Below are 53745 nucleotides of genomic sequence, written 5' to 3'. Positions count from 1 at the left end.
GCAAACTGCTCATCACCCTCAACGCCATGGTCCGCGATCAGACTCCATGGCACGGAACGGTAGAGGCCTGAAAAAGACAGTTGCTCCTACACACCCCAGGCACCTTGCAAGGACGCCGGTACCTGGGCGCGCGCCCAGGCCTGGCGTCGTGGGGGTGTTATTTCACCCCGTGCATCAAGCGGTTGATCAGTGGGGCGATGAGGAACAGCAGGATGCCCGAGCCGATCAGCAGTTCGAAGCTGAAGGTGAAGCCGGACAGCGCGGAGCCGATGGTGATGCCGGTCTCGCCGCTGATGTGGCCGGCCAGCAGTCCGGACAGGTTGTTGCCGATGGCGGTGGACAGGAACCAGCCACCCATCGCCAGGCCCACGACCCGTAGCGGCGCCAGCTTGGTGACCATCGACAGGCCGATCGGCGAAAGGCACAGCTCGCCAATGGTCTGCATGACGTAGCACATGGCCAGCGGCCAGAAGGGAATGAGGTTGTCGGCGCCCACGAGGCGGGTCAGCGCATACATCAGCACCAGGAAGCCCAGCGCGTTGAACATCAGGCCAAGGCCGAACTTGCGCGGGATGGACGGTTCCTTGCGGCGCTTCGCCAGCCAGCCCCAGCTGAGGGCGACGACGGGTGCGAAGACGAGGATGGCCGCGGAGTTGAGCGACTGGAACCAGCCGGTGGGGAATTCCCAGCCGCCGAACATGCGCCGGTCGACGATGTTCTGGGCCAGGAAGTTCAGCGAGCTGCCGGCCTGCTCGAAGAACATCCAGAACAGCACGTTGAAGGCGAACAACAGCAGCATGGCGATGACACGGTGGATCTGGATGCGGTCGTGGCGCACGGCTTCGACCACCAGCATGATCGCCACGCCGATGAACAGCACGCCGAGCAGCCAGGCGATCAACACCGCGCCAGCGTAAGCCATGAGCAGGTAGACCAGCGGGATGGCGACGAGGATGCCCACCAGCACCGCACCCAGGTTCTTGCCGGCGTGGCGCTCCGGCGGCGGCACGCCCACGCCCTTGAGCTGTTTCTTACCGATCAGGAACCAGATGAAGCAGATCACCATGCCGACGCCGGTGGAGGCGAACACGGCGCGGTAGTTGTCCTGCAGGGGCGTATCCGTCGCCACCGAGGCGATCCAGCCGGTCACCAGCGGGGCGAGGAAACCGCCCATGTTGATGCCCATGTAGAAAATGGTGAAGCCACGGTCGCGACGGTCGTCGCCCTGGCGGTAGATCTGGCCGACCAGCGAGGAGATGTTCGGCTTGAACAGGCCGTTGCCGACGATCACCGTGGCCAGCCCCGCCAGGAACACCTGCTGGTGCGGCACCATCACCATGAACAGGCCGGCACCCATCACCACCGCGCCGACCAGGATGGAACGCTGGTAGCCCAGTATCCGGTCGGCCACCCAGCCGCCGAACAGGGCCGAGGCATAGACCAGCGCCAGGTAGGCCCCGTAGGTGCGACTGGCGTAGCCCTGCCCGGCCTGGTCGCCCTTGAAGAACTCCGCCACGATGTACAGCGTGAGCGCCCAGCGCATCCCGTAGAACGCGAAGCGCTCCCAGAATTCGGTCATGAACAGCATCCACAGGGGGCGCGGATGGCCCATGGTCTGCGGGTAGTCGGGCACGTCGCGTACCTGGCCGGGGGCTGTCGGAGTCATGGCTTCCCTTGTGAACGGTGCAAGCAGCGTGTTTAGCGGGAGGGGGCCTCCGCGTCAAATCCCGCCGTCGATATCCACGTGCCTGGGGGGGGGTAGGAGCCCACGATGTGGGCGAACCGTCTACGTAACTAAGGCGAGGGAAGCCAACCTCGCGCACAGGCGAGCGTTTTTAGACTCGCCTGGGGCGGCTTTGAAGGGCGTCAAAAAAAGCCGCGTCGTTCGACTCACGGTAACGCTCGCAGGGATGCGATGCATGGCTTCATTCGCCGGGCGTGACCTGAGGGTTCGCCCACATCGTGGGCTCCTACGCGAGCCTGGGTTCGTGGAATGGCCAGCCCCACAGGATGGTCAGGTGCCCAGGATGGTGCGGACCTCGATCAGCTCGGGGAAGAAGCTTTGCTCCAGCGCCTTGCGCAGGAAGGCCACGCCCGAGGAGCCGCCGGTGCCGGCGCGGAAGCCGATGATGCGCTCCACCGTCTTCATGTGGCGGAAGCGCCAGAGCTGGAAGGCTTCCTCCACGTCCACCAGCTGCTCGCTGAGGTGGTATTCGGGCCAGTGGTGCGCCGTGTCCTCGTAGATCCGCTTGAACACCGGCAGCAGGGACGGCTGGCTGCGCCAGGGCTGGGTGAGGTCGCGCTGCAGGATGTCCGCGGGCACCGCATGGCCGCGGCGTGCCAGGTAGCGCAGGAACTCGTCGTACAGGCCCGGGGCCTCGAACACCTTGCCCAGCCGCGCATGGGCCGCGGGATCGTGCTCGAACACACGCAGCATGTCCGCGTGCTTGTTGCCCAGCAGGAACTCCACGATGCGGTACTGCAGCGACTGGAACCCCGACGACGGCCCCAGCACGTCGCGGAACTGCAGGTATTCGGCAGGCGTGAGGGTTTCCAGCACCGCCCACTGCTCGTACAGCTGGCGTTGGATCTGCTTGACCCGGGCCAGCACCTTGAGGGTGCCGTCCACGTCGTCGGCGCGCAGCCGCGTCAGTGCCGCGTCCAGCTCGTGGATCATCAGCTTCAGCCACAGCTCCGAGGTCTGGTGCTGGACGATGAACAGCATCTCGTCGTGGTGGGCCGGCTGGCTGCGCGGCTGCTGGGCGGAGAGCACCTGGTCGAGCTTCAGGTAGTCCCCATAGGTGAGGCGGCCGTCGAGGTCGGTACGGATGCCCGGTTCGATCTCGCGCTGGGGAGGGGTCATCGAAAACTCTTTTCACGTTAGGGGTGCCAGGACCCCGCAACCCGCGCCACAGCGCCGTTCCGGGGCCGCCACGGCCGGTTCCATGCTGCGCCGTGCCTTGCCGGGTGATAATACCCCTGATATCTAGTCCGGCTCGCAATGATCGAAAAGCCGCTCGTGCCCCGCTGGATGGGCCGTTCGCTTCCCCACTCGTGCGTGTCGTTTCTAACCCTTCCCCTGGGAGCGAGTCGTGTCCATCGCCGCCAAGTTCGAAATCGAATACCTGCAGTACCTTGACCAGGATGGCAAGGAAACCGGCAAGGAACTCCCCGCCTTCGCCAAGGACCTCGACCACATGGTCGAGCTCTACAAGCTGATGGTGTCCACCCGCGTGTTCGATGCCAAGTCGATCGCGCTGCAGCGCACCGGCAAGCTGGGCACCTACGCCTCGTGCCTGGGCCACGAGGCCGCGCACGTCGGCATCGGTAGCGCCATGCGCCGGGAAGATTCCCTGGCCGTGTCCTACCGCGAATACGGCGCACAGCTGTATCGCGGCGTGAAGCCCCGCGAGGTCTACACCTACTGGGGTGGCGACGAGCGCGGCAACGACTTCCAGGACGCCCCGGCGCACGACTTCGCCTGGTGCGTGCCCATCGGTACCCAGTGCCTGCACGCCGCCGGCTCCGCGCTGGCCTTCAAAATCCGCAAGGAACCCCGCGTGGCCGTCTGCACCATCGGTGACGGCGGCTCGTCCAAGGGCGACTTCTACGGCGCCATCAACGTCGCCGGCGCGCAGAAGCTGCCGATGGTCGCGGTGATCGTCAACAACCAGTGGGCCATCTCGGTGCCCCGCCGCATCCAGAGCGGTTCCGGCACGCTGGCCCAGAAGGGCATCGCGGCCGGCCTGCCCTGCATCCAGGTGGACGGCAACGACATCATCGCCGTGCGCGCCGCCATGGAGATCGCCCTGGACCGCGCCCGCAACGGCGAAGGCGCCAGCGTAATCGAAGCGGTGACCTACCGCCTCGGCGACCACACCACCGCCGACGATGCCCGCCGCTACCGTGGCGAGCAGGAAGTGAAGGACGCCTGGGAGCGCGACCCCGTACCGCGCCTGCGCAAGTGGCTCGAAGCCAAGGGCCAGTGGGACGACGCGAAGGAAGAGGCCTGGAAGACCGAGTGCGACGACTGGATGGACAACGAAGTAAACGCGTATCTGGAAACGAAGAACCAGCCGGCAACGGCCATGTTCGACTACCTGTACGCCGAACTCCCGGCCGACCTCGAAGCACAGCGCGAGCTCGTCGCTTCCCTCGATCGCAAGTCGTAAGGACTTCTTCCCATGGCACAAATCACTCTTATCGAAGCGGTGACCCAGGCGCTCGCCTATGAAATGCGCAACGACGAAAGCGTCGTGGTGCTCGGCGAGGACGTCGGTGTCAACGGCGGCGTGTTCCGCGCCACCCAGGGCCTGCAGGAGCAGTTCGGCGAGATGCGCGTCATCGACACGCCGCTGGACGAAGGCACCATCGCCGGCCTGACCATCGGCCTGGCCGTGCAGGGCATGAAGCCGGTGGCGGAAGCCCAGTTCGAGGGCTTCATCTACCCGATGATGGAACACATCGCCTGCCATGCCGCCCGCATGCGCAACCGTACCCGTGGTCGCATGACCGTGCCGGCCGTGTGGCGCGCCCCCTGGGGCGGCGGCATCCGCGCGCCGGAGCATCACTCCGAGGCGAACGAGCACCTGTTCACGAACATCCCCGGCCTGCGCGTGGTCATGCCCTCGTCGCCCGCACGTGCCTACGGCCTGCTGCTGGCCGCCATCCGCGATCCGGACCCGGTGATCTTCTTCGAGCCCAAGCGCATCTACCGCCAGTACAAGGAAGAGGTGCCCGACGACGGCGAAGCGCTGCCGCTGGATGTCTGCTTCGTGCTGCGCGACGGCACCGACGTCACCCTGGTGACCTGGGGTGCGCAGGTGAAGGAATGCCTGGAAGCCGCCGACGAACTGGCCCAGCAGGGCGTCAGCGCGGAAGTGATCGACGTGGCCACGCTGACCCCGCTCGACTTCGACACCATCGCCGAGTCGGTGACCAAGACCGGCCGCTGCGTCATCGTGCACGAAGCGCCCAAGACCGCCGGCTTCGGTGCCGAGATCGCTGCCCGCCTGGCCGAGGAATGCCTCTATAGCCTGCTCGCCCCCGTGCAGCGCGTGACCGGTTTCGATACGCACATCCCGCTGTTCCGCCTGGAAATGAAGTACCTGCCCAGCGTCGAACGCATCGTCGAAGCCGCCCAGCGCACGCTCGCCGCCTCCTGAGGAACCGATAGACATGGCCGACATCAAGACCTTTTACCTGCCGGACCTCGGCGAAGGCCTGCCCGACGCGACCGTCGTGGAATGGCACGTCAAGGAAGGCGACACCATCAAGCTCGATGCCCCGCTGGTGTCGATGGAGACCGCGAAGGCCGTCGTCGACGTGCCCTCGCCGTACTCCGGCACCGTGAAGAAGCTGCACGGCGGCGTGGGCGACATCATCGAGACCGGCGCCTCGCTGGCCGATTTCGAGATCGACCCGAACGCGCGCCAGCGTGCCGAGGCCGAGTCCACGGGTCATCACCATGGCCCGAAGAAGAGCGTTGGCAGCCCGGCCCCGGACGACGCGACCAAGGTCGTCGCCTCCGATGACGGCGGCGAGATCGAATCCGACGGCAAGGCCCCGGCACAGCGCGAAGACGAGGGCACCGTCGTCGGCGCCATGGTCAGCGGCAATGCCGTGCACACCGAGCAGGTCTCCAGCGCCGGTGGCGTCAAGGCCGTGCCGGCCGTGCGCGCGCTGGCGAAGAAGATGAAGATCGACCTCACCCGCGTGCAGCCCACGGGCGCGGGCGACGTGATCACCATGGCCGACGTGAAGAACGCGGCGGCCAACGGCAGCGCCACACTCGGTGCCTCCGGGTCGGCTTCTCCCGCGCCCGCACGCCCTGCCTCGGCGCAGCACCTTGCACCCACGCTGCCGGAGCCGGGCCCCGCCCCGTCGCGCACGCCGGTGTCGCTCGCCGGCAAGGCCGTGCGCACCGCGCCCCCGGGCAAGGACAGCATGGGCCAGCCGGAACAGCTGAAGGGTGTCCGTCGCAACATGGCGCGCGTGATGGCCGAAGCACACGCCAACGTCGTCCCGACCACCATCGTCGACGATGCCGACCTGCACGCCTGGATCGGCAAGCAGGACATTACCGCCCGCCTGATCCGCGCCATCGTGACGGCCTGCAAGACGGTGCCGGCGCTCAACGCCTGGTTCAACGGCAAGGACCTGACCCGCACGCTGCACCCCCACGTGGACATCGGCATCGCGGTGGACACGGAAGACGGCCTGTTCGTGCCGGCCCTGCGTAATGCCGACGTGCTCGACGGTGCCGGCGTCCGCGCCGCGATCAAGCGCCTGCGTTCGTCGGTTGAAGATCGCAGCATCCCGGCGTCGGAACTGTCCGGCTACACCATCAGCCTGTCCAATTTCGGCATGTTCGCCGGCCGTTACGCCACCCCGGTGGTCGTACCGCCCACGGTCGCGATCGTCGGCGCGGGCAAGCTGAGCCACGACGTGGTCGCCGTGATGGGTGGCATCGAAGTGCATCGCCGCATGCCGCTGTCGCTGACGTTCGATCACCGCGCCGCCACCGGCGGCGAGGCTGCGCGGTTCCTGAAGGCGATGATCGACGATCTGGGACTGCCGCAGTAATAGCGGGTTGGCGCAGTAACCGGGGTGCAGTCGTAACCCGGGTGTTTTTTCGCGCACATCGTGCGCTCCTACATGACCGGATCCTACCGGCGTTTGTAGGAGCGCACGATGTGCGCGATGCTCTCCCCCCAACGAAACCGACCTGCGCAACGCAGGCCACCCGGGAGGGCACCCATGCAGTTCTTCGAGATCCACCACTTCGCCGGCCATCTGAACGAAACCTTCGAGGCCGACGTCGATACCGGCGACGGCAATGCGCCCTTCGTGCTGGTGGAAGTGCAACCGCTGCCCGCGGCATCCTCGTTCCGCCAGGCGTTCTCGCTGCTGTTCCACAACACCGCGGCGATCCTCTTCGCCCAGCGGACCTATACGATGCGCCATCCGCAACTGGGTGAATTCGGCATCTTCCTCGTACCCATCGCGCGCGACCGCAACGGCTTCGTCTACCAGGCCGTGTTCAACTAGCGCGCATGCGCCGGTGCATGCCACCGGCCTCGCCTTCGTCGACGAAACCCAGGCGCGTGTAAAGCCGCATCGCGGCGGGGTTGTTCACGGCCACGCTGAGCGTGACGGCGGGCGCGATCGCACGCGTAGCCTGCAACAGCGCGGTGCCGATGCCCTGCCCGCGCACGTCTGCCAACAGCGCGATATCGACCACGTGCCACGCCGGCCCGGATACGTCGAGGTAATAGCGCCCGATGTCACGGCCGCCGCGTTGCAGGAGGAAGAAATGCGCGTCCGGAAAGTGATGCACGAAGTGCATGTGCTGCATGCCGAACTGCTGGTCGGCGAAGGCAACCCGGGTTGCTTCCGGCCACCCGGTGGCGGCCAGTTCGTCGTCGCGCGTCTGGCGATAGAGCACGCGCAGGAAAGGCAGGTCGTGCTCGCCACAAGCACGCAACCGCAGGCCGTCAACGGCCAGTGACCCCGCCAGCGTGGTGCTCGCGGGGCCAGCGACGGGAAAGTCGGGCAGGGCCATCATTCGAACTGTGGATAGATGCCCTGTAGCGCGATGCAAAAATTCAACGCCAGGAACGGCTGCCGGTTTTCATGTGGCACGCCCGAGCCGGCCGGCTGTATGGCCAGCGGAGACAGCGTGGTGGAAGGCACTGCACCCGGCAGGAACGGCGCCGCGGTACTGGGGGTGACCAGGGCGCTGCCCGCCGCGGGCACGGACGTCCGCTTGGTCTGATCGCGTTGCACGTACACCGTCGCGCCATGCCCGTGTGACGGCATCTCGGGCACCGTCAAGGCATGCTGGAACTCGCCATACACGTTACCTGCCGATCGCGCCGTCAGCCCAGGTCCGGCGCCGCTACCCCCAGGCGCTCGCGACGTGAGGTTAGGCAGCATGAAGGTCGTCGAGCCGTCGCCGCCGTAGGTGTTCCCCAGCAGCGAAAACAGCGCCGTGTACTGTCTCACCGGCAACGTCGCGCCGTTGCAGAACGCCCAGTTCACGGGCGCGAAATCGAAGGCAAAAACCTGGATTTCGCCGAAGTAAGGTTCGGTCATGTCGTAGTCGCCTGGCGAGGGATCACGGAGGAGTGGGATAGATGCCGAGGTACGCGATGTAGAACGGTACGCTCAGCGTCGGCATGAGGTTGTTGTGCGGCTGCGAGCCACCCTGGTTGCCCACGGCGGCTGTCGCCAACGCGTAGCCGGTAAGGCCGGTGATATCCGGCGTGTACATCGTGTCCGGGGCGATACCGCCAAGCACCGCACTCGAGCTGGGCGTGGCACTGGTGCCTGCGTCGGTCGTGGCGAGGCACGTATGGTTGTGCATGGGCAGCTGTGGCGTCGACAGCGTCACCGTCTCGGTGCCCGACTTCTGGCCCGGGACGTAGTTGCCTAGACCGGGCCCCTGCCCCAGCCCCACCGGCAGGCGACCGCGCATGTCCGGAACACCGAAGGTGTTGACCCCGTCACCGCCATAGGTGGTGCCCAGCAGAGCGTAGAGCGTCTCGTAATCGCCGATCGAGACCAGGCTGCCGTCGCAGGCGAGCCACCCCTGCGGAACGCGGCTGAAGCCGAGCATGCGAATCTCGCCGATATAACACTCGGACATGGTCGTTCTCCTGGTTCGGCGTCAGCTGCGTGACGGAAAGATGCCGCTTATGGCGATATTGAAGCCGAGCACGCTGAAAGGCTGCAGGTTCGGATGCGGCTGGTTACCGCCCGCCATGCCGATGGTGGAACCCATCAATGGTGTCGGATGGGCTGGCGTGGCATAGAAGTTTTCCGCACCCGAGCCACCGTACAACGCATTGGTCGGCAATTTGAGCGTGCCGGCCGTGGTGGTGGCGTTCAAGGGATGCGTGTGGGCCGGCATCTGGCCTTGCAGAAGGGTCACGTTCTCCACGCCGGCTGCGGCGCCGACGGTATAAGCCGGCGGTTGCCAACTGCCATCAGCCGACGGCCCCGAGCCGACCGGCGTGCGGCTGCGCAGATCGGGCAAGGCGAACGTGGTGCGACCGTCACCGCCGAACTTCACGCCAAGCAGGGAATACAGCGCCTGGTTCTGCTGCAACGGGATCAACTGGCCGTTGCACGCCGCGAACCCCCTGGGTGCGAAGTTGAACCCCGCGAGCATGACCTGCCCGAGGAAATAGTTGCTCATCCGGTGTCCCCTGATCGTTGGCTCGCGAGAGGCGGCGGCGCCTGCCTTGACCGACTCTCGTCCATGGCGTGAAGGTAAACAAGAGCCGCGATTCAAGTTCGCCCCAACGGTGCCGAATACACATGCTGCTGAGATAGCACGGCTGCGCATAATGCGATCGCTGGCTGCTGTTTCAGCCGGGGACACAGGGGAAGACATGAATTCGTTCTTTTTTCGCGGCCGCCATGCGGTCGCGCAGGCTCGCGCGCGCTCGCGCGTGACAACGTGGGTGCTCGGCCTATGCCTGCTCATGCTGGGTGGACTTGCCCATGCCGCGGGCTGCCAGCCCCAATCGATCATCGTCGCCTCCGGGGGCACGGTCGTCACGGACCTGAGCAACTGCACGATCAGCGGCATCAACGGGTATCAAAGCCCGCCGCAGCACGGAACCAACGACCCCCGGAACAACAACTCCACCGGCTTGGTGTACTACACCAATAACGGCGACGGATCGGCCACCGACAGTTTTTCCGTCCTCGATGGCGACGATAATTCGGTCATTCCCTTTAGCGTGACCGTGCAGCAGTCGGGCCCGTCCATCACGACGACCACCCTTCCCGACGCCACGGTCGGCACCGTGTACAACCAGTCACTGGCCGCCTCCGGTGGCTCGACGCCGTATACCTGGACGCTGACCGGTGGCGCGCTACCCGCCGGCATCACGCTTTCCTCCGCGGGTGTCGTCAGCGGCACGCCGACCCAGGCCGGCAGCTTCAATCCCGTGTTCACGGTGACCGACAGCGGCAACAACACCGCATCGCGCACCATCGCCATCAACTCGGCCGCGCCGACACTGGCGATCGCGCCGACTACCCTGCCCGACGGCGTGGCGGGTACGGCGTACAGCCAGGCCCTCAGCACGTCTGGCGGTACCGCGCCGTACACCTATGCGGTAAGCAGCGGCACGCCTCCGTCCGGGATCACCGTATCCAGCGGCGGTAACGTGTCCGGCACGCCCAGCACGCCCGGCAACTACAGCTTCACCGTGCGCAGCACGGACAGCTCCACGGGCACCGGCGCGCCGTTCAGCACGACGCGCACGTATTCCGTCACCATCAGCGCACCCACGATCACGGTCGCTCCGGCCACCCTGCCGAACCCGACGGTCGGTGCAGCCTACTCGCAGAACGTGACCGCCTCCGGTGGCACGGCGCCGTATACGTTCGCCATCACCGCGGGTGCCACGCCAGCGGGCGTAACCCTCAGTGCGGCAGGTGTGCTCAGTGGCACGCCGACCGCGGCGGGGACATTCAACTTCACCGTCACCGCGACCGATAGCGGCGGCTTCACCGGCAGCCGTGCCTACACCGTCACGGTAGCGGCACCGACGATCGTCATCGCGCCGACCACCCTGCCCAACGCCACGGCCGGTCAGGCGTACTCCAGCACGGTCACGGCCAGTGGCGGTACCGCGCCGTATTCGTATGCTGTCACGGGCGGCACGCTGCCCAGCGGCATCGCCTTGTCGCCCACCGGCGTGCTCTCCGGTACCTCCACGGTGGCCGGCACGTTCAACTTCACCGTGAGCGCCACCGACAGTTCCAGCGGTTCCGGTGCACCGTTCAGCGGCTCGCGTGCGTACTCGCTCACCGTCGCTGCCCCCAGCGTGGTGGTTGCACCGGCCACGCTGCCGAACCCGACGGCGGGCACGGCGTACTCGCAAACCGTCACCGCCTCGGGCGGCACGGCACCGTACACGTTCGCCATCACCGCGGGCGCGACGCCGGCCGGCCTGAGCCTCAATGCGGCCGGTGTGCTCAGCGGCACGCCGACGTCCTCGGGGGCATTCAACTTCACCGTCACCGCTACCGACGGCAACAACTTCACCGGCAGTCGCGCCTACACCGTCAACGTCGGCGGCGCGGCGCTGGTGCTCACGCCCACCAGCCAGCCCACGGCGCATGTGGGCCAGGCCTATGCCGCGTCGTTCTCGACGACGGGCGGCACCGCGCCTTATCACTACACGGTGACCGGCAACCTGCCGACCGGGCTTGCCCTGGCCGACAACGGCACCCTGAGCGGGACGCCGACCCAGGCCGGTAACTTCCCTGTGGCCATCCATGTCGCGGACAGCAGCACCGGCGCGGGCAGCCCCTTCACCGCGACGGTCAACCTGACGCTGGCTGTCGATGCCGACCCCCTCGTGCTGACACCGGCGAGCCCCGCGTTGACGGCCACCTACGGCGCCAGCAACAGCATCACCTTCACCAGCAGCGGTGGCTCGGCGCCGCGCACGCTGTCCCTGACCGGTGCGTTGCCGGCGGGCATGAGCTTCGACGCGACGTCGGGCGTGCTCTCGGGTACGCCGACCGTGACCGGCAGCTTCCCGTTCACCGTGACGGTGACCGATGGCAGCCTGACGCCGGCGACACTCAGCCGGAACTACACGCTGACCATCGCCGCCGTTACCGTGGTCGTCAGTCCGGCCACGCTGCCCGGCGGCACCGTGGGCAGCGCCTACAGCGCAACGCTGGGCGCCAGCGGCGGCGCGGCACCGTATACCTTTACGGTGAGCGCGGGCGCCTTGCCCGAAGGCACCACGCTGTCGTCGGCGGGTACGCTCACCGGCACGCCGACGCGCAGTGGTCCGGTGACGTTCACCGTCAGCGCCACGGACGTGCACGGCATGGCCGGCACCCAGGCGTACTCGGTCACCATCGGCGATGCCGTCCCCGTGGCGGTCGCCGACACGGCCAGCACCGCGGCCAACCAGCCGGTGACGATTCCGGTCACGGCGAACGACACCGGCGTGATCACGTCGGTGGCCGTCGCCACGGCACCGACGCATGGCGCCACCGTGGTCGATGGCACGTCGGTGCGCTACACGCCCGCCACCGACTTCTTCGGCACCGACAGCTTCACCTATACGGCCATCGGACCGGGCGGACGTTCCAACGTCGCCACGGTGACGATCACCGTGCAGGCAGGCACCCTGCCCGTCGTGCCGGAACAGGTCGCCATAACGGGCGTGGCCGGCCAGACCATCAACGTGGATGCCACCCAAGGTGCCAGCGGTGGTCCGTTCACGGCGGTGACCGTGGTCACGCCACCCGCCGTCGGCACGGCGACCGTCAACGGCACGACGATCGCCTACACCACGCCGGCGGATGCCAGCGGTGCGCAGCGCTTCACCTACACGCTCACCAACGTGTTCGGCGTGTCGCAGCCGGCCACGGTAACGGTGACGGTACAGCCGCGGCCGATGGCCGTGGCGCTGACCGCGACGGTCGGTGCCGGGCAGTCCGTGCAGGTGGACCTGACCAACACCGCGCGCGGTGGTCCGTTCACCGACGCCGCGGTGGTGTCGCTTTCGCCCGCGCAGTCGGGTACGGCCACCATCGTGAAGACCGCCACGGGCTATCGCCTGGACTTCGCCGCCGCCGCGGCGTTCTCGGGCCAGGCCCAGTTGGTGTACACGCTCTCCAACGCCTACGCGGTGTCCCAGCCGGCCACGGTGACGATCACCGTGACGGCACGCCCCGACCCCTCGAAGGACGCGGAAGTCACCGGCATCCTCGGCGCGCAGGTGGATGCCACCCGTCGCATGGCCAGCGGGCAGATCAGCAACTTCCAGCAACGCCTGGAATCGCTGCATAACGCCGCATCGTCCCGCTTCAGCAATGGCCTGAACTTCAGCTCCGGCGGCGGCCGCCAGGCCGTGAACGGCGACCGTCCAGGCAAGGGCGTGGCCGAAGCCATGAACGATCCCGACGCGCCCGCTTTCCTGCAGGCCGAGGCGCGTAAGGCGCCGACCCAGAGTGGACAGGCGTCGCCGGACGACGTGGCGTTCTGGACCGGCGGTGCCGTGAACTTCGGCGCGACCAACCGCGGCGCGGCCGCCAACGGTGTCGACTTCACCACCTCGGGTGTCAGCGTGGGCGCGGACAAGCGTCTGTCCAACGCACTGACCCTGGGCCTCGGTGTGGGCTACGGCCACGATGCCAGCGACATCGGCAAGATGGGCAGCCGCAACACCACTACCGCCTACAACATGGCGCTGTATGCCAGCCTGCGTCCGAGCGAGAGCACGTACATCGATACCCTGCTGGGCTACCAGTGGCTCGACTTCGACGCACGGCGATACGTGACGGCCGACGGCGGTCGTGTCACCGGCAGCCGCAACGGCAAGCAGGCCTTCGCCTCGGTGGCCTTCGGCTACGAGCACGACGACGGCACCACGCGGCTGACACCGTACGGACGACTGGACGTGTCGCGCGCGCAGCTGGACGGCTACACCGAGCGTGGCGACGCCACCTATGCCCTCGACTACCGCGGACAGACGGTGCGCACGTCCACGGGTGCCCTGGGCCTGCGGGCGGAGTTCCGCCTCAAGCGCGACTTCGGGGTGCTGGTGCCGCGTGTCCGCGTGGAATACCAGCGCGACTTCCAGGGTGCCAGCAACGCGACGATGTCCTATGCGGACCTGCTGGCCGGGCCGCTGTACCGGGCCACCGTGGGCGATACCGCGCGCAACCACACGTTGCTGGGCGTCGGCATCCAGGCGCAATTCGACAGCGGGCTGTCGCTGCGCGCGGAGTACCAGGCGCTGTTCGACTCGGGCACGCACGCCAACCAGTCGATCCTGCTGGGCATCGAGAAGACGTTCTGATCGGGGCGGCTCCACGCATCACCGCGATGCGTGGAGCCGCAGGCACATGAGCGTCAAACGTTGCGCCGGCTGAAGCGCGCCCGCAGCCGGCGGTTCAGCGGATCGCCGTAGAAGCGAGCCACCAGCCAGGCACACAGGGCGGAAGCCAGGAAGAAGACCAGCAACAGCGGCAGTTTGCGCTCCGGCGTCAGGGTGGCCTTGGGCACCAGCTCGCGCAGGATGCCCAGCACGATGATATGGAACAGGTAGAGCTCGTAGCTGTGCGCACCCAGCCACGCGAGGGGCGCACCGACACGACGGGCGAACGCGCCACCGGGCAGTGTGGCGACGGCGACCAGGAATATCGCCGCCGCGATACCCATCTGCGTGGCGCCGAAGGCCTCGTTGCCGTCGATACCCCGCATGTATACCCAGCCCATCGCCAGCAGGGCGAGCAGCGCCAGCCACCGGCGTAACATCGGCGTCCAGACCACCTCGCGTGCGGCGACCGCTGCCGCGCAGCCGTAGACCAGCATGTCCACGCAGGCCAGGTTGCCGTACAGGTAGAACAGCTCGTTGTCGTCGTGCAGCCAGCGGTAGGCCGGGCCGATGACGAGGCCGGCACAGCCGACGACCACGCGCTGCCAGGGCCGGCGGGCGATGAGCAGCACCAGCGGGTAGACCAGGTAGAACACTTCCTCGACCGACAACGACCAGTAGACGTTCATCGCGTAGTTGAAGTACCCGACCGACCCCATCAGCACGTTGTGCCAGAACGTCAGCACCGAGACGTCGGCGAGGACGAAGAAGCCGTTGCCCAGCGGCGTGCCCTGCTGCACGTTGGAAAAGTCCGGCAGCCCGGCCAGGCCCAGCACCGTGATGATCGCCAGCGCCAGCACCACGGACGGGTAAAGGCGGAACAGGCGCAGGCGATAGAAATGCCCCAGGTCGATACCGCCCAGGCTGCCGTAGCGCCGAAGGATGTTCGAGGTGATCAGGAAGCCCGAGATCACGAAGAACACGGACACGCCGTAGTTGCCGTTGTAGAAAAGCGTCCGCAGCGTGTCCACCGGCACCCCGTCGGCCAACGGGCTGCGATGCAGCCGGTAGGTCAGCGAGAAGTGCAGCAGCATCACCATGACGATGGCCACGCCACGCAGCAGGTCGATGTAGAGGTTGCGCCCGGCGTGTCCGGCGGTGGTGGGCGGGACGAGCGGCATCGGCATCGCTTCCTGGCATCGGACCGGGCAGTCCGTGGTTTATGTTCCTGCCGCAGATCGGCCGGTGTACCCTAGGCGGATGCTCAACAATGACACACTCCGCAGCATCCGCTACATGCTCGACCTCGGCGAGGTCCATGTGGTCGAGATCCTCAAGCTCACCGGCTTCGAAGCCACCCGCGAACAGGTCGATCCCTGGCTGCGCAAGGAAGACGAGCCCGGCTTCGTCGAGATGCCCGATGCGGCCCTGGCCCACTTCCTCGACGGCCTGATCCTGCACCGCCGTGGCCGCGACGAAAGCCAGCCGCCGCGACCGGTGGAGACCCGGGTCAACAACAACGTGGTGCTGAAGAAGCTGCGAGTCGCCTTCGAACTGAAGGAAGACGACATCCTGGCCCTCATGACCAACGCGGGCTTCCGCGTCTCCCGTGGCGAGATCAACGCCCTGTTCCGCCAGCCCAAGCACAGCAACTTCCGGCTCTGCGGCGACCAGTTCCTGCGCAACTTCCTGAAGGGCCTGACTGGCAAACTACGCGGCGCCTGACGTTATGGCCCCTCACGTGTGAGCCCGCAGTGCTGCGCGGGACGGCGAAGCGCTTACCGGCGCTCGCCGCGCTTCCAGACGACCTGGCGCACGATGAGCGCCACCACCAGCACGGCGACGAACGCGCCATAGCCCCACAGTGCCGGCACCACCTGTTGCCAGATGGCGCCACTCTTCGGGCCGAAGCTATCGGCGGGCGGCAGCTCCACCGCGTCGAACGAAACCAGGGCCGCCTGGATAGAAGCGACCACGGCCGCCAGCAGGGCAAGCACGTCGAACGCGCGGCGGGTAGCGTTGGTCACCAGCGACTTCGGGTACTGCCAATAGGCCCAGCCCAGCACGATCAGCCAGGGCGCCAGCAGCATCAGGGCCAGGTAGCGCATGGCTCAGCTTGCCTTCTTCGCCGCCGCTTTGGCCGCCGCCTCGTCCGCCGTGACGGCAGCGAGTGCGTCCAGCGCCGCGCGAACGCGAGCCTCGGCCTCGGCGCGGCTGGCTTCATCGGTGAAGGACGGACCCGTGGCTACCGTGGCGCCATCGACCTGCAGCCCCAGCTGATCGCCGACAGCGGCGAGCGAGGCAGCCGCACCGCCCAGCGTCGCCAGCGACTGGCGCAAGGCACCCGCCGCCTTGGGATCGGTAAACGCCTTGGACAGCAGCAGTTCGGCGCCATCCGCATCGAACAGGCGGAAGCGGAAGCTGCCGTCGTCGTCGCGGAAGCTGGCGATGCGCGGCGGGCGCGCTTTCGGCGCAGCGGCCGGCACCGCGGGCGACGTTGCGTCCGCCTGGCGGCGGTAGCGCGGGCTGCGGAGGCCGACGGCTTCGCGCAGCGTCTCCAGCAGCGGCCCGGCCACGGCACGGGCCTTGGCGGCACCGGCCAGCAGCACGTCTTCCATGTCGTCCGGCCGAGCCATCAGTGCTTCGTAGCGATCGCGCATGGGCGCCACGTCGGCTTCGATGCGGTCGAACAGGGCCACCTTGGCCTCGCCCCAGCCCATGCCGCCCTGCAACGACTGCTCGAAGGCCACGGTTTCGGCCGGCGAGGCGAACGCCTTGAAGATCGTGAACAGCGCAGCGTCCGCGGTGTCCTTCGGCTCACCCGGCGCGCGCGAATCGGTGACGATCTTCATGATCGCCTCGCGCATGCCCTTGGCCCCGCCCTCGAACAGCGGGATGGTGTTGTCGTAGCTCTTGGACATCTTGCGACCGTCCAGGCCCGGCAGCGTGGCCACCTGCTCCTCGATGTGCGCCTCCGGCATGACGAAGAACTCGCGGCCGTAGGTGTGGTTGAAGCGCTGTGCGATGTCACGCGCCATCTCGATGTGCTGGATCTGGTCGCGGCCCACCGGCACCTTGTTGGCGTTGAACGCAAGAATGTCCGCGGCCATCAGCACCGGGTACATGTACAGCCCCGCGGTGATGCCCGCATCCGGGTCTTCCTGGCCATCGACGTTGCGATCCACGGCGGCCTTGTAGGCATGGGCACGGTTGAGCAGGCCCTTGCCGGTGACGCAGGTCAGCAGCCACATAAGCTCCGGCACTTCGGGAATGTCCGACTGCCGGTAGAAGGTGGCGACGTTCGGGTCGAGGCCGGCGGCCAGGAACGTGGCGGCGATCTTCATGCGCGAGGCTTCGACGCGATCTGCGTCGTCGCTCTTGATCAGCGCGTGGTAGTCGGCCATGAAATAGAAGGCATCGACGTTCGGGTCCTTGCTGGCCAGGACAGCCGGACGGATCGCGCCGACGAAGTTGCCGAGGTGCGGCGTGCCGGTGGTGGTGATGCCGGTGAGGACGCGGGTATGCATGGGGACCTTGGGGCTACGGACGATAACCGTCCGAGTGTAGCCCGCGACTGCCCCGGCGGCGACCCGTGGCCGCCACCGGAACCCGGGGTCAACGCATGAGCGTGGATTTGCCGAACAGCGATTCGACCAGGTCCACGGCCAGTTTCGCCGTCTGGTTGCGCTTGTCGAACGCCGGGTTGAGCTCGACGATGTCCAGCGAGCCGACCCGGCCGGTGTCCGCGATCATTTCCATGACCAGCTGGGCCTCACGGTAATTGGGGCCGCCACGCACGGTAGTGCCCACGCCCGGGGCGATCGAGGGGTCGAGGAAATCCACATCGAAGCTGACGTGCAGGTGGGTGTCTTCGTCCACGCCGGACAGCGCCTCTTCCATCGCGGCCTTGATGCCGATCTCGTCGATGTAGCGCATGTCGTAGATATCGATGCCCACCTCGTGCACGAAGCGCTTCTCGCCCTCGTCCACCGAGCGGATGCCGACCTGCCGGAACACGTCCGGCGTGGTCGCCGGCGCGGTGCCGCCAATATGGGTGAGCACGTCGGGCCCGTGCCCGCACAGGCAGGCGACGGGCATGCCGTGGATGTTGCCCGACGGGGTGATCTGGCTGGTGTTGAAGTCCGCATGGGCATCCAGCCACAGCACGCGCAGCTTCTTGCCCGTCTCGCGGCAATGGCGGGCCACGGCGGAGATCGAGCCGATCGCCAGGCAGTGGTCGCCACCGAGCATGATCGGCAGTTGGCCTTCGGTCAGCGCCGCGTGGATAGCGTCGTGCACGGCGGTGTTCCAGGCCACCACTTCGTCCAGGTGGCGGTAACCGTTCACCGGCGGTAGCCACGGGTTGAGCGGGCCGGACAGGTTGCCGCGATCGACCACGTGCATGCCACGGCGGGACAGGCGCTCCGCCAGGCGGGCGACGCGCAGCGCCTCCGGCCCCATGGAACTGCCACGGTGGCCGGCACCGATGTCGGTAGGGGCGCCGATCAGGGCGACGGAACGGGTAAGCGGGCTCATACGATAGGACTCAGCATCCCGCAAGTTTACATGGCGCCCGGAAACAGCCACGTTGCAGCGCGTCAGGGGGTAGCCGATAACCGCGGCGAAGGACGACGAGCGAACGGGACAGGAGCCGCGTGCGGATGCCCGCCAAATGGCGTAAACTTCCGCTCAAATGGAGAGGATTACGTCATGATCGCCTACGTCGCCGATGCCGACCCCATCCGTTATGAACTCCGCGAGACGGTGCATAGCCGCATGGCCCGGCTGCTCGATCTCAAGCTCGAGTCGGATGCGGATGCCGTCCGGCTGGTCAGTCAGGGGATTTCGGTCCATTCCTATCGCCGCGTGGCCGACAAACTGCATTTTCCCGCCAACCTCGTTGCGCCGGAAAGCACGGTGCGCCGTCGCCTCAGCGAAGGCCGCTTCAGCGAAGTCGAATCCGAACGGGTGGTGCGTGTCGCCCGGGTGTTCGCGGAAGCCGTCGAACTGTTCGGTGACGAGGCCATGGCGCTCACCTGGTTCAACACGCCGGCCGACTACCTGGACGGCGACCCGCCGGTCACCCCGCTGGAGCTTGCGGCCAGCGACAACGGCGCGCGGCTGATCGAGGCACGCATCCTGCGCACCGCCCACGGCATGTTCTGATGCGCCTGTGGCGTATCTCGTCCTACCCCGGCCTGAGCGGGGTGGGCGGCCAGCATGCCGACGGCCGCTGGCACACGCGGGGCCGCGCCATCCTGTACACCTCCGAGCACCCTGCCCTCGCCATGGTCGAAGCCATGGCGCACATGCGCCTGGGCATCACGTCCATCCCGCTGACGCTCAAGCTGATCGCCATCGACGTGGACGATCGCGCCACTCTGGCGCCGACGCCCCGGCTGCCGTCGGGCTGGCAGGCCAACGAGCCGACCAGCCAGGCCGTCGGCGACGCCTGGCTGGCCCGCAAGGATCACCTGTTACTACCGGTGCCGTCGGCCATCCTCGCGCATGCAACCAACGTGCTGGTGAACCCCGCGCATGCGGACATGGCGCGCTGCGTGACCGAGGTCGAGGTGGAGCCGTTCTGGTTCGATCGGCGCTATCTGCGCTGACAGCCTGCTTCGCCAACACTGGCTGACACGCCGTCGAGCGAAGCATCAGAACAGGGACAGGTGCCCACCACCTTCGACATACGTGTCGTAGAACCGCCGCTTCGTCGCATCGAGCATGGGCTCACTCTGCATGCGATCGCCAAGACGCATCATCACCGGTGTGGCGGGGTCATAGCGCGGCCACACCGCTTGCCCCTTGGCGACAGGCCGCCCCGTCTTGACGAAGCCGAGCCAGTACGCGGTCATCGTATCGGCGATGACGCGATCGCGTGGCTTGAAAGCCCGCTCTTTCGCCGCATCGAGGTTGCCCAACGCATAAGGAATCTCCGAGCTGTGGAACGCGCCGAACGCTTCCGAACCGGGTTCGACATGATCGAACAGGTAAAGGTAGATCGGTTGGTGACTCGTGGCAGCGCGCGCCCTCGCCCAGCGCTCGGTGGCGGCCATGCCTCGCTCACGGTGCACGCGCCGATCCTCGGGATTGGCGTCGCCAGACGATTCATCCGCCGTCATGCCGGCAAGGACAGGTGTGTCGATAAACGTGCCGGCGACACTGGCATAGGGGTTGGACGGAATCAGCCGTCCGTCGATCACCGGCGCGAACGTCATCATCCCTTCGTCGGCCTGACGGGCCGCCTGCGCCACCTGCGATGCAGGCAGACGACGCAGTTCATCAATGGTGCGTACGCCTGCCGCGGCCAGGACTTTCTTGCCCGTTGCCTGCGCCTGCGCAAGGGTTCGGGGCGCTATGCCCATGCCGGGACCGCTTTGCGAGATGACCTGCTGGAACAGGCCTTTCGCGGCGGGCGCCACCATCAGGTCGTGGATCGCCATGGAGCCCGCCGACTGGCCCGCGAGCGTGATGCGCGACGGATCGCCGCCGAACGCCCGCGCGTTGTCCCTGATCCAATGCAGCGCGAGCAACAGGTCCTCGATGCCGTAGTTACCCGGCGCACCCTCGGCGGCAGAGAGCTCCGGAGGCGCGAGGAACCCGAAGACGCCGAGGCGGTAGTTCACCGTGATCACGATGATGCCGCCGCGTGCCAGCGTAGCGCCGTTATAGATCGGCACCGATCCCGAGCCACCGGCAAAGCCGCCGCCGTGGACCCAGACCATGATCGGCAGGCCCGCATGTGGTGCCGTGGCGGCGGACGGGCGCCAGACATTCAGCGACAGGCAGTCCTCGCTCACCTCGCCCTGCACGAGGTACTCCGGCGTGTACGGACCGAAGCTGCCGCCGACGTCTTGCTGGCAGGCGGGGCCGAAGGCCATCGCCATGCGCGTCGCCCGCCACGCGGGAGCCGGTCGCGGCGAGCGCCACCGGCCCTCGCCCGCCGTGCTGGCACCATACGGGATGCCGAGGAAGGCATCGACTTCCGCAGAGGTCGTACCGGATAGCACGCCCTGCGTCACTCGAACGAGGGGAGGCTTCGCCATGCTTGCCGCGCCAGCCAGCGTGGCGATGGCGATAACGGCGATGAAAACCCGTCGAACGTCGATCATGGATCTTTCCTCGGTGGCTCGGTTGGCTGGGCGACGCTCAATGGGACGACACGAAGCCCGACGGCGTCAGCGCTTCAGGCATGGCGAAGTCCCGTCGCATCCGTGCCACTTCCTCCACGGGAGGGCGACCAAACAGGCGCTTGAATTCACGACTGAACTGCGAGGCGCTTTCGTAGCCGACAGCGGTCGCGGCCGCCGCGGCCGTCGTGTCCTGGCGAAGCATGTGCAGCCTCGCCTGGTGCAGCCGGGTCGATTGCACGTAGCGCATCGGCGACGTGCCGGTCATCGCGCGAAAATGGGCATGAAACGTCGGCACGCTCATCGCCGCCTCGTGGGCCAGGCGATCGACGCTGAGGGCCTCGTCGTACTCGCTGTGGATCAAACGGATCGCGCGCGCCACCCTGCCGAATCGCCCCTGCTGGGCCAGCGCGGCACGCATCGAGCCGCCCTGCGCGCCGCACAGCACGCGGAAGTAGATCTCCCGCACCATGGCGGGGCCAAGCAGTTCGCCCTCCGGCGCATTCGCCAGCGCCTCGAGCAGACGCAGCACCGCCATCGACAGCGAGGCTTCCATCGGCGAGGAATACAGCCCGCGGGGCTCAGCCGTGGCGATGCCTTCGTGGCGGTCCAGTTGCTCGCACAGGTCGAGAGCCATGGCGCTGTCCAGGCGAAGGTAGATCGCCAGCAGCGGCTCCTGCGCCGTGGCATGCGTCTCCATCGTGAAGGGCACCGGCACGGACACGACAAGGTAGTGCTGGTCGTCGTAGACGAAGGTCTGCCGCCCCAGGAAGCCTCGCTTGCTTCCCTGGACCACGATGACGATGCCGGGCTCGTACAGCACGGGCGTGCGACTCAGGGGTCGGTCGGCGCGAAGCAGGCGCACGTCGGGCAGGCACGTCAGTGTGTACCCCTCGTCGCGGGCCATGCCGCGGAGAAGACCGATCATGCGCTGGCGCCGACGGCGGCTATCGTCCATCGCGCCAATGTCCTTCATCCCAGGCGTCGATGCAAACCGGTGTCATAGGATCAGGCAAGGGTGCAAGACAGCAAGCCATGGGCGGCAATGTACGCGAACACTACCTTGGTCGGCACGTCATACGAAAAGGCCAGACCATGGATAACAAGACATTTTTCATCACCGGCGTCAGCAGCGGCTTCGGGCAGGCGTTGTCGCGCGAAGCCCTCGCGGCCGGCCATCGCGTCATCGGGACCGTGCGCAACGAAGATGCCCGCATTGCATTCGAAGCCCTGGACGCCACGCGCGCGCATGCAGTCATCCTCGATGTCACCGATCACGACGCCATCCCGCGCGTCGTGGCCGATGTCGAATCCCGCCATGGCGCCATCGACGTGCTGGTCAACAACGCGGGCTATGGCCACGAAGGCATCCTGGAGGAGTCGCCCATGGAGGAGATGCGTCGGCAGTTCGAGGTCAACGTCTTCGGCGCCGTGGCCGTGACGAAAGCCTTCGTGCCGAGGTTCCGCGAACGCCGCCGCGGCCACATCGTCAACATCACCTCCATGGGCGGCTTCATCACCATGCCCGGCATTGCCTACTACTGCGGCAGCAAGTTCGCGCTGGAAGGCATCAGTGAGGTGCTGGGAAAAGAGTTGGCACCGTTCGGCGTCCACGTCACGGCCGTTGCGCCGGGTAGTTTCAGGACGGACTGGGCTGGCCGATCGATGCGGCGCACGCCGCGCAGCGTTGCCGACTACGACGCGTTGTTCGAACCGATAAGGCAGGCGCGGAAGGAAAAAAGTGGCCACCAGCTGGGCGATCCCGCACGGGCGGGTAAGGCGATACTCGCGTTGATCGACCTGCCCGATCCTCCGGCGGACCTCCTGCTGGGCAGCGATGCGGTGGGTCTGGTACGCGGCAAGCTCAACGCCATGTTGGCGGACATCGATCGCTGGGAGGCGTTGTCGAGATCGACCGACGGTTGAGGCCGATCGGGATTTTCGCGGGGTGGTGCCGACACCCGGATTCGAACTGGGGACCTACCGCTTACAAGGCGGTTGCTCTACCAACTGAGCTATGCCGGCGAAGTGCGGAAGTTTATCAGAAGCAACCCGTGGGTCGAGTGGTCACGGCAGGGTTGCGCAGGCCCTTGCGGAGGTCGCTGCCGCCATCCTCGGGCACCACCACGTCCAGCCACCACACGGGCGTGGTCTCGGTACGTTCGCTCATGCGGGCCGGGAAACCGGCGGCGGCCACTTCGTCGCGGCGCTTGCGCGCGTTCGCCGGGTCGTGGAACAGGCCCAGGGCCACGGAGTTCTGCAGCTCACCCTGCACCGTCACCACGAAATAATCCTTGATGCCCTTGGCTTCGAGCCGACGGGCCTGCGCCAGCGCCTGCTCGCGCGTGGCCTGCGCGGGCAGGAACACCCGCCAGCCTCGCGACTCGCTGGCCTGCTCCTGGCGCTGGCGACTGCGCACCGTGCGCGAGGCGATCGCGGTACGCGCGGCGCGCAGGTCCACCTGGTTGGCGAACGGACCCACGGCGAGGCAGCGATAGGCGCGTTTGGGGCTGGTCGGTGCCGGAACGGCCGGCGGTGGTGTCGTGGGCAAGGAGGATGACGGTGCCTTCGCTTTGGCGGCGGCCGCTGCCAAGGCGGACGTCGCCGAGGCGCCGGACACGGACGCGATCGGTGCAGAGGCAGCGGGCGTGGATGCGGGAACCGATGCCTGGGTGGTTGCCGTCGCCGGCGATGCATTCGAAGACGCCGGTGCCGCGGCGGACGTCGGCACCGCAAGCGCGGCATGGACCGGCGCGGCGGCAAGTGGCGCTACGGTAGCCGCCGGCGCCGGCACCTCGGCCAATAGCTTGAGTCGGGGCACGCCGCTATCGGTGGGGTCCACCGCATGGGTGCCGGTGTCGCCCAGCAGCAGCCACGCGGCCACCGCGATGTTGAGGGCGATCAGCAAGACGAAGAACAAACGCAGCAGCATGGTGGCCTTGGGCGTGACGTTGGACCTGCGCGCGTTCCCCTGGTCAGAACCGGCGGCGTCGGGATTCTAGGCGATATCGACGGTGGCGGTGTGCACCGTGGCCCAGACGGCCAGCCCGCGCAGCACGGTGTCGGGCACGAGCATGACCTCGTTCTCGAGCAGCGGGGCCAGCACGGCGGCGTCGCCCCCGCCCAGGGTCACGGTGGGGTGTCCGCCGAGGGTGTCCCGCGAGCGCTCGACGAAACGATCGACCAGCGCCGCGCAGGCCTGCCAGCAGCCCGAGGCCAGGCCGTCGGCGGTGTTGTCGGCCAGATCGCGAACGTTGCCCGCGGCCGACGGGCGCACCTGCACGGTGGCCCCGAGCACGGATTGCTGCATCAGCAACGGACCCGGCGCGATCCAGCCGCCGAGGTGCCGGCCTTCCGCATCCAGCGCATCCAGGGTGAGCGCCGTGCCCACGCTGGCCAGGACACAGGGCGAGCGTCCCGCCGCATGCGCATCCACCAGCGCCAGGAAGCGATCCACCCCCAGGCGCTGCGGCTCCGCGTACGCGTTGGTCACGCCGCAGGCCTGCGCTGGCGTGCGCACCCACTCGGCCTTGAGACCGAACGCCTTGCGCGCCGCCACATCCACTGCGGTTTCCCGCGCGGAGTCCACGACGGAGGCGCCGACGACCCGCGTCGGTGTCGGCCACGCGGCCCACAGCGCGGCCAGTTCGTGCGCGATGTCGGCATCCCAGCCAAACGCACCCCGATGGGTGAAGGTGGTGCCGTCCAGCAAGGCGAACTTCAGGCGGGTGTTACCCAGGTCCAGCAACAGGATCACATGCCGCTCCTGCGCACGGAGACATCCGCGCTGTCCACCGTCACCGACTCGCCGTCGGCGCGGCGCACGCGCAGCGCCCCGCGTTCGTCCACACCCTCGCCGGTGGCGTGGTATTCGCCGCGCGGATCGATGACGCGCAGTGGCTGGTCGCGCAGCAGGTCGTTGGCGGCGTACTCCGCGGCGAAGGCCGAAAAGCCGCGACGCTCGAAGGCAAGCAGCCCTTCCGCCAGCGCGGAGACCACCGCCGTGGCTACCTGGTTGCGTCCCGGCGGCTGCCCACCGGCCAAATCGGCGAGGTCCGTCACCGGCTGGGCGGCACGCTCGCGCAGGGTATCGGGCAGGCGGATGTTGAGGCCGACACCGATAATGGCCGCGCAGGGCCCGGAATATTCGCCGGACAGTTCAACCAGGATCCCGGCCAGCTTGGCATGCCCGGCAAGCACATCGTTCGGCCATTTCAGGCCGGCAGTGCGGATGCCCAGGTCGTCAAGCGCGCGGATCAGCATGACCCCGACCGCCAGTGACAACCCGGACAGCGACGCGAACCCGCTGTCGAACCGCTTGAGCACCGACAGGTACAAATTCATGCCCGGCGGCGACAGCCACACGCGCCCACGACGCCCACGTCCGGCCGATTGCGTCTCGGCCATGACGAACGCGAGGTCGTCGAGGGTGGGAATGCGTCGCGCCAGCTCGCTCGAGGTGGAGTCGATCTCCCAATGGGTTTCCAGCATGCCGACCCGGGGCGAGACGTCGGCAGACAGCGAGGCGCGGATACGCCGGGCGTCGAGCAGCTCCGTGGTCCATGGCAGGCGGTAACCACCGCCGACCTTGGCCTCCACCGGCACGCCCTTGAGCCGCAGGGATTCGATCTGCTTCCACACGGCCGCACGCGTGACACCGGCCTGCCGGGCCAGGGTGGCACCGGACACGGCGTCGCCGCCGGCGAGGGCTTCCATGAGGTCGCGAGCGAGCATGGGCTACCGTGGGCCGTCAGGCGGCCGGTGTCGGGGAGGGAAGGAGCCGGGACATTACGCAATTCTAGGGCAGCGGGAAGGATTTCGCCCGCGTTGGCCCGGGAGGGCCGATGACGGACCTCCAGCACTGGCACCTACGCGATATTTCTGAGAGGATCGGTCGTCCCCCGGCATGTCCGGGGCCCACGGGGTATACCGATGAACGCCAGACCGTACATCTTCGGATGGCTGTGCCTCGTCGGTGCCATCGGCACCGCCGCCGCGTCCGACGCCCGCATGACCAGCAACCTGCTCTCCCTGGGCCGGTCTGTCGCGTCGTCGACGTCGTTCGATGCCGGTTCCACCTCGCGCTCCGGGCAGGACAGCGGCCGCGACAGCGCCGCTACGGACACGGCGCGCCCGTTCCATGGGGTACCCGGCACGCGGGGCCAGGGCCAGATTCCCATGCCGCCACCGGTGGATGCCGACGCCGACACGCACGACGGCTCGTCGGGCGGTCGCTCCTCGGGGCCAAGCTGGCAGTCGATGCTTCCCGGGTCCATTTTCTAGAACGGCCCGGATCGTTCCTTGGGCGTTCTTTCCTCGTGGCTTGCGCGTTTTCGCGCGCCGATTCCTCCGATAGACGACACGCTGTGGGCGCAGGCCGTCGCACGACTGCCACTCGCACGCGCACTGGACACGCCGCGCGCCCGTTACCTGCGCGTGCTTGCCGCCCACTTCCTGCACACCAAGCGGTTCCATGCACTGGGCGGTGCCGTGCTGGACGACTTCTGGCGACTGGCCATCGCCATGCAGGCCAGCCTCCCCGCGCTGCCGCATGGGCCGAAGGCCTTCAAGGGCTGGACCAACGTGCTGGTCTATCCGGGGCAGTTCAACGTGCGACGCAGCCGCCACGACCCGCCGACCGGCGTGGTGACCGAGAGCGACGACACGCTGATCGGCGAAGCATGGGAGCGGGGACCGATGGTGCTCTCGCTCGCCGATGTCGCGCTGGACATCGAGGCGCCGTGGGACGGCATCAATGTGATCGTGCACGAGATGGCGCACAAGCTGGACATGCTGGCGCGCCCGGCCAACGGTGTGCCGCCCCTGCCGCCGGGCATCGATCGGCGCGAATGGATCGCCACCATGCAGCAGGGCTTCGAACGCCTGTCACGCGCCGCGGATCGTGGGCGCGAGACGGCCATCGACCCGTACGGCGCGGAAGCCCCCGAGGAATATTTCGCCGTGACCAGCGAGATGCATTTTTCGCAGCCGGCGACGCTACGTGAGGCCGAGCCAGCGGTGGCCCGGCTGCTCGAGGCCTTCTATGGGCCCTCACCGGCCGATCAGGGCTGAGAGCCATCGGGTGCGTCTGCCTGCCAGCCTGCGCAGGCAACACGGGAAAATCAGGCGGGCGGGATACGCACGCTGAAGCGGGCGCCGCCCAGTTCCTCGGAATGGTCGACGTGCAGTTCGCCCTGGTACGCCTTGACGATGTCCTGCACGATGGACAAACCGATGCCGTGGCCCTGCACCCGCTCGTCGCCACGGACACCGCGCTGCAGGATCAGGTCGATCTTGTCGTCGGGGATACCCGGGCCGTCGTCTTCCACGATCAACTCCAGGCCGGCCCGACCGCGCACCTTCGCCACCGAGCGCGCGGTAAGCAACACACGATGCGAGGCCCATTTGAAGGCGTTCTCGACCAGGTTGCCCATCAGTTCGAGCAGGTCGCCCTGCTCGCCCGGGAAGGTCACGCCTTCCTCGATCTCGAATTCGCACAGCACGTTCTTGGCGGCGTAGACCTTCTCCAGGCTTTGCACCAGGTCTTCCGCATGCCCGGCGATCGGCTCGACCGAGGCGATGGTGCGTCGGCCCGAGGTGGCCGCGCGCGACAACTGGTAGGCCACCAGTTCGTCCATCTTGCGCACCTGCTCGAGGATATCCCCGCGCAGGCTGCGGGCGTCCGCGTCGTTTTCCAGCTGCGAGCGCACCACGGCCAGCGGCGTCTTCAGGCTATGCGCGAGGTCGGCCAGGGTGTCGCGGTAACGCGTGCGCTGCTCGCGCTCGCTGTCGATGAAGGCATTGAGGCGCTTGGTCAGCACCGTCAGCTCCATCGGGTACGGGCCGTCCAGGTGGTCGCGCGCGCCGCGCTCGATGTGGGCGAGATCACTGGACACGCGACGCAGCGGCAACAGGCTCCAGCGCAGCAGGAACAGCTGCAGCAGCATCAGCATCATGCCCAGCATGGCCAGCCAGAGGAACTGCGTACGGCGGTACGTTGCCACCTGCCGCTCGAACTGGTCTTCCGTCTGCGCGACCGCGAAGGTCAGCGGCACGCTGCGCTTCTCGGTGCTGTCCAGCGACACGCCGTAACTGAAGACATACAGCTTGCCGCTGCGGGTTTCCACCGGCTCGAAGGCGGTCTCGCCCGGCGCCAGCATGCGCACGAAATCGAAATCTCGGCCCAGGGCCGACGACGACTCCCAGCGAAAGCCCTCGTTGCCGACGATGATGGCGTACAGGCCCGAGCCCGGCCGCGAGAAATCGGGGTTGGGCTGGCTGTCCGGGGTGGTGACCTTGCCGGCGCGGGTGATGTCCGTACCGGTGATGTACGCGATGGCGTAGTTGTGCAGCCGGTCGTGCATGGCCGACAGCTCGGAGGCGTAGTTGGCCTTGTTCTGCGCCAGGCCGGTGAGACCAAGGAACGCCGCCAGCGCGAAGCCGGTGGCCAGCGCGGCGCGCGCGGCCAGCGACAACGGCCGTCGTTTGATCGGTGAAGCGTTATCCATGCTTCCGGCTACCTCGGGACGGCGCGGTGGTGAGGCGGCGCCGTCCACGGTTTCGATCAGTCTTCGTCGGCTTCGTTCCGCGGAATGGCGAAACGGTAGCCGCGACCGCGGACGGTCTCGATCGGCTTGAGCGCGCTTTCCGGATCCAGCTTGCGGCGCAGGCGGCCGATGAAGACCTCCAGCACGTTGGAGTCGCGGTCGAAGTCCTGCTGGTAGATGTGCTCGGTGAGATCGGCCTTGGAGACCAGCTCGCCCGCGTGCAGCATCAGGTATTCCAGCACTTTGTACTCATAGCTGGTCAGGTCGACCTGACGACCTTCGACGGTGACCGTCTGCGCCGTGGTGTCGAGCTTGATCGGCCCGCAGGCCAGCACGGGCTTGGACCAGCCGCTGGCGCGGCGGACCAGCGCATTGATGCGGGCCAGCAGTTCCTCGACATGGAACGGCTTGACCAGGTAGTCGTCGGCGCCGTGCTTGAGGCCTTCGACCTTGTCCTGCCAGCTGCCGCGCGCCGTGAGGATCAGGATCGGGTAGCGCTGGCCGTGCTCGCGCAGCGCCTTGACCAGGTCCATGCCCGAGAGCTTGGGCAGCCCCAGGTCGATGATGGCCAGGTCGAAGGGCACCTCGCGGCCGAGGTAGAGCCCCTCTTCGCCGTCCTGGGCCGCGTCGACGGCGAAGCCATCGCGTTTCAGGCGCGCGGCGAGGGTCTCGCGAAGCGGTGCCTCGTCCTCAACGAGCAGGATGCGCATCAATGTTTCTCCTTGTTGTCCCCGGCACTGAGGTCCAGGGGCTTGGCGGTTTCGGTTCGGACGGGGACGACGCGGACGTGACCGTCCAGCGTCAGCACCTTGACCCGGTATTCGGTGATCCGGCCGCGCTCCACGAGCCGCGTATCCGCCGACAGCACTTTTCCCCCGGTTTCCTTCTGCACCTTGCTAACGGCCTGTTCGAGCGTCAGCGACTGTTCCGCCTGGGCAGCCACGGGCAGCGCGACGCAGAACGCGGCGAAAATTAGCGGAAGAAACGTGATTTTCATGTCTGGCGCGGCACGACGGCGGACGGCAAGTGGCACGATCATGCCCATGGCCTACCCGCCTGAAGCTGAACGAAACCTAGGCGGCCTGCCGCAAAGGTGCCATGGCGGCTTCGATCAGGCGCCAGTCGGCGCCGGGAAGGTGCGCGCCCTCGCTCAACTGGCGGCGGAAACCGCGCGCGCCGGGCTCGCCCTGGAACAGCCCCAGGATGTGTCGGGTGATGTGCTTGAGCTGGGTGCCCCGGGCCAGTTCGGCCTCTATATAGATGCGCATGCGTTCCAGCACTTGGGCCCGGTCGGGCAGCGGGGTACCGTAAAGGTCGGCCTCCAGGCGGGCCAGCACGAAGGGATCGTGGTAGGCCGCCCGCCCCAGCATCACGCCATCCACCCGGGCCAGGTGCTCGCGCACCGCCTCCACCGTGGTGATACCGCCGTTGATCACGACGGTGAGCTGGGGGAACTCACGCTTCAAACGGTAGACCCGCTCGTAGTCCAGCGGCGGGATCTCCCGGTTCTCCTTGGGGCTGAGACCGTCCAGCCACGCCTTACGCGCGTGAACCACCAGCGTGCCCACGCCGGCCTCGACCATGGTGGTGGTGAACCGTTGCAGGTCCTCGTAGGCATCCTGGTCGTCCACGCCGATGCGGCACTTGACCGTGACCGGCACGTCCACCACGTCGGCCATGGCCCGGACGCACTCGCCGACCAGGGCCGGCTCGCGCATCAGGCAGGCGCCGAACTTGCCGGACTGCACCCGATCCGACGGGCAACCCACGTTGAGGTTGATCTCGTCGTAACCCGCCGCCGCGCCCATGACCGCGGCCTTGGCCAGCTCCACCGGGTCGCTGCCACCCAGTTGCAGGGCCACGGGATGTTCCTCGTGGCTGTGCTCGAGCAGGCGCAGCTGGTTGCCACGCACCAGCGCCGCGCTGGTGACCATCTCGGTGTAGAGGCGCGCATGCGGAGACAGCAGCCGGTGGAAGTAACGGCAGTGGCGGTCCGTCCAGTCCATCATGGGGGCGACGGTGAGGCGAAAGGCGGTGGGTTCGATGACGGGCATGCCGCCATTTTAGCCGTACCGGATGAGTTGCGAATTGCGGCACCCATCCCAAACGACCGAACGAAATTCTTATGAGTTAAACCGACTTGAAAATATACTATTTAAGTCGCTATGATGACTTATATTAATCGTTTAAAGTCGCTATAGCGACTTGAAATCATCAAAAACCATTCCGTCCAATTCCTATCTGCTTCCGTCGCAGGCGCCAGGAGCACTCCATGCCTCTCTCAAATCGCCAGAACATGCGGCGTCTCGCACGCTCGAAGCTCGACAAGACCGGGAGCTGGCTACGGGAAAACCTCACCGTGCTGCGGGCCGCACCGCATGGCGGATGGGTAGCCAGTATCCGCGACGCACTGGGCATGTCCCAAGCCGATCTGGCCCAACGCATGGGCCAGAGCCAGAGTGCCCTAGCCAAGCTGGAAATGAGCGAACGGGCCGGAACCGCACAGTTGGACAGCTTGAGGCGTGCAGCTCACGCTATGGATTGCGAACTGATTGTCCTAATGGTGCCCCGGCAGCCCCTGCAAAATAGTGTGGATCGACGCCGCCTGGAGGTTTACAGCGAGCTTTACGACAAAGCCGCGGCCCACATGAAGCTTGAGGATCAATCGGTTTCTACCGAGTTGAGGCAGGTCATGCTCAGGGATGCCGAGGAATCGATCCCTGACAACGGGCTGTGGCGGAACTCGGGGCTTGGCTGATCCACACACAGCCCTATTTCCGTCACCTCACGGTGCAGGTGCAGCCGTGAGGAAACGGTACCTGGAAGCCATTCGCCAGGCCGACGCCGGAGACATGCAGCCGCTATTGGCATTCGTGCGCAGCTGACGGCATCTTTGTGCGCCCATACATCTATTTCGCAGCTTTTTCCGACATCGTCTTCACGATGAACGACCGCATATCGCTAAGCAGATGCTGTCGGTACTCCGGCTCGAGATACATCATGTGCCCCGTCGGATAGTACTTCATGTCAACACGGTCCGTCGGGATGCCGGCGTGCCCGATGTTGTACTGCGCCGAAGAAACCGGCGACGAGAAATCGTAGTAACCCGACGCGACGAACAGGTGCATGCCGGGATTGCGGGTCATCGCCGCCCCGATCTTCGGCGCCGGATTGACGAAAGCGCCATTGTCGAGATCGTAGGTCCAATCGCCGGGAAGCACACCGACATAGGGCCTCGTCGCCTTCACCTGGAGTTCCGTCCCGAGATACCCGCGCATCGCATTCAGGTATGGCAGCCCGGCCGCCGATAGTGACGGATCAAAGGTTTCCTGCGGATCGAAGACCGAGGCGCTTCCGGTCGTGTAGCGCGCATCGAAGCGCGCGATCCTGACGCCCTGATCGCGCAACAGGAGGCGGCGAAACGTATCCGGAGCGATCCGGAGGTTCGACCGAACCCACTCATCCTCGGGGATTCCCGTCAGCTTCGCCAGACGAGCCGCGACACGATCGCGTTCGGCGGCATCGAGGTGGCTGCCCTGGGAGAGAGCGGCGGTGTAGTCACGCGATGCGAAGGCTTCGCTTTCCGCCACGGCATCGGCCACCGAACCGGCATGCTGCCCACCGAAGCGGTGGTGAAACCAGGCGGCGGCCGAGTAACTTGGCAGGAACAGTTCGTAGCCGCGATCATAGCCCGGCGGCATCATCACCGTGCCCCAATCGAGCCCCTGGGAGATCAGGATTGCACCGTTGAAGGTCATGAACGCATCGTCATCGACGATCATCGCCGTGCGGATCGTTCCGTAGGATTCACCGCCGACGAACCGGGGCGATGGCCAACGCTTGTTTTCGGTCAGCCATGTGCGGATGAACTTGGCGACCGACGAGCCGTCGGTGCTGATCTTGTAGAAGTCGTCGTTCTTCTTCGCGCCGACGGCATGACTGTAGCCTGTGCCGACCGGGTCGATGAATACGAGATCGCTGATGTCGAGCAGGGCATCGGGATTGTCGACAAGGGCCGCGCCCGGACTCGACAGGTCGCCGCGGCCGGCCGGACCGTCGAGCGCGATGATCCTCGGACCGAGCGCGCCCATCTGGATCCAGAACGACGCGGAGCCGGGGCCCCCGTTGAAAAGGAACGTTACCGGACGCCTACCCGGATCTTTCACCTTCGCAGTATAGGCAACGGAAAAGATTTTCGCTTCCGGCTTGCCGTCGTCATCGAAAATAGGCGTAAGACCAGCCGTCGCGACGTATCGAACGTCGACGCCGCCGAACCGGCCTTCATGTTGCGTGACGACCTGGGCGGGATCGGCGCTCTCTTCGGCGGTCGCGGCGACCGCTGGAGACGACGGCACTTCCGCATGCAGCGAGGCGACGGCAACGCTCAGCCACAGGGACGCCAGGATGGCGCGGCACGGTACTCGCATGGGTGTCCTCTCGACGTTTAACCTCGACACCCGGGAGAACCGTGCATCGCATGGCGCCCGGTGGGGCAGGCCTTCCATGGCGCACTGTCGCATATTCCAGGAAGTGCTTTCGAGTGACGTCTGGCCTAGGTGAGATCCAGGCGCGCCGCCCTATCCCATCCTTCAACCAGGCGTGCCGCTCAGGTGCAGCACACCCCACCCATGGCCGTCCAGATCGACAAAGCTGTGGGAGTACATGAAGCCGAGGTCTTCCGGCTCGTCGTAGGTGGTGGCGCCGGCGGCAAGCGCTTTGGCAACCAGTTGGTCCACTTCCTCGCGGCTGTCACAACCGATGGAGATCAGCACCTCCACGGCTTCGCTCGTATCGCAGACGGCCTTGGGCGTGAAGTCCCTGAAACGCGCGTGCGTCGTCAGCATGATGTAGATCGTCTCGCTGACGATGAAGCAGGCGCCGTCGTCATTGGAAAACTGGGGGTTGTACGAGAAACCCAATGCCGTAAAGAAGGCCACGGATTTCGGCAGGTCGGCGACCGGCAGGTTGATGAAGACTTGCTTGCTCATGCTTCTCTCCGTGGCATATTGGGTGGGACGGGGCGAGGTACCGCGCCGCCACTGTAACCGAGCGTGAGCAACCCGGCATTGGCAGAAAGTCATACACAACTGGCATGCCACATGCTTGATCGGCTAGTTTCGGTAAACACATGGCCGCTCCTGGCCGGGCACTCGCGAATCGAACGGTATGACGAGAGCGATCTTACTGGCCGTAGGGCTGGCGGCAGGGCTATGGGTAGCGGAGCCATAGCTAAGAAGCGCGAGTCGACAACGTTAGCGGGACAAGAAGACGAAAAGACTTAAACCTTTGCCAATGGCAAGGCATCGAAGCCAGCGCATCCGAATCCATCGGAATCCAGCCATCGCCGTCTACACGACGGCGATGCTTCTGCCGCGCCTACCAAGGGGGTTTCATGCCACGCTCCAAGCAACCGTTGTTCCTTAAGACCAGGCCGTGGCTCCTTGCAGCATGTCTTGCCGTTCTACCTTCGCTCACGCTGGCCCAGACGCCCAACGCACCGGTCCAGGTGATGATCGTCGGCGTCTCCCACATGGACAATCCCGGCCACGACCTGCACAACATGAAGCACGACGATGTGCTGCAGCCCGGCAGGCAGGCCGAGATCGTGGCACTGACGCAGGACCTTGCCCGGTTCAAACCGACCCAGGTCGCCATCGAGCAGGACAAGGCGCCGGCCAGCGAGAAGTATGCGGCTTACCTCGCCGGCACCCTGCCCCCTTCACGCAACGAACGAGTGCAGCTTGGTTTTCGCCTGGCCAAACTGGCGCACCTCGCGGCTATTCGCGGCATCGATGCCGATGGCGATTTTCCCTATCCGCCCGTCAAGGCGTACGCCGAATCGCATGGCTTCGGTCCGCTGCTTGCGGAGCAGAACGCAGATATCGATCGGCAGATCGCCGCGGAATCGAAGTTGCTCGCCGAAAAGGGGATCGCCGCGGAGCTTCGCTACCTCAACGATCCCGCCCGACTGAAAAACGACAATGCGTTTTACCGGACGATGTTGCGCATCGGTGCGGACGATGCGCAGCCAGGTACGGACCTGCTCACAGGCTGGTACCGTCGCAACTTCCTGATCTGCGCGAAGCTGCTGCAAGTCGCTCGACCGGGGGACCGGATCGTGGTGTTCTACGGTGCGGGGCATGCCTTCCTGCTGAGGCAATGCGTCGAGGAAACACCTGGATTCCGGCTCGTCGAACCGAACGATTACTTGAAACCTTCATGAACCCGAACCTGAAGCAGAAGATACGTCGCTGGGCAGTCCATCTCATCTGGCTGGCCGTTACCGGCATGGCCTTCGGCTGCGGCATAAAGCTAGGCTTCCGCGCCTATGTGGCGACGCTGGGTGTCTTGACCTTGGACAATCAACGAGGCCGTGACATGGCCAGCCTGACCACGGCGCTGCGTCTGGTTGAAAAGGACCAACTGGATGCCTATCGGCAAAGCGCCGACTGGCGTATCCGAGAGAGCATCTTTATGTTGGGTCTGAGTAGGCGATACAGCGCGTGCAACGAGACGGAGCAACAAGCACTTACCGATGCACGAGGCTATCTCGCCACGCACCCCTATCCCAAGACCGCAACGACGGACGATCCGTTCGCGGTGGAATATGAGTCGGGGTTGGCCTGGTGCAAGGGCGAGACCGCGCAAAGTCCGTCGCTATTCTTCTAGCCTCTCGTGGGACGGTTCCACGTGCGGTTCGGGCGGCCTACGCGCAGGCACGAAAAGGCGGATATACGCTCTGCCCAGAAGAGAAGCGACCTTATTTGTTGCTATCAATCCGGGCGCAGCGAGCACCCAAGGTAATAGGCGGCACTCAACTCTTTCGCCCGCACGCGGGCGATCTCGCGGATGTCCTCGCCGTGTTGCGTGAACTTGTCCGGGTGGTACTGCGCTATCAGTGCCTGGTACGCCGTGTCGATCTCGCGGCGGCTCGCATCCGGCGCGACACCCAGCACGTCGTACCACGGGCGTCGCGTATCCAGTTGCAGGGGCGCCTTGCGGTCCGGTGCGGCGGTCGCCTCGCCCTTGGGGGTCGCCATCATGGCCGAGACGAACTTGTAGCCGATGGCCAGGCAGATGCCGATGACCACGATGTCCATCCAGTTCATGCCAGTGCACCCTCGATCCGTTGGTAATAGGCCTGCAGCCGGGCATGCGCATCGCTGCCGACCTCTTCGATGTCCAGCTGGCGCTGCACCTTTGCGCGAATGACGTCACGAAGGCGGGCGCGCTCGTCGGCGTCCAGAACGGCGTGCGCGACAGCCACGAGGTCGAAGCGGTCGGCGGCGCGCAGGCCCTGCTTGCGGACAAGGTTGAGGGCATACGGCGCGCAAAGCAGCGCATCCGATGCCATGCCTGCAAACGCCTTGCCGCCCGTGCCCGTCAACCGGCGCACGCGCCCTACCCGCCACACCGCGATGCCGATGGCGAGATAAAGCGCGACCATCCAGGCCAGCAGGCCCCACACGTTGCCCGCCATGACGGCGGGCATCACGGCGAACAGCAGCGCCACCACGCCGACAGCCCCTGCGGACGAGGCCACACCGATACGCCACGCACGCAAGCCACGCAACGGCACCGCCAGCCCGTCGGGCGCAGGGGGAGCGTCGGTCGCGACAGGCGCATTGGACACAACGGGCGCATGCAACCGCGGCGACCAGCGCAGGCGCAGTAGCGCGCGCTTAGGCGCCAGCAGCGGCGGTACGAATACATGCCGGCCCGCCAGCTGGAAATCCGTACCCGCGGAGAACGTCCAGCGACCCCGCCTGCCTTCATGGAAAACCACTTCATTGTGGTAGAGCAGCAACGTCGCGTCGTAGACATACATGCCCACGACGCCGAGCAGCAGCCACCCGGTGTTCGGCAGCATGGGCGTTACGGGCGCTTGCGCGTAAACAGCCGCTTGATCGCGCCGCCCGCGGCGGCGAGGCCGACCAGGATGAATTTCCAAGCCGCAGCCAGGAAGGTGCCGATCACGGCGAACAGGCCCTTCTTCGCGGCTACGGCGGCCACGCCGCCGGTGATCAGCGCGGCCAGGCCATACTCGGCCACGCGATCGCCGGGATGGAAATCCGTGTACGACTGCCCGGGCGTGAAGGCGAAGCCGCCCAGCGTGCCCTTGAAGTCGTCGACCGCCTTCGCCAGCACCTTCGGATCGGACACCAGCACCACGTTCATGACGCCGCTGCGACCGAGGATGCGCGCGTTGTAGTTCACCACGTCGTCGTGCGTGCGGTCCGTCCGCGCCAGGAAGGCCCAGGTCAGGGACTTGAACTGCGTGTCGTAAAGCGGCTTGTTCTGCCAGCCGACCAGGGTCAGGGTTTCCCAGCCGCGCGAGCGCCGCTCCTTGTTGCTTTCCTCGGTCCCCTGCCTGGCCGAGGCGAGGATATCGTCGGGGTCGAGCTTTTCATCGTCCTTGACGTAACCCACGTCGTCGTAATCGAAGAACGCCGTCCACGCCATGTCGGTCGGCGCCAGCGTGTACGTGTCCGACGCGTCGGGCGGGTTTTCCATCAGTTCGTTGAGGCGCTTGGTGCCCGCCGGGTCGAGGAAGGCGTAGCCATCCGGGACGTCCAGCGTCGCCTGCGTGCCGAGCTGCACCTTGGTCGGGCCGTACTTCCACGGCAGGTCGGACACGCCTGCGGCGTGGGCGAGCGTGGTGAAGACGAAAAGCGCCAGCGCGGCGGCCCAGTTCCTTGCAAATACGGTCATGTGTGTTTCCCTGGACGATGCCCTGACGACCCGTGGAGACCCCCGCCACGTAGCAGCGCAGTTTGGGGCGAGGGAAAACCGCCGTCAAGACAAGCGGTTCCGACGAAGCCTGCCGGGACGGCGGGCACGTGGGCCCCGCAGCGACTAGAATGCGCCCCCTCGCCGTCACCTGCTTTCCGACCATGCATATCGTCGTCAACGAAGAACTCAAGGCCTACATCGACCCGCTGTCCGCGGACGAGTACGAGGCGCTGGAGCGCAGCCTGCTCGCCGAGGGCTGCCGCGACGCGCTGGTGCTCTGGGGCGACACCCTGGTCGATGGCCACAACCGCTACGGCATCTGCCGCAAGCACGATATCCCTTTCAAGACCGTGCAGCACGACCGTTTCCAGTCCATCGACGACGTGCACCTGTGGATGATCGAGCAGCACCTGGGCCGGCGCAGCGTCTCGGATTTCCAGCGCGGCGTGCTGGCCTTGCGCAAACGCGAGATCCTGGCCGAGCGCCGTGCGCGCGCCGCCGCCAACGGTGGCGAGGACGCCCCGGATGTGCCGTTCGACACCGAGGGCGCGCAGCCCGCGATGGCGAAGCCGGCCCGGGTCAATCCGAACGACAGCCGCAAGGAAATCGCCCGGGAAGCACGGATCAGCAGCAGCCAGGTCGGCATGATCGAAAAGATCCGCAAGGAGGCCGCCCCCGAGGTGGTCGCCGCGGTGAAGGCGGGCTCGCTGTCGATCAGCGCCGCGGCGGCGGTGGCCACCCTGCCCGAGGACGAGCAGCGCGCCGCGGCCACGGGTGGCGACGCCGAACTGAAGCAGGCCGCCAAACGGGTGCGCGAGTCCAAGCGCAAGCCACGCGAGAAGCCGAGCGACGACGTCCTGGCGCTGCGCGAGCAGGTGGCCGACCTGGAAGCAGAGAACCGCAACCTGCGCCGCGAGATCGACACGCTGCGCGCCCGGCTGGGCGAGCGTCCCGTGGACCCCGACGAGGAGCCGGCGGAGTAAGGTGGGCGCAAGGGCCGGGGAACTAGCATCGGCCCGTGGCGATCCAAGCCCGGTACACCGGACGCCGCCCCAGACGTTCGCAGGCACCACCCCCGGAGTGTGTCCCCGCATGAAACCGTTCCTCGCCCTCGTCGCCCTCTCCCTCGCCGCCACGGCCACCATGGCGCAGGACACCCCCCGGCCGCTCAACCTGCGGTTGCCGGCGGATTACACCCCCGCCCCGGCCAGCACGGCACCCGCACCGGCAAAAAGCGCCGACGCCGGGGTTGCCGCCGACCCGAAGGCGCCCGCGGTCGCGCCCAAGAACGGCGGCGGCAGCGTCGCCGTTACCTCGTCACGCCCGCTCGATCCGCCCGGCACCTACTACGGCGATACCTCGGGACGCATGACCGGGGTGGAGGGCGACGATGGCAGCCCCCGCTGCGACGATGCGTCCTACAACACGCCGCAGGTGCATGGCAGCGTCAGCACCGGCGTGGTCAGCGCCAGCCATGGCGGCAGCGGCAGTTACCAGGCCGGCGCGGTCAGCCTCAGCCAGGCCTTCGGCAGCTGCGAGCACCCGAGTGGCGGCGTGAGCATTTCGGTGGGCGCCGGGCAGGGACACTTCGGCGGCGGGCGCATCCGCTGATCGCCTAGGCGTCCGCGGCGGCCTGCGCGTAGCGCCGTTGCACCTCGACGAACCGCTGCGTGGAGCGGGCCAGCGCGTCAAGTTCGTCGATCACGCGTTGGCCATCGGCACGGGAATCGATCATCAGCGCGATGTCACCGCAGACATGATCGGTGCCCGGCACGCCCAGGTTGGCCAGCACGTTGCGCAGGGCGTGGATGGCTTCCGACGCCGCGGCCACATCGTGCGAACGGATCGCGGCCTTCAGTGCCGTGCAGTGGTCGTCCGCCGTACGTGCGCACAGGTCCACGAATGCCTTGAACTCGTCGAGGCTGGTCAGCGCGCGCATCTCGTCCAGCGGCGTCGCCACGGCACGGCCGGACGGCAGCCCCATGGCCGGCTGCCAATGACGCGCGGCATCGTCGAGCAAGCGCTCCTCGGCGATCGATTCGATGACGTCGAGCAGACGCTGCGCGGCGATCGGCTTGGTCAGGTAGGCACGCGCGCCCGCCTTGAAGGCGATGCGCACGGCATCGTGGCTGGAATCGGCGCTGAGCATGACGATGGGAGGCATGGCCTGGGTGCGCCGGGCCACCTCGATCCGGCCCAGCACGTCCCAGCCTGAACTGCCGGGCATGTGCAGGTCCATGAAGATCAGGTCGAAGGTCTCGTCCGAGAGGCGCTCCAGGGCTTCGTCGCCGCTGGCGCAGAAGGTCGACGCATGGCCTGCCCGGTCGAGGATGCGCCCGACGATCTCGCGGTTGGCGGCGTTGTCGTCCACTACCAGGCAACGCTGGGAGGCCACGCGGCCGCGGTGCTCGTCCAGCATGTCCACCAGCGGCGTCTCGGCGGCGCTGCGTGCCCCGGCATCCGCGCGGTGCAGCGGGAAGCGCCAGCCGAAGATGGTGCCGCCCAGCGGGTTGTCGATCACTTCCAGCGAGCCGCCCATCTGCTCCGACACGTTGCGCACGATGTACAGGCCCAGGCCCACACCCTCCTGGCGGCGGCTTTCACCGCCACTGAGCTGGTGGAAGGGATCGAAGACGCGCTGCTTGTCCGCATCGGCGATGCCGATACCGGTGTCGGTGACGGTGCAGGCCACGGTGGGGTCCTGCCCTGCCACGCCGTCGCGCAGTTCGATGCGTACGTCCACGCACCCGCCCGGCGGCGTGAACTTCACGGCGTTGGACGCCAGGTTGGACAGCACCTGCTCGATGCGCCCGGGGTCGCCGATGAACACGCCCTCCACCGAGGCGTCGCGCGCCACACTGAAGGCAACGCGCTTTTCCGCCGCGTAGGGCCGGCACACCGCACCCACCGTGGCGAGCACCTCGTCGAAGCCGAACGCCTGGTGACGCAGGTTGAAGCTGCCGCCGGCAAAGGAGGCGACATCCAGTACCGCGTTGACCCGATGCAGCAGGGCATTGGCGTTGGTCGCCAGCAACGCGACCAGTCGACGCTGGTCGTCGCTCATGACGGCGGTGTCGATCAGCGACGCGGAGTGGATCACGGTGCTGAGCGGCGTACGCATCTCGTGGCTCATCATCGAGATGAAGCGGTGCTGCGCCTCGCGCGAGGCGATCGCCTCGGCCGATACTTCCCGCAGCGCGTACATGATCCGGTAGAGCATCATCGGCAGCACGATCACCAGCGCCACGGCATACAGGGCATAGGCCGGACGCGCCAGCCAGTAACCCTCCGGGGCGACGACCGCGAGGATAGCCACCGACGCGACGACACTGGCCAGGAACGCCCAGCGGCTGTAGCGCACACCGACCGCGACGGACAGGAACGGCAGCACGACGGTCACCGTGATCGCCAGCATGAAGGCGGCTTTCAGCAGCACGGCGACGATGGCGAAGTTGGCGGCGTTGCCCACGGCATCCACCACGGGCGTCTCGCACGGGGCGCCTGCACGGACGAACAGCATCCAGAACGTGCTGAGCACGAACAGCACCACGGCCACAGGCACCACGTTGTGCGATTCGCTGGCCATGGGCAGGGGCCCATGTAGCCAGGCCGCGCTCCAGACCACGATGAAGCCGAGGATGACCGAGCGCATCAACGAGACGTGGTACTCGCTGAAACTGGCCACGATGCGGTCGATGCGTGGATTGCGCAGGCGCTTGGCGACTTCGCTGAGCATCACGGGCTCGACGCGCTTACCGCTACCGCCGTCGATCTTCATGCCAGCTGAACCTGCGACTTCCCCATTGGCGGCCTAGTCTAGGGTCTTGGACGCGGCTGGCAAGTGCGGGTTGCGATTTCACATTCGTGAACACGAATGGGTCGGCACTTACGTATTCCGTTTCACCGCTGTCTTCCTGGCGGCCCGTTTCTTCGGCGCCTGGGTCGACCACTCCGCCCACACCGGGGCATGGTCGCTGGCCTTGGGCAGGTCCCTCACCCATCGGTCCACGCCCGATGCCTTGAGGCGCGCGGCCAGATCCGGGGACAGGAGAAGATGGTCGATGCGCAGGCCGCGATCGCGCGGCCAGTGCTGGCGGAAGTAATCCCAGAAGGTATAGATCGTCTCGTCCGGATGCGTGTGGCGTAGCGCGTCCGTCCAGCCCTGCTCGAGCAGGCGCTGGAACGCCTCGCGGCTTTCGGGCTGCATCAGGGCGTCGCGTCGCCAGTGCGTGGGATCGTAGATGTCGGCATCCGTGGGCACGACGTTATAGTCACCCGCGAGGACGACCGGATGGCCCGTGGCAAGCAGGCCGTCTGCATGACGGATGAATCGCTCGAACCAGGCCAGCTTGTAGTCGAACTTGGGACCCGGCCGCGGATTGCCATTGGGCAGATAAAGACAGCCCACCAGCACGCCGTGCACGGCAGCCTCGAGGTAGCGGCTTTGCACGTCGCGCGTGTCGCCCGGCAGGCCCCGTCGGCTTTCCACCGGGTCAGCACCACGGGCGAGGATGGCCACGCCGTTCCAGGCGGTCTGGCCCGCCCACAGGGCACCATAGCCCGCTTCGTTGATCGCATCCACGGGAAAGGCCTTGTCCGTGGCCTTCAGTTCCTGCAGGCACACGATGTCCGGGCTTTCCTTGCCAAGCCACTCAAGCAGGTGCGGCAGGCGCGAGCGGATACCGTTGACGTTGAAGGTCGCGATCTTCATGCGTGAGAAATGTGGGGAACCGAGGGTGGAAGCCGGGTGACGAAAAACTTTTTTCGTCCGTCTTCACATCACGGTTTTGCGCCGCCATCGCAAGTTATATCGATGGCATAAAACTACCCAAATACCCATAGTTACATCGTTTTCTGCTGCGACGCGTCAAACGGTTTGGCCGGCTGGACGGCCATCACGGCATGTTGCGCGGCATCTGGACAAGACCCCATGGGCTCATGTACATCTGCGTCCAGAGCCCATTTGGATCGTGATAAATGGGCATGTCGCGACGGAGTGCGGGGAGGGGCCTACAGCTCCGGATGCAGCGACCGGTCGGGGGACCTGCCATCGTTGCGAGCCCCCGTGTCGCCGTCGGAAATCACAGGCATCATTTCGGGGAAAGCATGAAGAACCACTTTTTCTTACGCAGGAGCGCGCTCGCTCTGGCGGTGTGCACCTGCCTGGGCGGCGTCTCCGGCGTCTACGCGCAGTCCACCACCGGCAGCATCAACGGCAGCGTTCCCGTGGGCGCCAACGAGACCGTGGTGGTCGAGAGTGGCACCGGCTTCCGCCGCGAAGTGCCCGTGGATGCGCGCGGCCGCTATGCCGTGAACCAGATTCCGCTCGGCACCTACACCGTCACGCTGATGCGCGACGGTGCGGCCGTGGATTCGCGCAAGGACGTGACCCTGCGCGTGGGTGCGAGCAGCGACGTGTCGTTCAACGCGCCCGCCGCCGTGGCCACGGCATCGGATGCCACCAGCCTCGGCGGCGTCACCGTGACCGGCACGGCCCTGCCCAGCATCGATGTCACCACCGTCGACTCCCGCACCGTGGTGACCGCCGAGCAGCTGGCCAAGCTGCCGCTGGGTCGCAGTGCCGAGGCCATCGCGCGCCTCGCCCCCGGCGTGGTCAACAACGGCGCCAACTTCCAGAGCGACACCGGCCGCCAGGTGGCGAGCTTTGGCGGCGCGGCATCCAACGAAAACGCGTATTACGTCAACGGCTTCAACACCACCGATCCACTGAACGCGCTGGGCGGCCTGCAGCTGCCTTATGGCGCGATCGACCAGCAGGAGGTGTACACCGGCGGCTACAGCGCGCAGTACGGGCGCTCCGACGGCGGCGTGATCAGCCAGGTGGGCAAGCGCGGCACCAACGATTGGCACTACGGCGCCCAGGTGCTGTGGGAGCCGAACTGGGCCCGCGCCTCCGGCCCGGACCTGCACTACGCGCGCACGCCCGCCTCGGCCCCGGCGGGCGATCTTTACCAGCCCAAGAGCCAGAACGACAAGTGGATCACCACGGTCAGCGCTTATGCGGGCGGCCCCCTGATCAAGGACAAGCTGTTCTTCTTCGTGGCCGGTGAGTTCGAGAAGCAGGGCTATCGCAACGTCAACTCCGTCGGCAGCAGCACGCCGGCCTCGACCAACAACTACAGCAACCCGCGCTGGTACACCAAGCTGGACTGGAACATCAACGAGAGCAACATCCTCGAGTTGACCAGCGCCGGCGACAAGCGTGAGGGCTCGGGCACGCGCTACGCGTACAACTACGCCGACCGCTCGCGCACCGGTGCCATCGGCCCGGTGAACGACACCAAGACCGGCGGCGATTTCTGGGTCGCCAAGTACACCGGCTACCTGACGGACAACCTGACCGTCAGCGCCACGTACGGCAAGATGACCTCGGAGAATTACGAGCAGCCGGGCGACTACGATCCGAACCTGGCGCGCGTGGACAACGCCGCCGCACAGAACCCGGCACTCAACGGCGGCAACCTGATCCAGAACAACCAGGTGGGCGACATCAGCTCGCCCGATCGCGGCAACAAGACGAACAACCTGCGCTTCGACGTCACGTACGTGGCGGGCGACCACACGCTCTCGGTGGGTATCGACAACGTCAAGTCCCAGGTGCTGGATTTCGGTACCGTCAGCCCGGGTCCCGGCTATTCATGGACCTACGACCAGACCACCGACCCCCTGTCGCCCATCGACAACCATCCGGGACGCAACTTCGTGCCCGCGCCCGGCCTGTTCCCCAACGGGCAGGGGGGTTACTACGTGCACCGCGACATCAACATCAACCTGTCCAACGTACGTTCGGACCAGAAGGCCCAGTACGTCGAGGACAAGTGGCAGGTCTCCGATCGCTGGCTGCTGACGCTGGGCGTGCGCAACGACCAGTTCACCGACTACAACCCGTCCGGACAGGCGTTCATCACGCAGACCCGTCCGCAGTGGGCGCCGCGCCTGGGCACGACGTGGGACGTCAACGGCGACGGCAGCTTCAAGGTCTACGCCAATGCCGGCCGCTACTACCTCGGCCTGCCGCTCAATCCCGCCACCGGCGCCGCCGCCGGCTACACGGCCACCCAGCAGTACTACACCTACGCCGGGATCAACCCGGTGGACGGTACGCCCACCGGCCTCACCCCCTTCAGCGGCGTGGTCTCGGGCAACAACTCCTACGGCATCCCGCCGGACCCACGCACCGTGGCCGGCAAGGGCCTGAAGGCGGAGAACCAGGACGAGTACATCCTCGGCTTCGACAAAACGCTGGGTGAGCACTGGACCTACGGCTCCAAGCTGATGTGGCGCAAGCTCAACACGGTGATCGACGACTTCTGCGACATCGACCTGGTGACGGCCAAGGCCAATGCGCTGGGTTACACCGTCGGCTCGACCAACAGCTGCTATCTGGTCAACGGCGGCCACGGCAACACCTTCACCCTGCTGGACCAGGGCGGCAACACGTTCGAAGTGCCGCTCAGCCGCAAGGAAATGGGCATGCCGGCCACCAAGCGCCGCTACTACAGCGTCGAGTTGTACGCCGAGCACCAGTTCGACGGTGTCTGGTACGGCAAGTTCGACTACGTGTTCTCGCGGTCCTACGGCAACACCGAAGGCCAGGCACGTACCGACTCGCGCCAGTCCGGTGCCGCCGGCAGCATGGACTGGGACAACCGTTACGTCATGGAATACGCCAACGGCGACCTGGGCAACGACCATCCGCACGTCTTCAAGGCGTACGGTTACTGGCAGTTCGCACCCGAGTGGCAGTTGTCGGGCAACCTCCAGGCCGCCAGTGGCGCGCCGGAAGTGTGCCTGGGTTACTTCGGCGGTGACGATCCGGATCCGGCGCACTACAACAGCGCCTACCACTACTGCGATGGCCAGCCGTCGCCCCCGGGCAAGCAGGGTCGCCTGCCGTGGACGTTCCAGGTGGATCTTGGCGTGACCTACCGCCCGGAGTGGGCCGACAAGCGCCTGGCGTTCTCGGCCAACGTGTTCAACGTGCTCAACCAGCAGCGCCCGATCTACCGCTTCCCGACCAAGTACTCCGCGCCGGGCACGCTCAACACGATCTACCGCGTGCCCATCTACACGCAGGACCCGCGCTACGGCCGCCTCGCGGTGACCTACGACTTCTAGACCCTGATCCCTGTGTGACACTTGCGCCCCTTCCCCGGAGACCGGCTACTCCCCAGTCGGGCTCCGGGGAACCGGGCGCTCTTTTTTTGCGCACGCCGCCGGACGTACCGCGGCTTCGGTCAGCGCACTTCGCCCGAGGCGGCCACCACCATCTCGATATAGCCGAGGATCTCCGGGATCGAGAGATCGAACACCCCGGCGTCGCCGTTGTCGTAGGCCTGGCGCCAGACGGCATAGCCGTCGCGCCAGCTGTCGTCCTCGTCGGCGGGGCCGTCCGGCTCGAGCAGGCTGGCCACCAGCGTGGCGCGGGACACGGCAGCGTGGTTCATCGCCGGCTGCACGCCGCCGTCGACACGGTGGTTGCGCAGCTTCACGTCCAGGATGGAGATGTGGAACACCTCGCCGTCTTCCGGCTCCTGGTCGATCCGGCGGATGGCCACGCGGGAGGTTTCCTCGCCCGGTCGGGCACGGTAGGTCCAGGCCTGGCCGGCGGCATAGGCGGGTTTGGTCACGGTGGTTCCTGGGGTCGCCTGATGTTCCGGCATCTTAGCGGATGCCGTATCCTTGCAGGTTCGGGTGCGCACCCACAGGTGGGGTAAGGCGCCTCGCGCCAGGCAACGCGGCCCCGGTGGCCGCTTCCCCAGCCAGGACACCCTTCTTCCGTCTTTACCGAGGTTCAGCACACCATGGTGGCACTGGCGACCGAGCACGTCATCGACGTGCATCACTGGAACGACACCCTTTTCAGTTTCCGCACCACGCGCGATCCGGGCTTCCGTTTCGAGAGCGGGCATTTCGTGATGATCGGCCTGGAAGTGGACGGGCGCCCGCTCATGCGCGCCTATTCCATCGCCAGCGCGCATTACGAGGAGCACCTGGAGTTCTTCAGCATCAAGGTGCAGGACGGCCCGCTCACCTCCCGGCTGCAGCACCTCAAACCCGGCGATCCGGTAATCGTCAGCCGCAAGCCCACCGGCACGCTGGTGCTCAACGACCTCAAGCCGGGCAAGCGCCTCTACCTGCTGGGCACCGGCACGGGGCTGGCCCCGTTCATGTCGATCATCCGCGACCCGGAAACCTACGACCGCTTCGACACCATCGTCCTGGCCCACGGCGTGCGTCACGTGAACGACCTGGCCTACTCCGACTACATCGAGAACGAGCTGCCGAAGCACGAATACCTGGGCGACCTGGTGCGCGAGAAGCTGATCTATTACCCCACGGTCACCCGTGAGGACTTCCGCAACCGCGGACGCATCACCGATGCCATCGCCGACGGCGAGCTGGCCCGGGCCACCGGCCTGCCCCAGCTCAACCCCGCCGAGGATCGCGTCATGCTCTGCGGCAGTCCGTCCATGCTGGACGATATCTGCGTGCTGCTGGACGGCGAAGGCTTCCAGGCCTCGCCGCGCACCCGCGAGCCGGGCGACTACGTCATCGAGCGCGCGTTCGTCGAGAAGTAGGCCTCAGCGGCGTACGCGCCCCTGCCCCTCGTTGTCCCAGTAGCCGAAGATCCGCCGCGCGATCAGCTTATACAGCCGCTTGCCAGTGGCCCGCCACAACCGGGAGTGCGGTGCCGGGCGGGACAGGATCGCCTGCTGGCGAACGGAGAGGCGATCGGGCGCGTAGGTGCGCTTGTGCTTGAGCAGGTGGCGCAGGTCTTCCCGCGCCAACAGGCGGAACAGGCGACCGCGACGGCCGCGGGTCCAGGCGATCTGGAAATCCACCAGGCCCGGCGTGCCGTCCTCGCGCAGTAGCCAGTTCGGCTCCTTGGCCAGGTCGTTATGGACGATGCCGCGACGGTGCAGCACGCTGAGCAGGCGCAGGGCCTGGCGGTAATACGCCGGGTCCCGCGGTTGCCCCAACTGCATCGGCTGGCCGGCCATGTAGCTGCGCTCCAGCACCCGGCCGTTCCAGGCCAGCAGGCGCGGCACGCCGTCGATGCCTTCCAGCCGTGCCAGCGCGCGCGCCTCGCGCGCGGCCGCCCGGCGTGCAAAGCTCCGTGCCCACCAGCGTGCGGAGGCGATGTCGCGGCGGATCACCACCACGCCATCGCGCTCCACGCGCTCGATGCGGCCGAGCTCGTCGGCCTTGAGCAGGGTCACGTTTTCCGTTGTCGCGTCGGGCACGCAGGTCCTTCGATTCGTTGACGCGCTCTGCGCCGGGCGCCAGCTACGCTAGGATGATGATTCTCGCAGGGAGAGGGCACCCCATGTTGTCGCGACACATCCTGTCGCTGGTTCTCGCCGTCGGCATGCTGGGCGCATGCCACGACGACGCGAATCCGTCGACCGGCGGGGAGACGCCTCGTTCCGCAAAGGCCACCGCCGCCAAGGATACCGAATCCGGCGAGGAAGGCCTCTATACGGTGGAAGTGAAGCTGCCCGCGCTGCCGCCCGCGGCCGCACCGTTGCGCGCCATTCTGGAGCGCTACGTGGACCGGCAGCGGCGTGCCTTCCTGGAAAGCCTGGATGCGCCGGGCGCGCGTGAGCAGGCCCGCGAATTGCCGTGGGACCTCAACCTGGACATCGCCGTGGCATCGCACACGGATCGCTTCATCAACGTGCAGGTGGACGGCTCCGCCTTCACCGGCGGCGCGCACCCCGCGCCGATCGTCGACAGCTTCACCTACGACCTGCGCAAGCAGCGCGTCGTCGGCATCGTCGAACTGTTCGCCGATGCGCACGCGGCCGAAGGCGCCTTCGCCACCGAGGCACGTCGCCAGCTGCTGACCGCGCTGGACGACCAGGACGATCCGCTGTCCTCGGACAGCCGGCAGATCGACGAAGGCACCACGCCGGGCAAGGACCACTACCGCGTGTTCGGGCTGCTCACCGGCCCGGACGACAAGGTCCATGGCCTGACCTTCATCTTCCCGCCCTACCAGGTAGCGCCCTACGCCGCAGGCCCGCAGGCCGTGGACGTGCCAAGCGAGGCGTTCCGCGCCTTTCTCAAACCCGAGTACCGCGAGGCCTTCCACTGATGGACCTGTTCCTCTACCTGCTGGCCGCGGCCCTGATCGTCGGCGGCATCGCCGGGGCCATCCTGCCGATGCTGCCCGGCATCCCGATGATCTTCGGCGGCATCTGGCTCGCGGCCGCCGTGGACGAATACCGGCACCTGGGCTGGGGCTGGCTGCTGGCCATCGGCATTGTCGGTGCGGTCGGCATCGCGCTGGACTTCATCTCGGCCTCGCTGGGGGCAAAGAAGATCGGCGCCAGCCCGCGCGCCCTGTGGGGCGCGGGGATCGGCACCACCATCGGCATGTTCTTCGGCCTGCCCGGCCTGCTGCTGGGGCCGTTCCTGGGTGCGGTGGCGGGCGAGCTGTGGTCGGGCAAGAGCGTGCTGCGCTCCGCGCACGTCGGCGTCAGCACGTGGTTCGGCATGCTGCTGGGCATCGTCGCCAAGGCGGTGCTGTCCTTCCTCATGCTCGGCATGGCCGCGCTGGCACTGCTCTTCAGCTAGCCACGCCGATCGGCACATTGGCCTGCGACACCCGCAGCGGCTAGTCTCGGGCGACTCACAGGGGAATCCACGCATGTTCAGACCACTCGCCCTCGCGGCGGCCATCACGTTCGCCGTCGGCACGCTGCACGCGGAAACGGCACCGCCGGCCTGGATCGCGCACAGCAATGCCGACGCCCAGCCGCTGCTGGACGTCACCGCGCGCTTCAGCCCGGAATCCGCCACCGACATCGGCATCAAGGGTTACGACGAGAAGATCGTCGACCTGGGCCCGGACGTGGACAAGCGCCAGCGTGCCGCCCTGGTGGAGGTAGCCCGCAAGGTGGCTGACCGGCTGGCCGAGGAAAAGGACCCGAACGTCCGGCAGGACCTGCAGATCCTGGCCAAGCAGGTCGCGGGCAGCATCAAGGGCATCGACCTCGACGACCAGTACCTCATTCCCTGGTACGACGCCGGGCAGATCGTCTTCAGCGGCGAGTTCTCGCTGCTGAACGAGGAAAGCACGCCCGCGCAGAACAAGGCCGCGCTGGGCCGCCTGAAGTGCTATGTCGGCATGACCCCCGGCTGCACGCCGCTGGTCGACCAGGCCCGCGCGCGCACCACCGAGCGGCTGGGCAACAAGGCCCTGCTGGGGCCCGTCAAGGCCGACGTCGAACAGAAGCTGGGCAACACGCAGCGCTATGTCGACGGCATCCGCAAACTGTTCGCCGAGAAGAAGATCCCCGGCAGCGACGAGGCCATGAACCGGCTCGACACCCAGCTGAAGGCATACAACGCCTGGGTGAAGGCCACGGTGCTGCCGCGCTCACGCACGGACTTCCGCCTGCCCGAGCCGCTGTATGCCTATAACCTGGAACAGGTGGGCCTGGATATCTCCCCGCGCGACCTGATCGGCCGCGCGCAGCTGGAGTTCATGGAAACCACCTATGCGCTGCAGATGCTGGCCCCCGTGGTCGCGAAGGCCGAAGGCCTGCCGAACGGCGATTACCGCGCCGTGCTCAAGGCGCTGAAGAAGAAGCAGCTGCCCAAGGACAAGGTGGAATCGACCTACCACACGGTGCTGGGCAAGATCGAGGACACCATCCGCACGCAGCGCATCGTGGAACTGCCTAAGCGGCAGATGGCCATGCGCCTGGCGTCGGAGGCGGAGAGCGCGCGCACGCCCGCACCGCACATGGACCCGCCGCCTTTCATCGACAACACCGGACAGCGCGGCACGTTCGTGCTGACCTCCGGCAACCCGCCGGCCAACGGCGATGCCAGCCAGGCGTACGACGACTTCACCTTCGAGGCCGCCGCCTGGACGCTCACGGCGCACGAAGGACGCCCGGGCCACGAGTTGCAGTTTGCCGCGATGGTGGAACAGGGCGTGTCGCTGACCCGCAGCCTGTTCGCCTTCAACAGCGTGAACGTGGAAGGCTGGGCGCTGTATTCGGAAGCGGAGATGATGCCGTACGAGCCGCCGGCGGGGCAGTTCATCGCCTTGCAGTTCCGCCTGCTGCGCGCGGCGCGCGCCTTCCTCGACCCCATGCTCAACCTCGGGCTGGTGTCGCGCGAACGCGCCCACGACATCCTCGTGAACGACGTCGGCTTGTCCGAGCCGATGGCGCGGCAGGAACTGGATCGCTACACGCTGAATTCGCCCGGCCAGGCCACCGCGTATTTCTACGGCTATACGCGCATCCTGCAATTGCGTGCGGAAACGCAGACCCGGCTGGGCGATGCCTTCGATCGCAAGGCGTTCAACGATTTCCTGATCGCCCAGGGCCTGTTGCCACCCGACCTGCTGGCCGAGGCCGTACGCACCCGGTTCATGCCCGGAACGGCAACGAAAGCCAACGCCTCGCCCTGACACGGGCCATCGCCCGGCCTGCTACGGCCCGCCGCGCACCTCAGTGCGTGGCGGGCCCCTGTGGGATGAGGTAAAACAGGACGGCGAAGAAGTGGCACACGCTGCCGGCCAGCACGAAGACGTGCCAGATCGCGTGGTGGTAAGGCAGCTTGCGCGCGATATAGAACGGCACGCCGCCGGTGTAGGCCAGGCCGCCGGCCAGGAGCAGCAACAGCCCACCCGTGGGCACGCTCTCGCGGAGTGGCTGGACAGCGACGGCCGCCACCCAGCCCATCCCCACGTACATGATCACGGCCGCCTTGCGGTAGCGCTTGAGCATGCCCAGTTCGGCCAAGCTGCCGAGGATCGCCAGCGTCCAGATGGTGGAGAACAGGCCCCAGCGCCAGGCGCCATGCAGCGCCAGCAGCGTAAAGGGCGTATAGGTGCCGGCGATCAGCAGGAAGATGGCGATGTGATCGCACGTACGCAGGACCCGCTTCGCGGCCGCGCCTGGGATGGAGTGATACAGGGTGGACGCCGCATACAGCAGGATCAGCGTGGCGCCGAACACCGAACTGGCCACCACGGTACGCGTGTCGCCGTACATGACCGAAAACGCCACGAGCACGGCGAGACCGGCAATGCTCAGCACCAGACCGATGCCGTGAATCACGCTGCTGGCGACTTCTTCTCCGAGGGGATAGCGCGGCTGGGCGCTGTCGAAAGACATGGGTTTTTCCGGAATAAGTCGAACGCCGAGGGTAACCGATCCGGCAAGCCGTTGAGAAACGTTCGCATTGCCGCAGGTTTTTGCCCGATTGACCGGAGCGCCCCTGCCGTTGTTTTATGGGGCATGACTCTCGAACTGCTCGTGCATATCGCCCGTCTGCCGCCCCAGGGCGCCGGCTTGCGCGCCGCCCTCGCCCTGGCCTCGCGCCTCGGCGCCCGGCTGGACGCACTGCATGTGGTGGACCTTCCCGCCGCCGCGTTCACCGTGCCCGAAGCCGTGCCGATGCAACTGGACGCGGTGCGCCAGCGCGCCACGGATGCACGCGCGGTCGCCGGCGAGTGGGCCGGGCTGATGCAAACCGGGGGCCTGCAAGGCAACTGGCGCGTCGGCAACGGCGACACCGTTACCGTACTGACCCATGCCGCCGCCGGTTACGACCTGCTGGTGATGGAGCGCTCGTCCACCCTGCGCGGCGACGCCCCCGTGGGGTTCGGAGTGGTCTCGCGCACGGTGTTTGGCTCCAGCCGGGGCGTGCTGGTGGTGCCCGAAGCGGCCCCCGTGCAAACCCTCGGCGAGCACGTACTGGTGGCCTGGAGCGGCAGCCGCGAATCCGCACTGGCCGTCCGCTCGTCGCTGCCACTGCTGCGCAAGGCCACGCGTGTCACCGTCATCGACGGCAGCCGCGATGAGGACCCGGGCACCTGCGCCCTGCCGCATACCGACATCCGCACCTGGCTGGACACGCATGGCGTGCAGGCCGAGGTGCGCCCGCTCGGCGACGGAGCGGCTTCCGCGCCGGGCCCCGCCCTGCTCGATACCGCCCATGCGGAAAACGCCGACCTTATCGTGATGGGCGCCTGGGGTCGTTCGCGCCTCTCGGAGATGGTGCTGGGCGGCACCACCCGCTATCTGTTCATGCAATCGGACGTACCGATGCTGGTCGCCCACTGAGGGCGACGCGCTAACGCGTCAGCACTGACCGATTTGGCCGTCCAGACGGCCCTCTTGCAACTTTTCCCAAAGCCTGCCTAACCTGCAACCGGACCCGAACACGATCCCCGCCGGCCATGCCCGGCCGTGTTCCCGACCGCGCTTCACCTTCCCCCACGTTGCAGGAGGTGGCTCATGTCGTTCGCCCGTCCGTCCGTCCTCGCCGGAGTGCATCCGGATACCGTTCGCATCGTCGCAATGAGCGCGGCGATCGCCCTCAACGCCGCTGCACTCGTCGCCGTCATGCGTCCCATGGTGGCCAACCTGGCCTCGGCCCCCGTGGCCCAGGAGCCGATCCGCCTGATCGAGCACTTGGTCGAACCCAAACCCGTTCCCGCGCCACCGCCCGTCGCCCTCAAGCCGCTCCCGGTCAAGCCGCCCCGGACGGTCACCACCGTGACCCGGCCCATCACGTCGCCGCCCGTGCAGACGGCGGTGCCAACCGACGAAGGCAGCGCACCGATGGTGCCCGCGATGCCGACCGTGGCGCCGACCGCCACCGCCGACGTCCCCAGCGCACCGGTGGAGGCCACGCTGGCCTATGTCTCGGCGCCCGCGCCGGCCTACCCGCGCATGGCCATCGGCGGCCGCATGCAGGGCACGGTCACCCTGCGCGTGCTGGTGGACGAAGCCGGAAAACCGCTGGACGTGGTGATCGAAAGCAGCAGCGGCCACAGCGTGCTGGACAAGGCGGCACGCGACCAGGTGCTGGCAAAGTGGCGGTTCCAGCCCGCCCAGCGCGACGGCCACGCCGTGCAGGCGTGGGCGCGCATCCCCATCACGTTCGACCTGAAGAACCTCTAAGACAAGCGTGCCGCGCAGGCGCCCTCAACGGGGCGCCTGCATCACCACCACGTCGGGCTGGCGGCGGGTAGCCCGCGCAATCGCCCAGACGATCAGGGCCAGCACGGCCACGGGCAACAGCACCGGCAGCAGCGCCAGGGCGACCACGGGCGCCACCAGCAGCATGGCGATACCGCCGATCACCGCGCCAAGCAGGCTGGCAAACACGCTGAACACGCCGCCGATGATACCGAAAACCAGCTTCAGCACGGCGCCGACCAACGCAAAGACCAGCCAGAAGCCGGCGAACAGGATAACGAGCGAGGTGAGGACGATCATGGCAATGCACTCCGTGAAAGGCCGGCCGGTGGGCGGGTTCGCAGCCTAGGATGCTGTTGGGTGGGGGAAGGTTTAAAGGCGTTGGATGACTTCTTTGGGAGGGCTCGCGTTTGGCATCGCGTTGGGGCTTGGGCTTCGGAGCAAGAGCCGGCGGGTGCCACCCTCGGGGCCACGCCTGCGGCGACCC

The 53745-nt window shown here is 66.9% G+C and carries 53 protein-coding genes and 1 tRNA gene; 23 read left to right on the top strand and 31 right to left on the bottom strand.

Annotated features, from left to right (window positions below; translation table 11 throughout):
* Positions 1-157 precede the first annotated feature (157 nt).
* Both QRN34_RS15100 and QRN34_RS15095 read right to left on the bottom strand, forming a co-directional pair.
* On the bottom strand, positions 158-1666 hold the full coding sequence (locus tag QRN34_RS15100) for a peptide MFS transporter (protein ID WP_285405677.1): 1509 nt from the start codon (positions 1664-1666) through the stop codon (positions 158-160).
* A gap of 348 nt (positions 1667-2014) precedes the next feature.
* Complete coding sequence (locus QRN34_RS15095; RefSeq protein ID WP_285405675.1) at positions 2015-2863, bottom strand: tryptophan 2,3-dioxygenase family protein; 849 nt, start codon at positions 2861-2863, stop codon at positions 2015-2017.
* A 229-nt stretch (positions 2864-3092) separates the two neighbouring features.
* Here QRN34_RS15095 and pdhA point away from each other — a divergent pair, with 229 nt between their 5' ends.
* The 4 genes from pdhA (at position 3093) to QRN34_RS15075 (ending at position 7050) form a co-directional block, all read left to right on the top strand.
* Entirely contained in the window at positions 3093-4172 is a 1080-nt protein-coding gene (gene pdhA / locus QRN34_RS15090; RefSeq protein WP_285405673.1) for a pyruvate dehydrogenase (acetyl-transferring) E1 component subunit alpha, read from the top strand.
* 12 nt (positions 4173-4184) lie between these two features.
* Positions 4185-5165: an alpha-ketoacid dehydrogenase subunit beta gene (locus QRN34_RS15085; RefSeq protein ID WP_036139881.1), complete on the top strand. Its 981-nt coding sequence runs from the start codon at positions 4185-4187 to the stop codon at positions 5163-5165.
* A gap of 13 nt (positions 5166-5178) precedes the next feature.
* Positions 5179-6585, top strand: coding sequence for a dihydrolipoamide acetyltransferase family protein (locus tag QRN34_RS15080; protein ID WP_285405671.1), 1407 nt, complete (start codon positions 5179-5181; stop codon positions 6583-6585).
* A gap of 174 nt (positions 6586-6759) precedes the next feature.
* The gene (locus QRN34_RS15075) at positions 6760-7050 is read left to right on the top strand and encodes a hypothetical protein (protein ID WP_285405669.1); all 291 of its coding nucleotides are present in this window, start codon (positions 6760-6762) and stop codon (positions 7048-7050) included.
* On the opposite strand, the gene QRN34_RS15070 is transcribed toward QRN34_RS15075, so the two are convergent.
* From QRN34_RS15070 to QRN34_RS15055, 4 genes are read right to left on the bottom strand one after another with little or no spacing between them, the layout of a single operon-like run.
* Positions 7043-7564: a GNAT family N-acetyltransferase gene (locus tag QRN34_RS15070; protein WP_285405667.1), complete on the bottom strand. Its 522-nt coding sequence runs from the start codon at positions 7562-7564 to the stop codon at positions 7043-7045. The genes QRN34_RS15075 and QRN34_RS15070 overlap by 8 nt on opposite strands.
* On the bottom strand, positions 7564-8097 hold the full coding sequence (locus tag QRN34_RS15065) for a tail fiber protein (RefSeq protein ID WP_285405665.1): 534 nt from the start codon (positions 8095-8097) through the stop codon (positions 7564-7566). Before QRN34_RS15065 ends, QRN34_RS15070 begins: the two co-directional genes overlap by 1 nt.
* A gap of 22 nt (positions 8098-8119) precedes the next feature.
* Positions 8120-8650, bottom strand: coding sequence for a tail fiber protein (locus tag QRN34_RS15060; protein ID WP_285405663.1), 531 nt, complete (start codon positions 8648-8650; stop codon positions 8120-8122).
* Between the two features lie 21 nt (positions 8651-8671).
* Positions 8672-9202, bottom strand: coding sequence for a tail fiber protein (locus QRN34_RS15055; RefSeq protein ID WP_285405661.1), 531 nt, complete (start codon positions 9200-9202; stop codon positions 8672-8674).
* 196 nt (positions 9203-9398) lie between these two features.
* Here QRN34_RS15055 and QRN34_RS15050 point away from each other — a divergent pair, with 196 nt between their 5' ends.
* Positions 9399-13850, top strand: coding sequence for a putative Ig domain-containing protein (locus QRN34_RS15050; RefSeq protein WP_285405659.1), 4452 nt, complete (start codon positions 9399-9401; stop codon positions 13848-13850).
* Between the two features lie 53 nt (positions 13851-13903).
* Here the strand turns inward: QRN34_RS15050 and QRN34_RS15045 are convergent, their stop codons facing one another.
* A complete protein-coding gene (locus tag QRN34_RS15045; protein ID WP_285405657.1) occupies positions 13904-15049 on the bottom strand; it encodes an acyltransferase in 1146 nt (381 codons plus the stop codon).
* A 79-nt stretch (positions 15050-15128) separates the two neighbouring features.
* Between QRN34_RS15045 and QRN34_RS15040 the strand changes: the two genes are divergently transcribed.
* Positions 15129-15593, top strand: coding sequence for a DUF1456 family protein (locus tag QRN34_RS15040; protein ID WP_285405655.1), 465 nt, complete (start codon positions 15129-15131; stop codon positions 15591-15593).
* A 53-nt stretch (positions 15594-15646) separates the two neighbouring features.
* Here the strand turns inward: QRN34_RS15040 and QRN34_RS15035 are convergent, their stop codons facing one another.
* The 3 genes from QRN34_RS15035 to rocF all read right to left on the bottom strand — a co-directional run bounded on the left by QRN34_RS15035 (position 15647) and on the right by rocF (position 18404).
* The gene (locus QRN34_RS15035; protein ID WP_285405653.1) at positions 15647-15976 is read right to left on the bottom strand and encodes a hypothetical protein; all 330 of its coding nucleotides are present in this window, start codon (positions 15974-15976) and stop codon (positions 15647-15649) included.
* Between the two features lie 3 nt (positions 15977-15979).
* Positions 15980-17395: a tryptophan--tRNA ligase gene (locus tag QRN34_RS15030; protein ID WP_285405651.1), complete on the bottom strand. Its 1416-nt coding sequence runs from the start codon at positions 17393-17395 to the stop codon at positions 15980-15982.
* Between the two features lie 88 nt (positions 17396-17483).
* Positions 17484-18404, bottom strand: a complete 921-nt coding sequence (gene rocF / locus QRN34_RS15025) for an arginase (protein ID WP_285405649.1) — start codon at positions 18402-18404, stop codon at positions 17484-17486.
* A gap of 174 nt (positions 18405-18578) precedes the next feature.
* Here rocF and QRN34_RS15020 point away from each other — a divergent pair, with 174 nt between their 5' ends.
* Together QRN34_RS15020 and QRN34_RS15015 are read left to right on the top strand one after the other, a co-directional pair.
* Entirely contained in the window at positions 18579-19034 is a 456-nt protein-coding gene (locus tag QRN34_RS15020; protein ID WP_285405647.1) for an antitoxin Xre/MbcA/ParS toxin-binding domain-containing protein, read from the top strand.
* Positions 19034-19480 (top strand): RES family NAD+ phosphorylase, encoded by a 447-nt coding sequence (locus QRN34_RS15015; RefSeq protein WP_285405646.1) that lies wholly within the window; start codon positions 19034-19036, stop codon positions 19478-19480. The genes QRN34_RS15020 and QRN34_RS15015 overlap by 1 nt, the downstream gene beginning before the upstream one ends.
* Before the next feature lie 45 nt (positions 19481-19525).
* Here QRN34_RS15015 and QRN34_RS15010 read toward each other — a convergent pair whose 3' ends face one another.
* Together QRN34_RS15010 and QRN34_RS15005 are read right to left on the bottom strand one after the other, a co-directional pair.
* Complete coding sequence (locus QRN34_RS15010) at positions 19526-20983, bottom strand: carboxylesterase family protein (RefSeq protein WP_285405644.1); 1458 nt, start codon at positions 20981-20983, stop codon at positions 19526-19528.
* 37 nt (positions 20984-21020) lie between these two features.
* Positions 21021-21959: an AraC family transcriptional regulator gene (locus QRN34_RS15005; RefSeq protein ID WP_285405642.1), complete on the bottom strand. Its 939-nt coding sequence runs from the start codon at positions 21957-21959 to the stop codon at positions 21021-21023.
* 137 nt (positions 21960-22096) lie between these two features.
* Here QRN34_RS15005 and QRN34_RS15000 point away from each other — a divergent pair, with 137 nt between their 5' ends.
* Positions 22097-22927, top strand: a complete 831-nt coding sequence (locus QRN34_RS15000) for an oxidoreductase (RefSeq protein WP_285405640.1) — start codon at positions 22097-22099, stop codon at positions 22925-22927.
* Between the two features lie 23 nt (positions 22928-22950).
* On the opposite strand, the gene QRN34_RS14995 is transcribed toward QRN34_RS15000, so the two are convergent.
* The 4 genes from QRN34_RS14995 to QRN34_RS14980 form a co-directional block, all read right to left on the bottom strand.
* Positions 22951-23026: transfer RNA gene (locus tag QRN34_RS14995), tRNA-Thr, on the bottom strand.
* A gap of 16 nt (positions 23027-23042) precedes the next feature.
* Complete coding sequence (locus QRN34_RS14990; RefSeq protein WP_285405638.1) at positions 23043-23933, bottom strand: SPOR domain-containing protein; 891 nt, start codon at positions 23931-23933, stop codon at positions 23043-23045.
* A gap of 66 nt (positions 23934-23999) precedes the next feature.
* Positions 24000-24758, bottom strand: coding sequence for a type III pantothenate kinase (locus QRN34_RS14985; protein ID WP_285405636.1), 759 nt, complete (start codon positions 24756-24758; stop codon positions 24000-24002).
* Entirely contained in the window at positions 24755-25735 is a 981-nt protein-coding gene (locus tag QRN34_RS14980) for a biotin--[acetyl-CoA-carboxylase] ligase (RefSeq protein WP_285405634.1), read from the bottom strand. Before QRN34_RS14980 ends, QRN34_RS14985 begins: the two co-directional genes overlap by 4 nt.
* Before the next feature lie 198 nt (positions 25736-25933).
* On the opposite strand from QRN34_RS14980, the gene QRN34_RS14975 reads away from it, so the two are divergent.
* Complete coding sequence (locus tag QRN34_RS14975; RefSeq protein ID WP_285405632.1) at positions 25934-26284, top strand: hypothetical protein; 351 nt, start codon at positions 25934-25936, stop codon at positions 26282-26284.
* 18 nt (positions 26285-26302) lie between these two features.
* Complete coding sequence (locus QRN34_RS14970; protein ID WP_285405630.1) at positions 26303-27073, top strand: M90 family metallopeptidase; 771 nt, start codon at positions 26303-26305, stop codon at positions 27071-27073.
* 50 nt (positions 27074-27123) lie between these two features.
* Here QRN34_RS14970 and QRN34_RS14965 read toward each other — a convergent pair whose 3' ends face one another.
* Genes QRN34_RS14965 through dusA form a run of 4 tightly spaced genes read right to left on the bottom strand, consistent with a single transcriptional unit; the run spans position 27124 to position 30602 of the window.
* Positions 27124-28509: an ATP-binding protein gene (locus QRN34_RS14965; RefSeq protein ID WP_285405628.1), complete on the bottom strand. Its 1386-nt coding sequence runs from the start codon at positions 28507-28509 to the stop codon at positions 27124-27126.
* A gap of 56 nt (positions 28510-28565) precedes the next feature.
* Entirely contained in the window at positions 28566-29258 is a 693-nt protein-coding gene (locus QRN34_RS14960) for a response regulator transcription factor (protein WP_036115892.1), read from the bottom strand.
* Positions 29258-29593, bottom strand: a complete 336-nt coding sequence (locus QRN34_RS14955; RefSeq protein ID WP_051938619.1) for a hypothetical protein — start codon at positions 29591-29593, stop codon at positions 29258-29260. The genes QRN34_RS14960 and QRN34_RS14955 overlap by 1 nt, the downstream gene beginning before the upstream one ends.
* 28 nt (positions 29594-29621) lie before the next feature.
* Positions 29622-30602 (bottom strand): tRNA dihydrouridine(20/20a) synthase DusA, encoded by a 981-nt coding sequence (gene dusA, locus QRN34_RS14950; protein ID WP_285405620.1) that lies wholly within the window; start codon positions 30600-30602, stop codon positions 29622-29624.
* A 218-nt stretch (positions 30603-30820) separates the two neighbouring features.
* Here dusA and QRN34_RS14945 point away from each other — a divergent pair, with 218 nt between their 5' ends.
* A complete protein-coding gene (locus QRN34_RS14945; RefSeq protein ID WP_285405618.1) occupies positions 30821-31306 on the top strand; it encodes a helix-turn-helix domain-containing protein in 486 nt (161 codons plus the stop codon).
* A gap of 151 nt (positions 31307-31457) precedes the next feature.
* Here QRN34_RS14945 and QRN34_RS14940 read toward each other — a convergent pair whose 3' ends face one another.
* Together QRN34_RS14940 and QRN34_RS14935 are read right to left on the bottom strand one after the other, a co-directional pair.
* A complete protein-coding gene (locus QRN34_RS14940; protein ID WP_285405616.1) occupies positions 31458-32975 on the bottom strand; it encodes a hypothetical protein in 1518 nt (505 codons plus the stop codon).
* Between the two features lie 162 nt (positions 32976-33137).
* Positions 33138-33536, bottom strand: a complete 399-nt coding sequence (locus QRN34_RS14935) for a glyoxalase/bleomycin resistance/extradiol dioxygenase family protein (RefSeq protein ID WP_285405614.1) — start codon at positions 33534-33536, stop codon at positions 33138-33140.
* A 404-nt stretch (positions 33537-33940) separates the two neighbouring features.
* Here QRN34_RS14935 and QRN34_RS14930 point away from each other — a divergent pair, with 404 nt between their 5' ends.
* A complete protein-coding gene (locus QRN34_RS14930; protein WP_285405612.1) occupies positions 33941-34771 on the top strand; it encodes a DUF5694 domain-containing protein in 831 nt (276 codons plus the stop codon).
* Positions 34768-35217 (top strand): hypothetical protein, encoded by a 450-nt coding sequence (locus QRN34_RS14925; protein WP_285405610.1) that lies wholly within the window; start codon positions 34768-34770, stop codon positions 35215-35217. Before QRN34_RS14930 ends, QRN34_RS14925 begins: the two co-directional genes overlap by 4 nt.
* Positions 35218-35321: 104 nt before the next feature.
* On the opposite strand, the gene QRN34_RS14920 is transcribed toward QRN34_RS14925, so the two are convergent.
* Genes QRN34_RS14920 through QRN34_RS14910 form a run of 3 tightly spaced genes read right to left on the bottom strand, consistent with a single transcriptional unit; the run spans position 35322 to position 37260 of the window.
* Positions 35322-35657, bottom strand: a complete 336-nt coding sequence (locus tag QRN34_RS14920) for a J domain-containing protein (RefSeq protein ID WP_285405608.1) — start codon at positions 35655-35657, stop codon at positions 35322-35324.
* Positions 35654-36418, bottom strand: coding sequence for a hypothetical protein (locus tag QRN34_RS14915; protein WP_285405606.1), 765 nt, complete (start codon positions 36416-36418; stop codon positions 35654-35656). Before QRN34_RS14915 ends, QRN34_RS14920 begins: the two co-directional genes overlap by 4 nt.
* Before the next feature lie 5 nt (positions 36419-36423).
* Positions 36424-37260 (bottom strand): DUF2167 domain-containing protein, encoded by an 837-nt coding sequence (locus tag QRN34_RS14910; protein WP_285405604.1) that lies wholly within the window; start codon positions 37258-37260, stop codon positions 36424-36426.
* Between the two features lie 182 nt (positions 37261-37442).
* On the opposite strand from QRN34_RS14910, the gene QRN34_RS14905 reads away from it, so the two are divergent.
* Positions 37443-38264, top strand: coding sequence for a plasmid replication/partition related protein (locus QRN34_RS14905; RefSeq protein ID WP_285405679.1), 822 nt, complete (start codon positions 37443-37445; stop codon positions 38262-38264).
* Between the two features lie 109 nt (positions 38265-38373).
* The gene (locus QRN34_RS14900; protein ID WP_285405602.1) at positions 38374-38892 is read left to right on the top strand and encodes a hypothetical protein; all 519 of its coding nucleotides are present in this window, start codon (positions 38374-38376) and stop codon (positions 38890-38892) included.
* Between the two features lie 4 nt (positions 38893-38896).
* Here the strand turns inward: QRN34_RS14900 and QRN34_RS14895 are convergent, their stop codons facing one another.
* Both QRN34_RS14895 and QRN34_RS14890 read right to left on the bottom strand, forming a co-directional pair.
* Positions 38897-41059 (bottom strand): ATP-binding protein, encoded by a 2163-nt coding sequence (locus QRN34_RS14895; RefSeq protein ID WP_285405600.1) that lies wholly within the window; start codon positions 41057-41059, stop codon positions 38897-38899.
* Between the two features lie 108 nt (positions 41060-41167).
* Entirely contained in the window at positions 41168-41992 is an 825-nt protein-coding gene (locus QRN34_RS14890; protein ID WP_285405598.1) for an exodeoxyribonuclease III, read from the bottom strand.
* Positions 41993-42387: 395 nt separating this feature from the next.
* Between QRN34_RS14890 and QRN34_RS14885 the strand changes: the two genes are divergently transcribed.
* Positions 42388-45420, top strand: coding sequence for a TonB-dependent receptor (locus tag QRN34_RS14885; protein WP_285405596.1), 3033 nt, complete (start codon positions 42388-42390; stop codon positions 45418-45420).
* Positions 45421-45539: 119 nt separating this feature from the next.
* Here the strand turns inward: QRN34_RS14885 and QRN34_RS14880 are convergent, their stop codons facing one another.
* Positions 45540-45932 (bottom strand): hypothetical protein, encoded by a 393-nt coding sequence (locus tag QRN34_RS14880; RefSeq protein ID WP_285405594.1) that lies wholly within the window; start codon positions 45930-45932, stop codon positions 45540-45542.
* Positions 45933-46106: 174 nt separating this feature from the next.
* Here QRN34_RS14880 and QRN34_RS14875 point away from each other — a divergent pair, with 174 nt between their 5' ends.
* Positions 46107-46883: a ferredoxin--NADP reductase gene (locus QRN34_RS14875; protein WP_036139807.1), complete on the top strand. Its 777-nt coding sequence runs from the start codon at positions 46107-46109 to the stop codon at positions 46881-46883.
* Positions 46884-46886: 3 nt separating this feature from the next.
* On the opposite strand, the gene QRN34_RS14870 is transcribed toward QRN34_RS14875, so the two are convergent.
* Entirely contained in the window at positions 46887-47549 is a 663-nt protein-coding gene (locus QRN34_RS14870) for an RIO1 family regulatory kinase/ATPase (RefSeq protein WP_285405591.1), read from the bottom strand.
* A gap of 83 nt (positions 47550-47632) precedes the next feature.
* Between QRN34_RS14870 and QRN34_RS14865 the strand changes: the two genes are divergently transcribed.
* The 3 genes from QRN34_RS14865 (at position 47633) to QRN34_RS14855 (ending at position 50737) form a co-directional block, all read left to right on the top strand.
* Complete coding sequence (locus tag QRN34_RS14865; RefSeq protein WP_285405589.1) at positions 47633-48403, top strand: DUF3298 and DUF4163 domain-containing protein; 771 nt, start codon at positions 47633-47635, stop codon at positions 48401-48403.
* Entirely contained in the window at positions 48403-48885 is a 483-nt protein-coding gene (locus tag QRN34_RS14860; RefSeq protein ID WP_036139801.1) for a DUF456 domain-containing protein, read from the top strand. Before QRN34_RS14865 ends, QRN34_RS14860 begins: the two co-directional genes overlap by 1 nt.
* A 73-nt stretch (positions 48886-48958) precedes the next feature.
* The gene (locus QRN34_RS14855; RefSeq protein ID WP_285405587.1) at positions 48959-50737 is read left to right on the top strand and encodes a DUF885 domain-containing protein; all 1779 of its coding nucleotides are present in this window, start codon (positions 48959-48961) and stop codon (positions 50735-50737) included.
* A gap of 40 nt (positions 50738-50777) precedes the next feature.
* On the opposite strand, the gene QRN34_RS14850 is transcribed toward QRN34_RS14855, so the two are convergent.
* Complete coding sequence (locus tag QRN34_RS14850) at positions 50778-51446, bottom strand: hemolysin III family protein (protein WP_036139795.1); 669 nt, start codon at positions 51444-51446, stop codon at positions 50778-50780.
* A 123-nt stretch (positions 51447-51569) separates the two neighbouring features.
* Here QRN34_RS14850 and QRN34_RS14845 point away from each other — a divergent pair, with 123 nt between their 5' ends.
* Together QRN34_RS14845 and QRN34_RS14840 are read left to right on the top strand one after the other, a co-directional pair.
* On the top strand, positions 51570-52397 hold the full coding sequence (locus QRN34_RS14845) for a universal stress protein (RefSeq protein ID WP_285405584.1): 828 nt from the start codon (positions 51570-51572) through the stop codon (positions 52395-52397).
* Between the two features lie 174 nt (positions 52398-52571).
* Positions 52572-53240 carry an energy transducer TonB gene (locus QRN34_RS14840; protein ID WP_285405582.1) on the top strand — a complete coding sequence of 223 codons (669 nt, stop codon included), beginning with the start codon at positions 52572-52574 and terminating at the stop codon, positions 53238-53240.
* A 24-nt stretch (positions 53241-53264) separates the two neighbouring features.
* Here QRN34_RS14840 and QRN34_RS14835 read toward each other — a convergent pair whose 3' ends face one another.
* Positions 53265-53558 (bottom strand): hypothetical protein, encoded by a 294-nt coding sequence (locus QRN34_RS14835; protein WP_285405580.1) that lies wholly within the window; start codon positions 53556-53558, stop codon positions 53265-53267.
* Positions 53559-53745: the final 187 nt, after the last annotated feature.

This window comes from Luteibacter sp. ME-Dv--P-043b (genome assembly GCF_030209605.1).
In the GTDB taxonomy this organism is placed as follows: Bacteria; Pseudomonadota; Gammaproteobacteria; order Xanthomonadales; family Rhodanobacteraceae; genus Luteibacter.
The sequence above is the reverse complement of the archived record's forward strand: the minus strand, read 5'-3'. Positions and strand labels throughout refer to the sequence as shown.

Coding starts and splice junctions, on each gene's coding strand:
- QRN34_RS15100 (WP_285405677.1), bottom strand. CDS start 1,666: ATGACTCCGACAGCCCCCGGCCAGGTACGCGACGTGCCCGACTACCCG.
- QRN34_RS15095 (WP_285405675.1), bottom strand. CDS start 2,863: ATGACCCCTCCCCAGCGCGAGATCGAACCGGGCATCCGTACCGACCTC.
- QRN34_RS15085 (WP_036139881.1), top strand. CDS start 4,185: ATGGCACAAATCACTCTTATCGAAGCGGTGACCCAGGCGCTCGCCTAT.
- QRN34_RS15080 (WP_285405671.1), top strand. CDS start 5,179: ATGGCCGACATCAAGACCTTTTACCTGCCGGACCTCGGCGAAGGCCTG.
- QRN34_RS15075 (WP_285405669.1), top strand. CDS start 6,760: ATGCAGTTCTTCGAGATCCACCACTTCGCCGGCCATCTGAACGAAACC.
- QRN34_RS15070 (WP_285405667.1), bottom strand. CDS start 7,564: ATGGCCCTGCCCGACTTTCCCGTCGCTGGCCCCGCGAGCACCACGCTG.
- QRN34_RS15065 (WP_285405665.1), bottom strand. CDS start 8,097: ATGACCGAACCTTACTTCGGCGAAATCCAGGTTTTTGCCTTCGATTTC.
- QRN34_RS15060 (WP_285405663.1), bottom strand. CDS start 8,650: ATGTCCGAGTGTTATATCGGCGAGATTCGCATGCTCGGCTTCAGCCGC.
- QRN34_RS15055 (WP_285405661.1), bottom strand. CDS start 9,202: ATGAGCAACTATTTCCTCGGGCAGGTCATGCTCGCGGGGTTCAACTTC.
- QRN34_RS15050 (WP_285405659.1), top strand. CDS start 9,399: ATGAATTCGTTCTTTTTTCGCGGCCGCCATGCGGTCGCGCAGGCTCGC.
- QRN34_RS15045 (WP_285405657.1), bottom strand. CDS start 15,049: ATGCCGCTCGTCCCGCCCACCACCGCCGGACACGCCGGGCGCAACCTC.
- QRN34_RS15040 (WP_285405655.1), top strand. CDS start 15,129: ATGCTCAACAATGACACACTCCGCAGCATCCGCTACATGCTCGACCTC.
- QRN34_RS15035 (WP_285405653.1), bottom strand. CDS start 15,976: ATGCGCTACCTGGCCCTGATGCTGCTGGCGCCCTGGCTGATCGTGCTG.
- QRN34_RS15030 (WP_285405651.1), bottom strand. CDS start 17,395: ATGCATACCCGCGTCCTCACCGGCATCACCACCACCGGCACGCCGCAC.
- rocF (WP_285405649.1), bottom strand. CDS start 18,404: ATGAGCCCGCTTACCCGTTCCGTCGCCCTGATCGGCGCCCCTACCGAC.
- QRN34_RS15020 (WP_285405647.1), top strand. CDS start 18,579: ATGATCGCCTACGTCGCCGATGCCGACCCCATCCGTTATGAACTCCGC.
- QRN34_RS15015 (WP_285405646.1), top strand. CDS start 19,034: ATGCGCCTGTGGCGTATCTCGTCCTACCCCGGCCTGAGCGGGGTGGGC.
- QRN34_RS15010 (WP_285405644.1), bottom strand. CDS start 20,983: ATGATCGACGTTCGACGGGTTTTCATCGCCGTTATCGCCATCGCCACG.
- QRN34_RS15005 (WP_285405642.1), bottom strand. CDS start 21,959: ATGGACGATAGCCGCCGTCGGCGCCAGCGCATGATCGGTCTTCTCCGC.
- QRN34_RS15000 (WP_285405640.1), top strand. CDS start 22,097: ATGGATAACAAGACATTTTTCATCACCGGCGTCAGCAGCGGCTTCGGG.
- QRN34_RS14990 (WP_285405638.1), bottom strand. CDS start 23,933: ATGCTGCTGCGTTTGTTCTTCGTCTTGCTGATCGCCCTCAACATCGCG.
- QRN34_RS14980 (WP_285405634.1), bottom strand. CDS start 25,735: ATGCTCGCTCGCGACCTCATGGAAGCCCTCGCCGGCGGCGACGCCGTG.
- QRN34_RS14975 (WP_285405632.1), top strand. CDS start 25,934: ATGAACGCCAGACCGTACATCTTCGGATGGCTGTGCCTCGTCGGTGCC.
- QRN34_RS14965 (WP_285405628.1), bottom strand. CDS start 28,509: ATGGATAACGCTTCACCGATCAAACGACGGCCGTTGTCGCTGGCCGCG.
- QRN34_RS14960 (WP_036115892.1), bottom strand. CDS start 29,258: ATGCGCATCCTGCTCGTTGAGGACGAGGCACCGCTTCGCGAGACCCTC.
- QRN34_RS14955 (WP_051938619.1), bottom strand. CDS start 29,593: ATGGGCATGATCGTGCCACTTGCCGTCCGCCGTCGTGCCGCGCCAGAC.
- dusA (WP_285405620.1), bottom strand. CDS start 30,602: ATGCCCGTCATCGAACCCACCGCCTTTCGCCTCACCGTCGCCCCCATG.
- QRN34_RS14945 (WP_285405618.1), top strand. CDS start 30,821: ATGCCTCTCTCAAATCGCCAGAACATGCGGCGTCTCGCACGCTCGAAG.
- QRN34_RS14940 (WP_285405616.1), bottom strand. CDS start 32,975: ATGCGAGTACCGTGCCGCGCCATCCTGGCGTCCCTGTGGCTGAGCGTT.
- QRN34_RS14935 (WP_285405614.1), bottom strand. CDS start 33,536: ATGAGCAAGCAAGTCTTCATCAACCTGCCGGTCGCCGACCTGCCGAAA.
- QRN34_RS14930 (WP_285405612.1), top strand. CDS start 33,941: ATGCCACGCTCCAAGCAACCGTTGTTCCTTAAGACCAGGCCGTGGCTC.
- QRN34_RS14925 (WP_285405610.1), top strand. CDS start 34,768: ATGAACCCGAACCTGAAGCAGAAGATACGTCGCTGGGCAGTCCATCTC.
- QRN34_RS14920 (WP_285405608.1), bottom strand. CDS start 35,657: ATGAACTGGATGGACATCGTGGTCATCGGCATCTGCCTGGCCATCGGC.
- QRN34_RS14915 (WP_285405606.1), bottom strand. CDS start 36,418: ATGCTGCCGAACACCGGGTGGCTGCTGCTCGGCGTCGTGGGCATGTAT.
- QRN34_RS14910 (WP_285405604.1), bottom strand. CDS start 37,260: ATGACCGTATTTGCAAGGAACTGGGCCGCCGCGCTGGCGCTTTTCGTC.
- QRN34_RS14905 (WP_285405679.1), top strand. CDS start 37,443: ATGCATATCGTCGTCAACGAAGAACTCAAGGCCTACATCGACCCGCTG.
- QRN34_RS14900 (WP_285405602.1), top strand. CDS start 38,374: ATGAAACCGTTCCTCGCCCTCGTCGCCCTCTCCCTCGCCGCCACGGCC.
- QRN34_RS14895 (WP_285405600.1), bottom strand. CDS start 41,059: ATGAAGATCGACGGCGGTAGCGGTAAGCGCGTCGAGCCCGTGATGCTC.
- QRN34_RS14890 (WP_285405598.1), bottom strand. CDS start 41,992: ATGAAGATCGCGACCTTCAACGTCAACGGTATCCGCTCGCGCCTGCCG.
- QRN34_RS14885 (WP_285405596.1), top strand. CDS start 42,388: ATGAAGAACCACTTTTTCTTACGCAGGAGCGCGCTCGCTCTGGCGGTG.
- QRN34_RS14875 (WP_036139807.1), top strand. CDS start 46,107: ATGGTGGCACTGGCGACCGAGCACGTCATCGACGTGCATCACTGGAAC.
- QRN34_RS14865 (WP_285405589.1), top strand. CDS start 47,633: ATGTTGTCGCGACACATCCTGTCGCTGGTTCTCGCCGTCGGCATGCTG.
- QRN34_RS14860 (WP_036139801.1), top strand. CDS start 48,403: ATGGACCTGTTCCTCTACCTGCTGGCCGCGGCCCTGATCGTCGGCGGC.
- QRN34_RS14855 (WP_285405587.1), top strand. CDS start 48,959: ATGTTCAGACCACTCGCCCTCGCGGCGGCCATCACGTTCGCCGTCGGC.
- QRN34_RS14850 (WP_036139795.1), bottom strand. CDS start 51,446: ATGTCTTTCGACAGCGCCCAGCCGCGCTATCCCCTCGGAGAAGAAGTC.
- QRN34_RS14845 (WP_285405584.1), top strand. CDS start 51,570: ATGACTCTCGAACTGCTCGTGCATATCGCCCGTCTGCCGCCCCAGGGC.
- QRN34_RS14840 (WP_285405582.1), top strand. CDS start 52,572: ATGTCGTTCGCCCGTCCGTCCGTCCTCGCCGGAGTGCATCCGGATACC.
- QRN34_RS14835 (WP_285405580.1), bottom strand. CDS start 53,558: ATGATCGTCCTCACCTCGCTCGTTATCCTGTTCGCCGGCTTCTGGCTG.